Origin of the sequence: Herbidospora sp. NBRC 101105, assembly GCF_030269205.1 — a bacterium.
GTDB classification, from domain to species: Bacteria; Actinomycetota; Actinomycetes; order Streptosporangiales; family Streptosporangiaceae; genus Herbidospora; species Herbidospora solisilvae.
Map to the genome: position 1 here is coordinate 1 of NZ_BSSX01000004.1, position 55,191 is coordinate 55,191.

Here is a 55,191-nt window from a genome sequence, read left to right on the forward strand (position 1 = left end):
ACTCCGGCAGCTCCCGCTGGTGGCGGTCCGGTGTGGCCTGACCGCCCCGTCGTTCGGCACCTCGATGGCGCTGGTCCCCGACCTGACCCTGGCGGAGGAGGAGCTCGGGGAGGCGCTCACCGCCTGGCAGGAGCGCTACCCGGAGGTCCGAGTCAGCGCCAGGGTCACCCTCGACGCCCCACGTGAGGCCCTGACCAGCCTGTCGAAGCAGGCCGGACTCATCGTGGTGGGACGCCGCCGCTTCGGCCACCTGGGTTCGACCGCCGACCCGGTGCTCCGGCACGCCTCCTGCCCCGTCGCCGTCGTCGCGATGGCGGACTGAGACACCCTGGGGAAGGGAGAGCGACCATGACTTCGACCATCGTCGTGGGCGTCGACGGATCGACGCCCTCACTCGCCGCCGTCGAATACGCGGCGCGCGACGCGGCCCGCAGGAACGCCGCCCTGCGGATCATCCACGTCTGGCCGCCCCTCACCGTGGGCGACCACGAAGTGCACGCCACCGAGCGCAGACACCACGAAGGCATCGTCGCCGAGGCCCAGCGCCGGGCCTGGGAGTGCGCCACGGACATCGAGATCAGCGCCCAGCTGATCAGGGGCGATGTTATCGATCGGCTCAATCAGGAGGCGATAGGCGCCGACGAGGTCGTGATCGGTTCCAGGGGCATGGGCGGCTTCGCCGGCCTGATCCTCGGATCGGTCGGCCTGGCCCTCGCGGGCCACACCGCGGGCCCGGTCGTCGTCGTCCGCAAGTCCCCCCGGCACACCTACGGGGAGCTCGTGGTCGGTTACGACGGCAGCGAGGAGTCAGAGACGGCACTCGACTACGCCTTCTCCGAAGCCCAACGGCGCCAAGCCCGGCTCAAGCTCGTGTACGCCTGGCAACCGCCGGCGCTCGCGGCCTCCGCCGCCGGCTACGGCGCCTTGATCCAGCACTTGTTCGACGAGCGGACGACCTTCGTCCGGCAGCAACTGGCCCCGTGGACCGAGAAGTTCCCCGCGGTTGCGGTCGAGCACGTGGCCGTGTGCGGTCATCCGGTGTACGTCCTGTCGGAGGAGTCCCGCACGGCCGATCTGGTGATCGTCGGTTCACGTGGCCGCGGGGTCATCCGCTCGACGGCTCTGGGATCGGTGGGATACGGCCTGCTGCACCGGGCACACTGCCCGGTCGCCATCGTCACCGAAAAGGAGGACCGGCGATGATCGATCCGCGACGCTCACCGCTCAGGACGTCATGACACGGGTGGTCGTGACGGTCACCCCGGACGAGTCCCCGATCATGGCCTGGGAGCTCATGCGCAAGGGCGGGATGCACCACATCGCGGTCGTCGGCCCGAGCCGTTGGCCGCACGGGATCCTGTCGATGCAGGACATCGCCACCGGCTGCTCGGGCACCCTGGCCGATCTGTCCCGCCGCAAGGTGGGCGACCTCATCAAATCGACGCTCACCCCGCGCGTTCCGCTCGACCGGCCACTCGCCGGCGTGGCCGCCGTGATGCTCGATTCCGGCCGCGACGCCGTCCCGGTGGTCGACGAGCACTGCCGGGCGGTCGGCCTGATCACCACGGTCGACGTCCTCCGCGCCGTCGCCGGCCGGATCTCGCCGGGATCAGGCGGGTCCAGCGACGTCCATCCGGCCCTGTTCCGGGTGGAGCCCGTGACCTGACGTCAGTCGTGGCCGTGTTCCGGCGTCTAGGAGAGGACCTCCACCAGAGGGCGCCGGAACACCTGCGGTGTACCGGCGCAATAGCCCAGGCGCAGGATGATCTGCGGATACTCTCCCGAGCAGAGTTCGGTGCGGACGAACTCGCGCAAGAGCGGATATTCCAGCAGCTGGGTGTGGAACGCGGCGCGTACGCCCTGGGAGGAGGCGTACAGAAGCACCGATTCCAGCGCCTGCCCCGTCTGCACCCAGTCCACCTGCGCGTCACCGACGGTGGTGAACAACACCACCACACCGGTCTCCGCCGACTGACCGGCTTCGCCACCCCATCCCTGCCCCCGGCTGTAGTCGCGCTGGGCGAACTCTGGACGGGCCCCTGGGTCGCGCCGGGGATAGGCCTCCGCTGGTACGCCGTCTCGGCGCGAGCTACCGGGACGCAGCCCCCAGCGGATCATCTCCATCTCGAACTCCGGATCCCGTGCCTGCAACTCCTGCGCCACCGTGGTCAGCGCGGCCAGAATCGTCACGTCGGTCGCCGATCTGAGCGGCATCAGCCGGACGTTCTCCATGGCGGCCACCCGCACCAGCGAATCGAGCACCGCCTCCGGTAGGGGCCGATCGGAGAAGCCGCCCCGATGGGTGCGCCGTCGCGGAATCTCATCCCGCAGGGCGCAGACCTCCTCCACTGCGGGTTCCTCAGGGCCGACGCGTACGGTGGCGACCAGACCAGGACGATCGGGGTCGGGCAGCGTCCGTACCACCGGCCGATGACCGGTCGCGCGCACCAGCGTCCGCATGTTGAACAGCGCCGCACCGCAGCTGATGGTCAACTGCCGTCCCTGCGGATCGCTCACGGGAAGCCGACGGTCGGCATCGGAGCGCAGGCAGATCTCCTCACCGTCGATGGCGAACGACCACGGTTGTGAGTTGTGGATCGACGGCGCCCACGTCGCCGCCTCCACGACGGCCTCCAGGCCATCGCCGCGCTGGTCGGGCACATCCTCACCGTCAGGGAAGGTCAGATCGCAGTCGACCTTCACGACGCCGTCGACGCCTCGGACGGCTTCGACCAGATGGGCGACCGGCGTACCGGCCGGGACCTCACCGCTGATGCCGACCCTGCCCTGGTCGATCGAGATCGTCAGACTGGCCGGATCCAGGTGGGCCGCCTCGCGGATCGTCGCGTCGACCTCACGCCGTACCTCCCCCGACAAGCTGTCGAAGATCGAGACCGCGTCGTCCTGCGTCACCACTCCCACAAACCTGCCATCAGCCGGATCGACCACGGGCAGTTCCCGAAGCCGGTGGCAGTACATAAGCCGTGCGGCCTCCCGGGCCGTCACGCCGGGCGTGACCGTCACCGCCGGTGACCTCATCAACTCCCCGGCCGTACGCCCGCCACCGGACCCGCCCTCAGCATGCAGAGCCTCCTCGGGCACGACACCGATCGGCCGACTCTCGTCATCAAGGACGGTGACCGCAGTGAGCCGGTATTTGTCCATCGCGGACGCGATCTCCGCGCACCGCGTTCCCGGCCGTACGGCGACCGCGTTCTGGCTCATCAACTGTCCGACCTTGATCGTCATTCGGACCACCCTTCCCATACTCCGCGGCCGGGCAACGGTAGAATGCTGAGAAGTATCATTTCTTCCTTCCTAGCAGACTGAAGTCAGCCGGATGAAACCTGGGTGAGGAAAGGAATCCCGTTGAACGCAGAGCGCGAAACAGGTGCGAGCACCCTTGAAGAACTGACTGAGCAGGAGTGTTACGAGCGCATCGAACCGGGCGGCATCGGCCGGGTGGCCTTCGGCGGAGCGCCTGGTCCCACGGTTTTCCCGGTGAATTACCGATTGATCGACGGCCAGGTTGTGTTCCGTATCCGCAAAGGCGGAACCATGGATCAGAGCCTGCAATCTGGAATCGACGATCTGGAAGTAAAAATAGCATTTCAAATTGACCGGATCGACGAGCAGAACCACGAAGGCTGGAGCGTCCTCATTCAGGGACCCGCCCATCATGTCTCCGAGGATGAGCTACGCGGCGCGACAGCCGACGTCCATTCGTGGGCTGGGGACGACCGCGACCACTACGTCCGTATCGCACCCCTAAGCGTGACCGGTCGCAAGATCAACCGAATCTAGGTGCGGGAGTCGCCGCTGCCGACCAGCGCTCCTTGATCGACCAGCTCGATACGACGCAGCAGGGGGTCTGGCCGGACACCACCGCCGAGGCCAACCTCAGGACTCTCGATCAGCGGGCGCGGGGCGTTGGAAGCGTGAAGGCAGTGAGAGCCTTGCCCATAGGCTGTCGACATGATCCGTGCCGTTGTCTTCGATGTCGGCGAATGCCTGGTCGACGAAAGCCGCGAATACGGCACGTGGGCCGACTGGCTCGGCGTCCCCCGCCACACCTTCAGCGCCGTGTTCGGCGCGGTCATCGCCCAGGGCCGCGACTACCGTGACACCTTCCAGGTCTTCCGCCCTGACTTCGATCTCTACGAACAGCGGGAAGCCCGCGCCGCCGCCGGACAGCCCGAAACCTTCGGCGAAGAGGACCTCTACGATGACGTCCGCCCCGCCCTGGCCGAGCTCCGCGCCAACGGCCTTTGGCTGGGCATCGCCGGCAATCAGACCGTCCGGGCCGGACGCATCCTGCGCACCCTGTTCTCGGAGGACGTCGACCTCATCGGCACCTCGGACGACTGGGGAGCGTCCAAGCCGGACCCGGAGTTCTTCAAGCGGGTCGCCGAAGTGGTCCCCTTCGAGATGGATGAGATCCTCTACGTCGGTGACCGTCTGGACAACGACATCCTTCCGGCCACCGCCGCCGGAATGCCCACGGCCCTGATTCGCCGTGGGCCTTGGGGTACGATCCAGCAATCCCACCCCGACGCCGACCGCATCCCGTCCATCCGCATCGACTCGCTGACGGAACTGCCGGGAAGGATCCGGGCCTTCAACGCTGAAGCGCGTTGACCGTGGTGCGCCATTCGTACAGACGGTTGTCGAGCTCCATCACGCAGTCCAGGTCGGACCACTGATCCATGGACCGGCGCAGGTCCCGGACACGCTCCATGCCCGCCGCATACCAGGTGACCGCGAGCTGATCCAGCGCGTCGATGGCACGTGCGCACGCCGCTTCGGCATGGCCTTCAGCCGCCTCCACAGCGGCCAGGTCGCCGAGCACGACGGTGCGCTGTTTGCGCTCCTCGTCGGAGAGCTGCTCCAGGGCCGCCAGCAGAGTCGCTCTGGCCTGCGGGAGGTGACCGGCCTTGAGCTGGGTGTTCCCCTTGAAGGCCGCCAGGCGCACCGGCGAGAACCAGTCGAACCACTCGGGCAGCGGTACATCAGCCGCGTCGGCCAGCGCCTCCTCTCCCCGGCCGATCGACTTCAGGGCCTCGCGGTGTTTCCCGCATCGCGTCTCGCACTCGGCCTCCACGGCGTGAAGCCATGCCGTGAACTGAGCCGGGACGCCCTCCGCCCGGCGCGCGTAAACGCGGGCCGCGCGTAGCCGTTCCGCTGCGGCTTCCCGTTCGCCGGCCCATCCGGGTACGAACGCCGAGTGCGCGAGGATGGCCGATCCGAGAAGCTGGTTGTCCGCCGCTCCGGCCGCCTGGAGGGCCTCGACGAAATGGCCTTCCGCGTCGTCTGGCTGCCGGAGGTCGAAGAACTCGATACGCCCCACGAGCAGCAACGACTCCGCCAATGCGGCGGCGAGGGTGTGCCGCGGGGCGCCGGCCATCTCGCTGAGCAACTGGACACCGAGCCGGGCGTGCTCGGCGACGGAGGCCCGGATGGTGGGCGGCTGGACACGCCAGTAGAGCCGCCGGTGCGACCGTGTCACGTTCGCATAGTCGAGGGCGATGGAGGCGGGCTGTGTCCCGTTCGCCGAGGACGGCAGAGGCAGCGGCATGGCGGCACTCTGCCCGGCGCGGGCGGGGGCAGACGGACGTTCGCTCTTCGCGCCCCACGGCGGGGTGAAGCCGAGCTGTTCGATCGGCAGACCGAGGGTGTGCTCAAGAAGGCGCTGGTGGGTGGCGTGCGGCCATGGCGGAGTCGGGCTTTCCCATCGTCGTACCTGCCGGAGGCTCACCTCGGCGTCGGTGATGCCGAGGTCGAGACCGGCCCGCGCGAGGGCGTCGACGAGCGCCTGTTGTGAGGCGTACCCAGCATGCTGCCGGGCTGCCTTGAGCTGGATGTTGCCGGCCTCTCTCGCCATAAGGGCTCCCCGAGACGGATGGACTGCGTGAGGACTCCAGAGTCATGGAGAAAGGCCTATTCGGCAACCCTGAGCAATCAATTGCTCACGCGAAGTCCTCAAAATGGCCTATTGACGTCCTCTGCATGGCCTTCCGAAGTGCCTTTTTGTGATCGCACCATTACAGGCGTCGAACTCCGCGCTCACAGAGAGGCGGGCCCGCCCGGCGCTGCGAACGACCGGACGAGCCCTTGATCAGGATGGAGCCTGACCCGTGGCCAACCCTAGTGCGACCCTCGAACGAGATACCGCGCAGTCGCACAACTGCGCCTGCTTCGGCCAATCGGCGCCCATGCCCATGGGATGCGGCCTCTGCGGACACGCGCCCTACGCACACGCCTGCTCCCACCAGGACGACCACGATTACGTCCCGCCGACCTCTGCTCAGGCGGCAGAGCGCCTCGCCGCTCGCCGCGCCGCGGGGCCGCAGCCGCTTCCCCGGCCGAGTGCTCCGACGGCGGTCGAGCCCTCGGAGGAGACCCCGGCTCTCGTGCCCGCGCAGCGTCGCCGCAGCGAACGCCCTGTTTCCCGCACGCGGCCGACGCCTCACCGCCCGCCGAACCGGCCCCTGTCATCCGCGGCACGACGCCCCTCCGCCCCTTCCCCCCGGATTCCGGAGGTCAGCACCATGGCCAGGCCCGCACCCGAAGTCCCCGAGACGTGGCGATACCTGACCAGTGATGTCGGCCGGTTGTGGGCCTGGCGGCGAGAACCGTTCGAAGAGATCGAGAAGCTGGCGGGAGCGGCCACGGCGGTCGATGCCGATGACCTCGGGGCACTGGCGAGGGAGATCAACCGGCAGGAGCGGATCGCCGAAGAGGCCGGCCAGGAGCCTGCGTCGTGATGGTGCTACGGAGAGCCCTCGACCGGTTCCGGCGGCCCCAGGGCAACCATCACCCGGGCTCATCCCCCATCGCCCGGCCGGACCGACGCATCGACCACTACACCGGCCACCGGTTCGCCGATGAGCTCAACCGTGAACATCCCGGCTGGCTGGTGATGTGGCTGACGTGGCAGCGCGAGTTCTGCGCCATCGCCCAGTGGCCGGTCGACAAGCCCCTCGTCATCACCGCTGCCACGCAGAAGGACCTTCGCCGAGAACTCCTCGAAGCGGAGATGAGCCTCATCCGTTCCGGCGTCCTGCCGCCTCAGTACCCCTGACGTACGGCCCTGCTGAATCGAGGAGGGGACAGCGGGGCCGTACCGGAGGAGCCTTCCTCCTCCGGCGGCGTCGCACCGACCAACCGCCGTGCGACGCCGCCACCTCCCCTCACCTGCGCGAACTCGTCCTGTCTCGTATCGAGAGGAATCCATGAGCTCACGACACGTTCTTGTCACGGGCGGTGCCGGCTTCATCGGCACCCACCTGTGCACGGCCCTGCTCGAACGCGGTGATCGCGTCACCGCCCTCGACGATCTGTCCGCCGGACACCTCCCCGCTCTGGACGGACTGCTCGTCCACGACCGCTTCACGCTGCTGAAGCAGGACGTCGTCGAGCCGATCGACTGCGGCCCGGTGGATGCCGTGGTGCACATGGCCATCCCGGTCGGACCCGAGGTCGTCACCCGGCATCCTGTCGAGACGCTGCGCGCCGGTTCCATCGGCACACTCAACGCACTGGACGTGGCCGCCGAGCAGGGCGCCCGGTTCCTATGCCTGTCGTCCTCCGAGATCTACGGCGACCCACTGGTGCACCCACAGCACGAGGACTACCGGGGCAACGTCGACCCCACGGCCCCGCTGGGCTGCTACGACGAGGGCAAACGCTTCGCCGAGGCGGCCACCTTCGCCTACCGGCGGCAGCACGGCCTCAACGGCGGCATCGTCCGGCCGTTCAACGTCTACGGCCCCGGCATGTACGCCGACGACCGCCGCGTAGTGCCCGCCTTCATCCGCCAAGCCCTCGCCGGAGCCACGCTGACGTTGCACGGTGGCGGCACCCAGACCCGTTCACTCTGCTATATCGACGATTTCGTCACCGGCCTGATCGCCATGCTCGACTCCGCCGAAGCGGGCCCCGTGAATCTGGGATCGGATGAGGAGATCACCATCCGCGACCTCGCCGACCTGGTCGTGGACGTGGCCGGATCCGGCGCGGTGGAGGTCGTCGCAGGCCGTGCCCAGGACTCCTCCGTTCGCTGCCCCGACCTCAGCAGGGCCCGGAAGCTCCTCGGCTGGTCCCCCACGACGACGCTGCGGACGGGCATCGAGCGCACCATCACCTGGGCCCGCGAAGACCAGGCGGCCTGAGCCGTGACCGTCATCGTGATCCCGTCGGCGTGGCGCACCGCCGCCGGGATCGGAGACCTGACGCTGACCTGCGCCGCGGAAACCGTCGGCCAAGCCGTCGAGTGGCTGGCCGAGACCTATCCGCCGCTTCGGCAGCGTGTGCTGGCAGAACCGGACCGGCTGGCGAACTGGGTGAACGTCTTCGTCGACGGCGAGGACATTCGCGAACTGGACGGCCTGGACACCCTGTTGCCGTCCGACAATCAGATCATCGTGCTTCCGGCACTGGCAGGAGGCTGACCGTGATCAAGGAGAACATGGTCGCCATCCCGGCCTGCCAAGTGCCGATCGGCTCCCCCAGCGCCCATCTGAATCAGCTCGAACGCGCCCAGTCCTACCCACGCTCTTGGTTCGCCGACGAAACGCCCCGGCATCTGGTCTCGATGGAGCCCTTCCTGCTCGATCGCCATCCCGTCACCAACGCCGCCTTCAGCCTGTTCGTCCAGGCCAGCGGCTACCAGACGGAGGCCGAACAACGCGGGTTCGGTCTGGTGTACGGCGAACGTTTCTGGGAGGAACGTCCCGTCGCCTGCTGGTCCTCACCCGCCGGAGCCGGAAGCGACCTGGACGGGTACGAGCATCACCCGGTCGTGCACGTCGCCCGCGCCGACGCCGAGGCGTACTGCGAATGGGCTGGCAAACGCCTGCCGACGGAGGCCGAGTGGGAGTACGCCGCGCACGGCTCCCGCTGGCAGCAATGGCCGTGGGGAGCCGCCTTCGACCACTCTCTGGTCAACTGCGTGGGCGACGGAGCCAACGACCTGAACGACTGGCACACCTGGTGGGCCGAACAGAACCACCACCGGCCCAAGACCACCCCGGTCGGCGCGTTCTCGCCGGGTGGCGACTCGCCTTTCGGCGTCACTGACATGGCCGGCAACGTCGCCGAATGGGTCGCCGACACCTACACGTTGTACGACGCCAAGGTCCAGTGCGACCCGATCTTCCGCATGGCCCAAGGACGCTACGGCGTGCTGCGCGGCGGCGGCTGGATGAATCTGCGCTGGCAGGTCCGCACCAGCGAACGCATCGCGTGCGACCCGGCCTACAGCACGTGGGCCATCGGCTTCCGCTGCGCCGCAGACATCGACGTGCTCAACGATCAGCCGGACCACAATGATGATCAGACCTAGGCTCACCGCCATGCGCGCACTCGTCACCGGCGGAGCCGGCTTCATCGGCTCCCACCTGACCGACGCCCTCATCGCCCAAGGCGCTACAGTCACCGTCCTCGACACCCTCACCAGCGGACGCCGCGAACGCCTGCCCGACGGCACCGACCTGCGGCAGATCGACATCACCAACGCCTCCGCGATCACCGCCGTCATCGAGGAGACCAGGCCGGAGGTGGTCTTCCACCTGGCCGCCCAGATCGACGTCCGGGCCTCGGTCGCCGACCCCGCCCACGATGCCGCCGTCAACATCGGCGGCACCATCGCCTTGCTCGAAGCCGCCCGAACCGTGGACGCCCGCCTGGTGTTCGCCAGCACCGGCGGCGCCCTGTATGGCATGGACGTGCCCATCCCGTCGGACGAGCAGGTGCCGCCCGCACCCGAGGCGCCCTACGGGACGGCCAAGTACTGCGCTGAGCAGTACCTGGCCCTGTTCAACCGGCTCCACGGAACCCGGCACATCGCCCTGCGCCTGGGCAACGTCTACGGACCCCGCCAGGACCCCGCCGGTGAAGCCGGAGTCGTGTCGATCTTCTCCGGTCGCGTCCACGATGGTTACGAGCCGACCGTCTACGGCGACGGCACCCAGACCCGCGACTACGTCTACGTCAGAGACGTGGTCACCGCCTTCCTTGCAGCCGGTACTACGGAACAAGGCGGCACCTGGAACATCGGCGCCGGCCGAGAAACCAGCGTCCTGGACCTGATCAAGCACATCAGCCAGGCCGCCGGTCGAGAGATCACACCGATCTACGCCCCGGCCCGGCCTGGCGAGCTCCAGCGCAGCGCCCTGGACGCGACCGCGGCGCGGAACGACCTCGGCTGGTTCCCAACGACCTCCGTCGCCGAAGGCATCGACCGCGTCTATGCGTGGGTGCGAGAAGGCCGACCCGACCGAACCACGCCATAACCTGCAAAGCGAAGGGGCGAGGTATGACGATCAACTGGAGTGACCAGCGGGCGCTCATCCTCGCCCCACATCCCGACGACGAGGTGATCGGCTGCGGTGGCCTCATCTCCCGTATCGCTGAGGCAGGCGGCCAGGTGCACGTCATGTACTTGACCATCGGAGAGAACGTCTCGCATGCGAGTCCCGGCTTCTCCACCCGGGCGGAGAACCTGCACGAGATCGACCAGGTAGCCGCCCATCTCCGGATCACGTCCTGGCATGTAGCCCTACCGGGGATCCGCCAGCTCACCCTCGACCACGTTCCGCGCCGAACGCTGACCGCTGTGATCGAGGATGCCACCCCGATCTCGCTGACCACGCTCAAACCCACGTTGATCGCCTTTCCCCACCCGACCAGTTACAACCAGGACCATCAAGCCGTCGCTGAAGCCGCCGTCACCGCGCTACGTCCCAGCGACCGCCGTAAGAGACCCCACCCCGCGATCGTCCTTGCTTTCGAAGAGGCCGCCGACCAATGGCGGCTCACGTCCACCCCGCCACCCGCCTTCTACGTCGAACTTGAGACGCGTCACTTGAACGCCAAACTCGAGGCGATGGACTTGTACGCCAGCCAACGCCGCGATCACCCACACACCCGCTCAGATGAGACCCTCCGCAGCCTGGCCGTCCTACGTGGCATGCAATGCGGAGTGACGGCTGCCGAAGCTTTCGAGTGTGTCCAGTTGATGGCCTGAACCGCCTCTTCAACGGCCCGGCTCATAGCGTCGAGTTTTGTCGTATCCGAGCGTTACCCTTGCTGACCGTCCGTCAGGGTCTCGCCGGCTGGAAAAGAGGCACGAATGATCATCGCCGCTGTCCTCATTCGCTTCTTCCGCTCATTCAACTTCGACTACCTGCGCAAGGCCCATGACGGCTTCGTCCCCGATCCGTGGGACGTGCTGGAGTCGAACGATTTGCAGTATCCCTTTGTCCGGGTGCCGCTCGAAAGCAGCGTGACCACCGTGGTGGGCGCCAATGAGTCAGGGAAGAGCCAGCTGCTCTCCGCGATCAAATGCGCGCTCACGGGAGCTGGTATCAAGCGGGGAGACTTCTGCCGCTACTCACAGTTCTTCGCGGTCAACAAGTCGATGGCCCACCCCGACTTCGGGCTTGAATTCAGGAATCTGGACCAGGGCCAGCAGGAGGCCCTGGCCAAGGTCTGCAAGACCACCCCCGATGACGTGTCGAGCTCCTTCATGATGTTCCGCATCAACGGCAAGGAACCCGAGATCTACCTCCCTCGGAGCTCCGGCTGGGAACGGTATGTGGTCCATGACAGGAAGGTGTTCGCTTCTCTTCTGCCTCAGTGGTTTGAGATCGACCGGGATGTGGCGTTGCCGGACAGCGTGCCGCTGAAATACCTCGCCGAAGGAAAGCTGTCGGTGGAGACCGGCCCGCGGAAGGAACGCCATTCGTTCCTCAAGCTGGTCCTCGAGAACGCTCCCGCATGGTTCGGAGGGACCACCGAACAGACTCTCTCGGCGGCACCCGCGCTGATGAGCGCCTTCGCGGCCGCCAACGTGTCCACGGACGCCCACGATCGTCAGCTCGCCCTGGCCGACGATCTGCTGCTGAAGGTCGCCGGGATCAGTCGGGTGTCTTTCCAGGAACTCCTCAAGGCGGCCGAGGAAGGGCGAGAGGGGTTCGCCAACGGCATCGTCGAGCGGATGAACCACGCGCTCGCCACGACGCTCAACTTCCCGAAATGGTGGTCTCAGGACAACCAGTTCCAGCTCCTGCTCACCCTTCGCGACCAGGATCTGGTCTTCACCATCAGAGACCGCACGGGCACCGAGTATTCGGCCGATGAGCGGAGCGGCGGCCTAAAGTACTTCCTCAGCTACTTCGTGCAGTATCTGGCCCACGAGCCGCCGAAGTCCGGTGTCCCCGAAATCCTGCTCATGGATGAGCCAGACGCGTTCCTGTCGAGCACCGGCCAGCAGGACCTGCTCCGCATCTTCGAAGATTTCGCCAGCCCGCAGAATCCGGAACGTCGGCCGTGCCAGGTCGTCTACGTGACGCACTCACCGTTTCTGATCGACAAGAACCACGGCGAGCGTATTCGTGTTCTGGAGAAGGGCGATGGCGACGAAGGGACCCGCGTGGTCCGCAATGCCGCCCGCAACCACTACGAGCCCCTACGTTCGGCGTTCGGTAGCTTCGTCGCCGAGACGACCTTCATCGGGAACTGCAACTTGGTTCTCGAAGGCATGTCCGACCAGGTCATGCTCGCCGGGATGTCCGCGCGACTGCGCCGCCGGAAGGCAGCGTCAATGGACCACCTCGACCTCAACACACTGACCCTGGTCCCAGCCGGCTCCGCGCCGCACGTTCCCTACCTTGTCTATCTGGCTCGGGGACGGGACGTCGACCGGCCTGCGGTGATCGTCCTACTCGACAGCGACACATCCGGCGACCTGGCGGTTAAGGGACTCAAAAAGGGCCCGAACGGCAAGCCTGTGATCGCCGACAAGTTCGTCCTGCAGTTGGGTGACCTGCCCTCGGAAGGACTCACGAGCACCCTCCCGAAGGGTGTGGTCGCGATTGAGGACCTTGTCCCGCTCCCCATCGCACTCGCCGCGGTCAAACGATACGCCGACGAGTTCCTGTCCCAAGAGGAAGTCGTAGACCTTAAAGGGCTTGTCCCTGAAGACATCAACTTTGAGGGCACCTCAGGGACTCATGACGCGTTGGAGCGTGCGGCGGCGGCAAAGGTCCGGGGGTTCCATCTGGACAAAATCGGGTTCGCCCGCAGCGTCATGGACGCCGTCGATCACGACGACGACCTCGCCGATGCCGCGGCGATCATGGATGCCAACTTCAAAATCCTCTTCCGCGAACTCGGCCGTCGCCAGCGGCAGGCGCTGCGAGAGATGGCTACTGAGAAGATCAGCGCGAAGATCAAGAGGCTAAAGCGAGGGTTCGTGCTGGACCACCCTTCAAGCGCCACCCACGAACAAGCGACCCTCCTTCTTGAGGATATCGAGGCCGGGCTGGACAACTCGGTGGCAGCCGAGGACCTCAAGAGTCACATCCGAGCGATCCGGCGCGATTTCAAGCTCGAGGATGAGCCGAACGAGCCGATCTCGGACTTCAATGCCTTCCGAGACGCGCTGGAAACGCTCGCATACCAGCAAGTAAACCAGGTCCAGCAGCCCTAGGCTCGAATGCGCTTCGTAACCATGGCGCGGGTTCACGGCATCATGCAGGCACCGCCCACGCCCCCGTCCGGACAACCAGGAGTTACACACAGTTCGTTCAGGACAGAATTTGAGCCGCTCGGCTGGTGACAGAAGGGCCGCAGGGGACGAACAGCGATGACCGTAGCGAACAGCTGCAGCGTCACAAGATCGGCAGAGGATCGCCGGGCGCCGCAGCGCGTGGACAGCTGTGTCTCTCAAGGCCGGAACATCAATCGAAAGGCCGGCGCCCAGGCCCTTACTCACTCTGTCGTATGCGAGCGTAGATAGGAGGCTGCGTTTGATCCGAGACCGCGGCTACGCTCGCGCTCGTGGATCGCTACTTGTGGCTGCCGGATCACCAGCAGCATGTCGTCTACAGCCTCGCTCACTCCGATGAGCTGATCGCTCGTACCGGCCGAATCCTTCAGCACTTCACCGCGCAAGGCACACTGAATCTGGGAAACGTCGCTGTCGGCAACACAGCTAACGTGACGGTGACCGGCATAGCGTCTATTCCCCAGGCCATTCCACGACTGGCCGCAGACGCGCTCAACCAGTTGCGGTCCGCCCTCGAACACGTTGTTTACGCCGAGATCGTGCACCAAGTAGGGCGGCCGCTTACTCCTCAGGAAGCTCGCTGCATCGAGATGCCCGCAGCCGCAACTGCACATGACTTCGATAAGTGGCTGAAGCATCGCCATCGCAGTAGCCTGGCGCCGCTACAGCTCGGGGCCGCTCTGTGTGAACGACTTCGTGACCTTCAGCCGTTCCGGCACAGCGACCCCGAGCGACACCCACTCCGGGTTCTGGTCGAGCACACCAACTGGTCGAAGCACCGCACACCATCAGTCGCCGCCACGCTTATCGGCGCGGTGATCCCTGATGGGCCAGCTGCAGGCGTCGTGGTGTCAGCCAATCCGAACCGTCCAGTCGAGATTGGCGACGTACTGGCAAGCGGCCCGGCGGGCGTCAAAGTGCCCCTCGACATATGGCCCAAGATTTCTATTCGACGACCACACAGCGAGTCATGGCACATTCTGCTTCACGAGCTACGCGACCTTGAACAGTGGGTACGCGAGGTAGCGCTTCCGGTCCTGATTACAGGTACGAGCACAGATGTGCCGCCGCTGCCACCACATCTCGACACCACAATTGGATATGAGGACTTCCGTGCTGCATTGGCTGCGGCGCACCCGACTCCAGCTGCAGCCCGTGTGGCATGGGAACTGCAGGTTGAGGTCGCACGCAACAGTCTCGCAAGGATCATCACGCTCCACTCGGAAGATCCGAAGGACATCGATGCCATCAAAGAATGGACCGTCGGCCTTGACGCTGACGAAGTGCTCCAGAAGGTTGCTGGCCTGCAACTCACCGATCCGCGAGAACTGGACGCCGCCCTCCGAACCATGATCGCGGACGCGCGAGAGACCACCGAGAGGTAGCTGACAAAGCTCCAAGAACAAGAGCACTATTGGAGCGAACTTCTTCGGATCTGGCAGACCTGCTGCTAGTGGCGCGTGGGTGGCGCGGGCCGCGACCGGCCGAAGAGCCGCAGCGCGGCCCGCGACCGCCCGACGCGCGCCGGACCGCCGCAGGCGGGCCGGCCTTGATTACGTAGAGAAAATTCTCATCCAGCAGCCTGTACGACCGTGGTCCGGAGGCCCGTGAGTGAACAGGTTTAGGTCAAGGTTGCTCGTATGGCCGACCAGGCGAAGCCGTAACGGAAGAGAGATCTTGAACGGTGGCGGCGAAGAGCGACTGTTACGGCGGCACGCCTTGTCAGAGCGAAATCAGCGGCATTGGACGGTCGCGGAACAGATCGCTCATGTGAGGATCTGTTTGAGCGCCTCCCGTGTCTGGTCGGCGAGGCTGATGGCGGCGAACAGCGTATTGTCGAGGGTCAGGTGCGCGTCAGGGCTGTTGTTGAGTTTGAGCGCGGCAATGTAGCTGTCCCAGTTGGCCAGTTTCCAGGCATCACGTGGGGCTGCTCGGTGTTCGATGTACTCGCGCATCGTGTCGGGGTCGCAGGTCACCCATGCTGCCGCGACATCGACCCCCTTGGCGGCGCAGCGGTTGGTCAGCCGGGATAGCCAGGCGTCGTCGTGGAGTTCGGCGACGAGATTGGCCGACAGGATGGTTGAGGTCCCGACCGCGATGTTGTCGAAGGCCGCGTCCAGGAGGCACCGGTATTCCAGGGGGCGCACCTCGGTCAGGTAGAGATCGCTGTGCCGGTCGTGGGAGTCGCCCCCGAGGGTGGTCAGCAAACGTTCGGTGAGCGCGCGAGTCAGTGTGTCCTTGTCGAGCAGCGCCCAACCGGTGACGTCAGCCAGAAACCGCGCGAACTCGGTCCTGCCGGACCCGGAGTGTCCGCCGATCAAGATGAGGATCGGCCGCGGACTGGGACAGCGATGCCATGCGTCGACAACCCTTTGACGGAGCATGTCCAGCTCAGGACCGGGCGGGGAGAGACGGGCGGATAGTTGGACCAAGGTCTGTTCGATGACCGACGCGGTCTGGGCGTCGATGGCAGGGTCCGTGGAGCGGGGAAGAATGGAGATCGGGCTCTGGTGCCGTTCACCAGGGAGTGGGCGCCGGAATCCCAGCACTGATTCGGTTGCCTGGTACATGAGGCAGTAGGCCCGGCGATATGCGGGGCTGGGATATACGGCACCGCTCTCATGCGACCACAGTGTCTGGAAGTTCGCGGCTAAGGTGCCGAGTTCGTTCCTTTCAGCGACTTCGCGGAGTTTTTCCCCAGCCGCTTCGAGGCTGAGGCCGTGGGCCTCACGGTGTTCGCGTAGCCGCGCAGGGGTCCAGCCTGGCCGATTTGCCTTCATTGCATCCTTATGGGTCACGAGGAGGGTCGCGCCTGGTGTCGCGCACCTAGTGACGTGCACCTAGAACGAGTGAAGACCCTGTGTAATCGGTGCGCAACTATCAGTGAAAGAGTTTAGCTAAACGCGCGTGATACCCGAATGCGGTCGGCGCTGATGAACTTCCTGTGCGCCACCGAGATGCCGGCTCGACAGTTGAGGGCACAGGAAATGGACGACATTGAGGCCATTCAGGAAATACAGGCAATACGGTCAGATCTCGACAGGCTTCTCTGCCAGATCAGTCGGATCGTGTCCGCTCTGACAACACGATCTTCTCAAGATCCGCAACCCGCCGCCCGAGGTCCTGGACCGCCTCACGCATCATGACGAGCTGCCGCAGAAGCTCGGACTCCCCATCCGAAGACACCTCGGACGACGCGGCCGGCAGTTGCTCCCGGACGAACACGCCCTTGCCCTGCTGCCCGATGATCAGCTTCTCCGTGCGAAGTACGGAGATGGCCGACTTCACGACGCTCGCCGAAACGTCGTAACGGGCGCCGAGCTCCGCCGTCGAAGGCAGCGCGGCACCGGGCGCCAGCTTGCCTGACTGGATCTGGCTCCGGAGGTCGTCGGCGATCTGGAGATAGCCCGGACGCCCGGTCTTCTCGACCATGGCCTGCCCTTCATGAGGTGATCCCCTCAGTCCAGCACAGCACGACCGGCCTGCCAACCAGGCCGCCAAAGAATCCCTTGACAACTTAGAATGCCAAGCGTTCTATGTGTTCTAAGAAACTCTCAGAGGAGGAAGCACATGCGCACCATCCCGATCCCGGTCGACCCGACCCGCCTCACGCTCACCTGCGTGAAGAACCCCAAGCCCCGCCTTCTGAACCGCGAGACCGGCGAGATCAAGCTCGACAAGACCGGCCAGGTCGTCTACGAGGTGACCGTCTCGGTGGAAGACGACGCCGGGCGGCTTGAGCTGATGAAGATCGGCATCAGCGGTGAACCGCCCGTGGTTGCCGGCCAGCAGATCAACCCAGTCGGGCTGGTCGGCTACCTGTGGGACTTCGATGGCCGGTGGGGGATCTCCTACCGCGCCGCCGCGCTCCTCCCCGTCGGGGAGGACGTGCGTGTCTGAGGAATTGCACGTCGCGCTCATCGCCCTGGCCGCTTCGGCGGCCGGGCTTTGGGCCTGGCGTCACTTCTACGCCGCCTCGTTCTGGCTCGTGATCGGCTACCTGCTGACCTCGATCCGAGTACGGCTTACCTGGCGGAAGATCGCCCTGGGCTGCGGCCTGACCAAGAGGCGCCAACGTCCCCGGTTCCTGCGGGTGCCGCGCCTGGTGCTGGAGACGGGCACGGTTCAGGTGAACCGCCGCTGGCGTCGGGTGGGCTTGGATGCCAAGCCGTGGATGTGGTGGCCGATGCCCACCCGGCACGGCTGGCGGGTCACCATCCGCACGCTCGAAGGGCAGATCCCGCAGGACTACAGCAAGGTCGCCGAACGGCTGGCGCACTCCTGGCGCGTGCACGGCGTCCGGGTCAGCTCACCCCGTCCGGGCCGGGTCGTCCTGTCGGTCACGATCCGCGATCCCCTAGTGAACGTCGCCGCACCGGTGGATCCCGCCGAGCTGCTCCAGGTCACGGTCGGACGTCTGGAGACCGGCCGTCCCTGGGTCATCGACTTCAAGACGGTGCCGCACTGGATGGTGGCCGGGGCGACCCAGTCCGGGAAGTCGAACCTTGCCAACGCCCTCATCGTCGGGCTGGCTCCGCAACCGGTCGCGCTCGTGGGCTTCGATCTCAAGGGCGGCGTCGAGTTCGCCCCGTACAGCCCGCGGTTGTCCGCGCTGGCCACGTCCCGGCCAGAGTGCCTCAGCCTGCTCACCGAGGTCGGCACTCTGATGCAGCGGCGGATGGACGCGTGCCGCGCGGCCGGGGCGCGCAACATCTGGCAGTTACACCCCGACCTGCAGCCGCTCCCGGTCGTCATCCTGATCGACGAGCTGGCCGAGCTCTACCTCATGGCCGACAAGAGCGAGAAGGAGGAGGTAGCGGCGATCTCTACCGCGCTCCTGCGCGTGGCTCAGCTCGGCCGGGCGTTCGGCATCTATCTCGTGTGCTGTGGCCAACGCATCGGTTCCGACCTCGGCACGGGCGTCACCGCCCTTCGCGCCCAGTGTTCGGGACGGGTCTGCCACCGCGTCAACGACCCCGAGACGGCCGTCATGGCGTTGGGCGACCTCGACCCGGCCGCGCTCGACTCGGCCCGCATGATTCCTGCCGCCAGCCCTGGCGTCGCCATCGCCGCGCACGAGGACGGCCAGTGGTACCGGTCCCGCTCCTCACTCGTCGCCAACGAGACCGCGGAAGAAGCGACCCAGCGGTGGGCGCACATGGCCCCGAGCTGGGGTGCCGTCCTAGCCGGCGCGCGCATCCCGGACCTGATGGCTCGCTCTCGGAAGGAGGAAATCGGTGTCCCGCGTCGCTCGCTGGCTGCTCGACTCCGGGCCGGTCGTCGTCCTCGCGCTCATAGCGGGCGCCGGGTCGTTCAGTCACATCCGCCGAACGGCCCTGGAGAACGGCCAGACCGGCTGGATGGCGTGGGCCATCGCGATCTGCATCGACCTGACGTGCGTCATGGCCGCCCGTGAACGCCAACGGGACAAGCGCACCGGCCGGACCGCGACCGGCCGGGTGTCCTGGCCTGTCGTGGTCATGACCGGCGGGATCACCCTGTCACTGGCCGCCAACCTGCACCAGGCCTACCCGACTGTCTGGGGCTGGCTCACCGCCGCGACACCGGCCGTCGCCTTTCTCATCGCGGTCTCCATGCTCGAACGCCGCGCCTCCGGCACGGCCGCACCCGCTCCTGGCCCTTCTACCGCGCTCGTCGCCTACGCACAGCGCCTGGCCGACGACCACCGCGCCAAGCACGGCGAGGCCATCAGCCCCACGACGCTCCAAGCCCGGCTGGGTGTCTCCGCTCAGCTCGCGACCGACCTGTTCCGCACGCTGAAGGGAACCAGATGATCAACGACCAGCGCACCGAGATGATCGCCGGCCTGCGCGCCCTGGCCGACTTCATGGAGGCCCGCCCCGCCATACCGGTGCTGGCCGACCTCACGGTCTACACCTTCGCGACTCGGGCGGCCGACGAGGTCATGAAGGCCGAGATCGACGACTACGCCGCGCAGTTCGAAGCGCCCATCACCTTCGAGCGGGGCCACTACGCCACCAGCCGGACCTTCGGTCCCGTCGAGTGGAGGGCGGTGGCGATCTGCAGCACCGCCGCGGCGTACCGGACTCAGTCCTAGACCATGCCCATCAAGATCTGCCATGCGCCGGAGACCCGGCGGCGACCCTACCGGGTGTACCTGAAGCTCATCCCTCGGGACCACAAGAACAAGCCGTGACCGGCTGTCTCTGCTACGCCTGCAACGGGACCGGCGTCAACGGGGACGGCGAGAGCTGTCCCCACTGCCACGGCACCGGACTCGACCTCAGCGCGTAAGCGCAACGCCCCCCGCCTGGCCACACATCCGCCAAGACACGCGCCAGGCCGGGGGCGATCCACACCAGGAACACTGGAGAGGACGGCCCCATCTTGCCTCAGAACACCAACGCGCACGTGATAGCCGGGATTATCGCCCGGCTGGAGGACCCTGGCTTCGACCGCTGGGCCTCCCAGATCCGCGGCACCGGCGGCTGCCGCCAGCCCATCCGGCTTCGCGGCCACGTCGAGCACATCGACCAGGCCACCGGCGGCGTCCTGCACCGCTACACCACGCGTACCGAACCCGGCGGCGTGCTGAACGTCCCCTGCAAGACCCGCCGCGCCACCCGCTGCCCCGCCTGCGCGGAGATCTACCGCGCCGACACCTACCAGCTGGTGCGCGCCGGCCTGGTGGGCGGCAAGGGCGTCCCGGCCTCGGTCGTCGACCATCCGAGCCTGCTCGTCACGCTCACCGCGCCGTCCTTCGGCGTCGTCCACAACCGGGGCGCCAGGAAGGCGAAGGTGCCGCGCTGCCGCGTCCGGCGAGCGGCGCCGCCCTGCTCTCACGGGGTCAAGATGACGTGCCCGACCAAGCACGCCGTCAACGATCCGCGGCTCGGCCAGCCCTTCTGCTTCGACTGCTACGCCTACACCGAAGCCGTGCTGTTCAACGCGCTGGCCCCCGAGCTCTGGCGCCGGTTCACCGAAGCGCTGCGCCGTCGCGTCGCCAAGCTGTCGGGCCTCTCGAACAAGGAGCTGCGCCAGGTCCTCACGATCTCCTTCGCCAAAGTCGCCGAGTATCAGCACCGGGGCGTAGTGCACTTCCACGCCGTCGTCCGCCCCGATGGACCGGACGGACCCGCCTCGCCGCCTCCGGCTTGGGCCACAGTCGCGCTGCTCACGGACGCCATCCACCACGCGGCCGGTGTCGTCTCGGTGACCATCCCCGCCATCGACGATTTGCCCGAGCGAACCCTGACCTGGGGCAAGCAGCTCGACATCCGCCCCATCACGCTGGCCGGCGACCTCACCGATCAGGCCGTGGCGAGCTACATCGCCAAGTACGCCACCAAATCGGCCGAGAGCACCGGCACCCTAGACCGGCGCATCCAGCCGCTGGAGAACCTCGCCGCCCTGCCCATCTCCGAGCACGCCCGCCGCCACATCGCCGAGTGCTTCCGCCTGGCCGCCCTCGACGACCTGGCCGACCTGAAGCTCGCCCGCTGGGCCCACATGCTTGGATTCCGCGGCCACTTCTCCACCAAGAGCCGCCGTTACTCCACCACCCTCGGCAAGCTGCGAGCCGCCCGCGAGGAACACCGGCGCGGCGAGGCCATCACCACCGGCCGGCTCCCGTTCTTCCCGGAAGACACCGTCGCCGTCATCGGCGACTGGTCATATGCCGGGAAGGGTCTCAGCCTGGCCGAGCAGGCCCTCACCCGCGCCATCGTCGGCGGTGCCATTTGAGCCACCACGACGAGCTCCTCGCGGCGCCGCAGACCCTTACCGTGCTCGGCGACGTCGCGATCACCCCTTGGCGCTACGCAGGTCCAGGACTCGCCATCACATCGGGTGATCTGCGGTGAGCCGCCTCTGGACGCCTGAAGACGTCTCGGACTTTCTCGGCGTCCCCGTCGCGACCCTCTACCAGTGGCGGCACCGCCGCACAGGTCCTCCGAGCCACCGGGTCGGTCGTCACCTCCGCTATCTGCCTCAGGACGTTCTGTCCTGGGTTCGCGAACAGGAGTAGGTCGTGGCCTACGTCAAGGATCTCTGGAACAAGACCGTCCGGCACCCGGACGGACGCACCGAACGGGTCAAGACCGCACGTCACGGCGCAGGAAAGCGCTGGCTGGCCGTGTGGCTCGACCCCAACGGCAAAGAGGCCTCCCGGGCCTTCGCCAAGAAGACGGACGCTGAGAAGCATGCGTCGTCCATGGAAGCGGACGTGGGACGAGGCGACTACATCGATCCGAACGCAGGGAAGGTCCTTTTCGCCGATGTGGCCAAACGGTGGATGGACTCACGCATCGTCGACCCCGCCACCAAGATCAGATACGAGTACATCTATCGCCTTCACGTGGCCCCGACCTTCGACAAGCGACAGGTGAAGAGCATCCTTCCCTCACAGATCCAGGGATGGATCAGCGATCTGAACGAGCGCTACGGCCCTTCGACGATCGAGACCTCGTTCCTCGTCCTACAAGGCGTTCTCGAACTGGCCGTCGCGGACGAAGCGATCAAGAAGAATCCAGCGCGATCGTCGATCGTCCAGGTCCCCAGAAGGTCTGGCGGAGAGCTGACGGCCTGGGCGGATGAGAGAGTCCACGGCATCATCCACGCTCACCAGGAGTTCTTCCGCCTGGTGCCGATCATCGCCGCGTCGTGCGGCCTACGGCAGGGCGAAGTCTTCGGCCTCGCCCTGGAGGACATCGACTTCGAAGGGCGGGTGGTCCAGGTCCGGCGCCAGATCAAGAAGCTGGGTAGCGATCATGTTTACGCCTTGCCGAAGAACGACCGTGAGCGCGTCGTTCCCCTGCCGGAATGGACCGCCGAGGCGATCAGACGTCATGTGGCGGCCTACCCGCCTTTGACCTGCTCTCTGCCCTGGGAGAAGCTCAACGGCAAAGTACAGACCCACAACTTACTCGTCCAGTGGACCGACAACCGGTTCATCAGAGCGCGGGTCTACAGCGAACTGATCTGGAAACCCGCCTTGGTGGCTGCGGGTGTCATCCCCGCGCCGACGAAGGACGCCAACAGCCGGACCCGTTTTGCCACGTCACGCAAAGAGGGCCTCCACCAGCTCCGCCACTACTACGCGAGCGTGATGCTCGCCGGCGCCGTCTCCGTCAAGGAACTCGCCGAGTACCTCGGCCACGCCGACCCGGGCTTCACTCTCCGTGTCTACGCCCACCTCATGCCCGGCTCCCACGACCGGGCCCGCAAGGCGATCGACGACCGCCTGTTCCGCCCGCGTCTCATCTCTCACGGAACAGGCACGGAACAGTGATCCTTTAGGTCGCCTGAGCCGAACCACGAAACCCCGCCGCAGGAACATCCTGGGCGGGGTTTTCGCTGTTCAACGGCTATTTAAGGAGCTGCCTAGCCATCACCATCCGCTGGATCTGGTTGGTCCCCTCGTAGATCTGGGTGATCTTGGCGTCGCGCATCATGCGCTCCACCGGGTAGTCCCGCGTGTACCCATACCCCCCGAGCAACTGCACCGCGTCGGTGGTGATCTCCATCGCCGCGTCCGAGGCGGCGGTCTTGGCCGCCGAGGAGAAGAACGTCAGGTCCTTGACCGGGGTGCCGTGCATGGCCAGCTCCGACTTGGCCGCCGCCGCGTAGGTGAGCTGCCGTGCCGCCTCCAGCTTCATCGCCATGTCGGCGATCATGAACTGGACGCCCTGGAAGTCGCCGATGGCCTTGCCGAACTGCCGCCGCTCCTTGACGTAGCCGACGGCGAAGTCGAGCGCCCCCTGGGCGATGCCGAGGGCCTGCGCGGCGATGGTGATGCGGGTGTGGTCGAGGGTCGCCAGGGCGGTCTTGAAGCCGGTGCCGGGCGCGCCGATCATGCGGGAGGCGGGGATGCGCACGTTCTCCAGGATCACCTGGCGGGTCGGCGACCCCTTGATGCCGAGCTTCTTCTCCTTGGGCCCGAACGAGACGCCCTCGTCGGCCTTCTCGACCACGAACGCGGAGATGCCCCGCGCCCCGGCCGACGGGTCGGTCACCGCCATGACGGTGTAGAACTCCGAGACGCCCGCGTTGGTGATCCACGTCTTCACGCCGTCGAGCACGTAGGAGTCGCCGTCGGCCACGGCGCGGGTGCGCATCGCGGCGGCGTCGGAGCCGGCCTCGGCCTCGGAGAGGGCGTAGGAGAACATCGCCTCGCCCCGGGCGACGGCGGGCAGGTAGGCCGCCTTGAGCTCCTCGGACGCCGACAGCAGCAGCGGCACCGTGCCGAGCTTGTTGACCGCGGGGATGAGCGAGGAGGACGCGCAGACCCGGGCCACCTCCTCGATGACGATCACCGCCGCGAGCGCGTCGGCCCCCGCCCCGCCGTACTCCTCGGGCACGTGGACGGCGTGGAAGTCGGCCGCGACGAGGTCTTTGTAGGAGTCTTCGGGGAACTCCTCGTTCTCGTCGGCCGCGGCGGCACGCGGGGCGATCTTCTCTTCGGCCAGGGCCCGGACCGCCTCGCGGAGCATGTCGTGCTCCTCCGCCGGCGCGTACAGAGGAAAGCTCATGTATGGATTCTAGGACGTCCAACTATCCCAGCGGGCGGTCTGCCCCCGATAGCCTCAGGTAACATCACACACCCTGATAAATGCAGGTCATCGAGGGGAGCGGCGGCGTGACACACCGACTGACGGTCCTGGGGACCGGATATCTGGGCGCGACGCATGCCGCGTGCATGGCGGAGCTCGGCTTCGAGGTGCTCGGCCTCGACGTCGACCCCGACAAGATCGCCCGGCTCCGGCGCGGCGAGTCGCCGATCTACGAACCGGGCCTGGAGGCCCTCCTCAAGAAGCACGTCGCCACCGGCCGGCTCCGGTTCACCACCTCCTACGAGGAGGTCGCGGAGTTCGGCGACGTCCACTTCGTCTGCGTCGGAACACCCCAGAAGAAGGGCGAGTACGCCGCCGACGTCTCCCACCTCGACCAGGTCGTCGACTCCCTCGCCCCGCACCTGCGGCGCGACTGCCTCGTGGTGGGCAAGTCGACCGTCCCTGTCGGCACCGCCCAGCGCCTCGCGGCCCGGCTGCGGCGGCTGGCGGGCGACCACGTCGACCTGGCCTGGAACCCCGAGTTCCTCCGCGAGGGCTTCGCCGTGAACGACACCCTCCACCCCGACCGGATCGTCCTCGGCGTCGCCGGCCCCAGGGCCGAGCAGATCCTCCGCGAGGTCTACGCGCCGCTCGGCGAGGTCCCGATCGTGGTCACCGACTTCCCGACCGCCGAACTGGTCAAGACGGCCGCCAACGCGTTCCTGGCCACCAAGATCTCCTTCATCAACGCCATGGCCGAGGTCTGCGAGGCCACCCAGGCCGACGTGAAACAACTTTCCAAGGCTCTCTCGTACGACGAACGCATCGGCGGCCGCTTCCTCAACCCCGGCCTGGGGTTCGGCGGCGGCTGCCTGCCCAAGGACATCCGCGCCTTCATGGCCCGCGCCGGGGAACTCGGCGCCGACCAGGCCCTGACCTTCCTGCGCGAGGTCGACGCGATCAACATGCGCCGCCGCGCCCGTATGGTCGACCTGGCCCGCGACATGGTCGGCGGCTCGTTCCGCCACCGCGTGGTCGGCGTCCTGGGCGCCGCCTTCAAGCCCAACTCCGACGACATCCGCGACTCCCCCGCCCTCGACGTGGCCGCCACGATCGGCCAGGAGGGCGGCGCCGTCACCGTCTACGACCCGGTGGCCCTCGACAACGCCCGCAAGGCCCAGCCGACCCTGAGCTACGCCGAGTCGGCCCTGTCCGCCTCCCGCGACGCCGACGTGGTCCTGCTCCTGACGGAATGGCAGGAGTTCGTCGACCTCGACCCCCACGCCCTGGGCCGCGTCGTGAACCGCCGCAACATCGTCGACGGCCGCAACGCCCTGGACGCGACGGTCTGGCGCGAGGCCGGCTGGAACTACCGCGCCCTGGGCCGCCCGCAGTAGACCATCACCAAACCGTGATAGACGAGCAATAGACCACTACTTAACATCACGGTCATGGAAAACGACCACTTCGTGACGTACACGACCCCCCGTGGGAGTGTGATCACCGTCCCGTTCCTCACCGAACAGCAGAAGAACGCCGTGATCGCCGCCCTCCATCCAGGCCCGGCAGGAGGCCTCACCTGCGTCGACAGTGAGACCTGCAACCGGTGCCAGGGAGTCGGCGGATGGCACGAGGTCGTCGAGTTCAAGACGTCATCCGGCGCCACGGTCACCACGCGTAAATGGGTGAACTGCCGCCAATGCGGCGGAACCGGAGCAACACCGAAAAAGTAAGCAGCCGACGAGGCCGCCCTACGAAGCGCCCCCCGCGGCCTTCCGGAGGGCCTCGCCCTTGGCGTAGGCGGTCTTCTTCAGGTCCGCCTGGAACTCCACCATCCGCTCCTGCAACGCAGGGTCGGACGCCGCCAGGATCCGTACCGCGAGCAGACCCGCGTTCCGGGCCCCGCCGACCGCGACCGTCGCGACCGGGACGCCGGCCGGCATCTGGACGATCGACAACAACGAGTCCATCCCGTCGAGGTACTTCAGCGGCACCGGCACGCCGATGACCGGCAGCGGGGTCACGGAGGCCAGCATGCCGGGCAGGTGGGCCGCGCCGCCCGCGCCCGCCACGATCACCTTCAGGCCCCGCGAGACGGCCGACTTGCCGTAGGCGATCATCTCCTCGGGCATGCGGTGGGCCGACACGACGTCGGCCTCGAAGGGCACGCCGAACTCGCGCAGCGCCTCGGCGGCCTGGCCCATGACGGGCCAGTCGCTGTCGCTGCCCATGACGATGCCGACGTCAGGCCGCAGGTCAGGCACTCAGGGGTCCTCTCAGGCAGGTGACCGCGTGGCGGGCCCTGGCGCGGACCTCGTCGAGGTCGTCGCCCAGGGCGGTCACGTGGCCGATCTTGCGGCCGGGACGGACGTCCTTGCCGTAGAAGTGGATCTTGATGGCGGGGTCGTTGGCCATCACGTGCTCGTAGCGGGAGTACACGTCGGGGTCGGGGCCGCCCAGCAGGTTGGCCATCACGACCACCGGCGCCGCCATCTCGGGCGAGCCCAGCGGCAGGTCGAGCACCGCACGGAGGTGCTGCTCGAACTGGGAGGTGCGGGCGCCCTCGATCGTCCAGTGACCCGAGTTGTGCGGGCGCATGGCCAGCTCGTTGACCAGCAGGCCCGTGGCGGTCTGGAACATCTCCACCGCCAGCAGGCCGGTCACGCCGAGCTCCTCGGCGATGGTCAGGGCGATGCGCTGCGCCTCGGCGGCGAGCTCGGGGTCGAGGCCGGGGGCGGGCGCGATCACCTCGACGCAGATCCCGTCCTCCTGGACGGTCTCCACCACCGGGTAGGCCACCCCCTGCCCGTGGGGCGAGCGCGCCACCAGCACGGCGAGCTCCCGCTCGAAGGGCACGATCTCCTCGGCGATGAGGTCGACCCCGTGGGAGACCACCTCGTCGACCTCGGCCTGAGTGCGCGCCACCCATACGCCCCGCCCGTCGTAGCCGCCCCTGACGGCCTTCAGCACGACGGGGGCGGTGAAGTCGGTCGAGCTCCACCGGGGGCACGGCACCCCGAGAGCGGTCAGCCGTTCGCGCATGACCCGCTTGTCCTGGGCGTGGACCAGCGCCGCGGCGCCCGGCCGGACCGGCGTCCCGAGCGACTCGATCAGCTCGGTCGGCACGTGCTCGTGGTCGAAGGTCACCACGTCGCAGCCCTTGGCGAGCGCCATGAGGTCGCCGAGGTCGCGGTGGTCGCCGAGCCGGGTGTCGACGACGACCTTGGCCGCGCTCTCGTCGCGTGATCCGGCCAGCACCCGGAGCTCGACGCCGAGGGCGATGGCGGCCTGCTGGGTCATCCGGGCCAGCTGCCCGGCGCCGACCATGCCGACGATGAAGGGGCTGTTCACGAAGGGGAAGCTTACCCAGCCCGGTTCAGCCGTTCGTCACGGAGGCCAGCCTGCGGCCCAGCCCCACCGTCGTCATCCGGCCGTCGGCGTCGACCTTCGTGGCCAGGAACAACAGCTCCTCCGCGGTCACCTTGCCGAGCCGGCCCTGACCGGCGAAGGCGCGCACGTCCCGGTCGGGGAAGGAGGGCTTGGCCAGCGAGTCACGGCCCGGTCCGGGGCTCTGGGTGGTGACCAGCCGCAGGGTGTGGAAGACGAGGGACGCGCCGCCCGGGAGGGCCAGCGCGTGCGCCGGCGCGCTGCGGACGAGGCGCACGTCGACGCCGATCTTGTCCGGGCGGTGCCTGGCCGGGGCCCGGGTGATCGAGTCGCGCAGTTCCCGCAGGGCGTCGCCCGAGGAGACCCGGATGCCGTTGACCCCCGTCGGGTCGGTCAGATAGGTCAGGCAGCGCTGGGACACCAGACTGGCGGTGACCTGCGGGTTGACGTCGCCGGCGGGCACGACCGCCTCGGTGACGGGCACCTCGGGAGCGCCGTCGGGCACCGGGATCGGCCCGAGGGCCAGCCGCCAGCCGCCCTTGCCCTGGGTGAAGACGAAGTAGGCCGGGTCGGGCTTCTTCGCCAGTGCGGCGAACCACGGCCGTCCCTTGGCGTCGCGGCTGGGCAGGTAGAACTCCGGCTCTCCGTACTCGAACCGGGCGCCCTCGTGGCCGAGCGCGGTGGCCGTGCAGGCGGCGCCGCCGAGCTCGGCGATCGGGGCGGCCAGCAGGCGGGCCACCTCATCGCAGTCGCTGTCGCCCCACGCGGTTTCGAGGACGGCCAGGTCGGCGAAGGCGGTCTCGGCGGCGGCCAGGGTGAGCGTCTCGGGTTCGCGGGAAGGGGACTCCCGGGCCGTGGTCTCGGCGGGCAGCCCGCCGCAGGCGGCCAGCAGGCCCAGCACGGTACCGGTGATCACCATCCGGCTCAGTCGGACCATGAGGATGCCCGCACCTCTCCCAAATGTGCGCGCGGGTGTGACGTCGGGCGCCAACGTAGCCCGTGGCGACCCCGATCGGGCCGCAAAGTCTGAAATTTCTTGAAATGTTCTTGGACGACCTGGGCAGAAAGGGACTCAGAGGAAGCTTTCAGCCCGCCTAACAGCCCCAACCGGTAGCCTGAGACGACCCCATCCCACCAGGAAGGACTGTGCGGCTCGTGCAGCAACTCATCCGCGGCGCCTACGCGCGATTCGCCACCCTCCTCCATGAGTTGATCAAGTTCGGCTCCGTCGGCGCCATCGCTTTCGTGATCAACTTCGGCGTCGTCAACATCCTGTGGGCCATGTGGGGCTCCGAGGGCACCCTGTCCGCCAAGGTCATCGCGACGGTCGTCGCCGCGACCTTCGCCTACTTCGGCAACCGCTACTGGACCTTCCGCCACCGTGAGCAGAGCGGCCTGGCCCGGGAGTACGTCCTCTTCTTCGTGCTCAACGGCGTCGGCCTGCTGATCGAGCTGATCTGCCTCGGCCTGAGCCGCTACACGCTCGGGCTCGACAACATCGTGGCCAACAACATCGCCACGCTGATCGGCACCGGTCTCGGCACGCTGTTCCGCTTCTGGTCGTACAAGCGGTGGGTGTTCATGGCCCCGCCGGTGGTCCAGGAGGAAGGTCAGGCGGGGCCGCTCACGACGCGGTAGCCCTTCTCGTCGTCGCCGACCTTCCGCAGGAAGATCGCGAACGTCGCCGGCCGGGGTTTGACCAGCTCCAGCCGTCCGCCGTCGGCGGCGACCAGCGACCGCGCCAGCGTGAGCCCGAGCCCGGTGCCGCTGCCGCCGGTCACACTCCGTTCGAAGATCCTGGTACGGATCTTCTCGGGCACCCCCTCGCCCTGGTCGGAGACCTCGATGACGATGGACTTCTCCGAGCTCGTCGTCGTTATCGACACGATGCCGCCCCCGTGGTGCAGGGAGTTGTCGAGCAGCGTGGCCACGACCTGGCTGAGCCCGCCCGTGGTGGCCAGCGCGTGGAGGCCCCGGCTGCCGGTGAGCTGGATCGACCGGTGGGAGCGCCGGAACGCCGGATCCCACTCGGTGATCTGCTGGACCAGCACCTCGTCGACGTCGATCGGCTCGGCCTGGGAGTGGCGCTGCCGCCGGGCCGCGTTGAGCAGCTCGTCGATGACCGCCGTCAGCCGTTCGGCCTGGACGATCGCCGCCTCCCCCTCCTCGCGCACGATGGCCGGCTGGGACGCCGCCGCGACGATCTCCTCCAGGCGCATGGTGAGCCCGGTCAGGGGCGTGCGGAGCTGGTGGGACGCGTCGGTGGCGAACTCGCGCTCGCGGCCGAGCAGCTCGGAGATGCGGATCGCGCTGCGGTCGAGCACCTCGGCGACCCGGTCGAGCTCGGGGATGCCGTAGCGGTGTTTGCTCGGACGCGCGTCGCCCGAGCCCAGCCGCTCCGCGATCTTGGCCAGATCGAGGAGCGGCAGCGTGAGTCTCCGTGACGTCACGACCGCGAGCCCGATGGCCACGACCAGGGCGGCGACCGCCAGGGCGATGGTCAGCAGCAGCCGCGCCCGGATGTCGCGGTCGATCTCCGCGGTGTCGCGGCTGAGCCGGACGACGCCGTTCTCGGAGCGCGCGTCTTCGGTCAGCGACCGGTTCACGGGAGGTTCGACGCCGACGGTGATCGGCTCTATGCCGCGGAACGCGACCTGGATGAACCGGTTGGGGTAGTTCCGCTCCAGTTGTTTGGGATCGACCGGCTGCTCCTGGCTGATGGCGTACTCAACGCTGATCAGCACGCGCGTGGCCTCCGCTCGGAGCTCCTGCGCGGCTTCGTCGTTGATGAGACGGACGACGACAACACCGAGGGGAACTCCGAGCAGCAGCACCGCGATGACCGCGACGAGCAGCATCGAGGAGAGCAGACGCCTCCGCATGCCCCTTACTCGCGTTCGAAGCGGAAGCCGACCCCTCGGACGGTCGTGATGTACCGCGGCTTCGCCGCGTCGTCACCGAGCTTGCGCCGCAACCAGGAGATGTGCATGTCGAGGGTCTTGGTGGAACCCCACCAGTTGGTGTCCCAGACCTCCCGCATGATCTGCTCCCGGGTCACGACCTTGCCGGCGTCGCGCACGAGCACGCGGAGCAGGTCGAACTCCTTGGTGGTCAGGTGGAGTTCCTTGTCGCCCATCCAGGCCCGGCGCGAGTCGGCGTCGATCCGGACGCCCTGGACCACCGGCGTCTCGGAGGTGCCCCGCCGCAGCAGGGCCCGGACGCGGGCGAGCAGTTCGGCGAGGCGGAACGGCTTGGTGACGTAGTCGTCGGCCCCGGCGTCGAGGCCGACCACGGTGTCGACCTCGTCGACGCGAGCGGTCAGGATCAGCACGGGAGTGCCGTGGCCCTCGGCCCTGATACGGCGGGCGACCTCCAGGCCGTCCATCTCCGGGAGACCGAGGTCGAGAACGATGAGGTCGACGCCTCCCGAGAGTGCCCTTTCCAGGGCCTGCGGGCCGTCGGGACTCACCTCGACTTGGTAGCCCTCCCGGCGCAGGGCGCGCGCAAGCGGCTCGGAGATCGAGGTGTCATCCTCGGCGAGAAGTACGCAGGTCATGGAAGCGATCGTAGGACCTTAGGCGATCGTTTCCCGGGCACAGCGCGCGGTTTGACTCCACGTTGACCCATCAATTGACCTGGGCAAACATGGACAAAGGCGGTTTTGCGGCAGCATGTCCGGGCGGCTTTGGTGCCGAACGCGAGACGCGGACCGCCCCGAGACAAGCGAACGCCCGCCGGGACCCCGGCGGGCGTTTCTCGCGGCCCTGCGTCTCGACTGCGTCAGGACGCGGACGGCGGCTCGGCGTACCGCTGGAGGTACAGAGCGTCACCGAGCGTCTCCATGAGGGCCAGCTCGGTCTCCAGGTAGTCGATGTGGTGCTCCTCGTCCTTGAGGATCTCCTCGAAGAGGAGGGCCGAGACGATGTCGCCGCGCTCGCGCATCAGGGCGATGCCCGGCTTCAGGCGCTTGACGACGCCGAGTTCGAGCTCCAGGTCGCTCTGGATCTGCTCCTTGACGGTCTGGCCGACGTGGAGGGTGAAGAGCTTCTGGTAGTTGGGCAGGCCTTCGAGGAAGAGGATGCGGTCGGTCAGCGCCTCGGCGTGGCGCATCTCGTCGATCGACTCCGCGCGGGTGAAGCTGGCGAGCTTGGTGAACCCCCAGTTCTCCTGCATCTTGGCGTGGAGGAAGTACTGATTGATGGCCGTCAGCTCAGACGTAAGCTGCTCGTTGAGCAGCGCAATGATGTCCTTGTCGCCCTGCATGCCCGGTCCCTTGCCTACGCGGTCGTGATCAAACTCTCTGACCGCTTCAGAATGGCACAGATCTTCCGGACACAAGAGGCGCAGTCGCCCCCGGCGCCGGTGGTGTCGCGGATCTGCCGCACGGTCCGGGCGCCGTTGGCGATGCAGTCGTGCACCTCGTTCTCGGTGACGGCGCGGCACACACAGGCGTACATCCAGGGACCCTTCGGAGATGCATAGGTAAGGCTCTCCTAAGGTAGCCGACTTTGGTTAGGCTTGCCTATGTGAGGACCGCCACAGATCAGTGACCGTCGACGACCCCGTCGGAGGCGTCCTCCACCAGCCGGAACAGATCGGCGCGGATGGTCTGGATCTTGGGAATGTCGCGGTAGTCGATGACCCCGCGTTCGGACGCCGACTCTACCTTCAGGGTCCCGCTGCCCAGGACACGCTCCATCAGGGTCTGGTCGGAGCTGACCGAGTTGACCTTGGCGAGCGGGATGTCGTCCTGGGACTTGCTGAGGACGCCGGTGCTGATCGTGAACCGGTGGGTGGTCAGGGTGTAGCCGGTCGTCTTCCACCGCAGGTAGGGCACGAAGGTGAGCAGGACGAGCGCGACCACCGAGACCACCGCGACCGCGATGCGGGCGATGCCGGAGTATTCGTAGTCGTTCGGTATGAAGTAGATCGCGGCCGACGAGGCGGCCACGACGAGGACCAGCGCGAGGAACGGACCGACGAGCCGCTTCCAGTGCGGGTGGAACGAATGGACGACTCGTTCACCGTCGGTCAGGTGGTGATCAGGGAGACCCATGGGCCACATCGTGGCACGTACCAGTCCGTTCCGGGCGTGGTTCTACCGTCGAACGTGGACGACGTCGCCCGCGCTCAGGGGATGGTCGGCGCCGCCGCTCGTGACGATCAGCTGACCCGACTCGCTGATCCCGGTCGCCCGGCCGGCGAGCAGCCGTTCGCCCGGCAGTTCGACCCGGACCTCCTGCCCGACCGTCGCGCTCGCCGCAAGGTAGGCCGCCCGCAGGCCGGACGCGTCGGCGTCGCCGCCGGCCAGGCTCCAGTCGCGGTAGAGCCGTTCGAGCTCCCGCAGCACCCCGGCCAGCAGCCGGTCGCGGTCGAGGCAGGTCGCCCCGGCCAGCGCGAGGGAGGTGGCGTGAGGGACGGGCAGCTCCGAGTCGCGAAGGCTGACGTTGAGGCCCATGCCGATGACCACGGCCGAGTCGATGCGCTCGGCCAGGATGCCGGCCAGCTTGCGTTCGTCGTGGAGCAGGTCGTTGGGCCATTTCAGCCGTACGTCGACCTCGGCGACCTGGCGGATCGCGGTGGCGGCGGCCAGCCCGAACAGCAGCGGCAACCAGCCCTGCAGGGAGGTCCGGACCTCGGGCCGCAGCAGGACGGAGAAGGTGAGCCCGGAGCGCGGCGGGGCGATCCAGACGCGGCCGAGGCGGCCCCGCCCGGCATACTGGGACTCGGCCGCCAGGACCGCCCCCTCGCGGACGCCGTCGCGGACGGCCTGCCCGAGGTCCGCGTTGGTGGAGCCGGTGCGCTCGACCACGGTGAGGGACGACCACAACGATCCGGGCCTGACCAGCTCGGCCCGGAGGGCGGCCTGGGACAACTGGGGTCGGTCGAGATCGGGATACGAAGGTTCGGGCATGACTGCCATTCTCCCTTCCGAACACCGTTCCGTTCGACGAACAGTCGATGACCTGGGATTACTACCCCATGTAGTCGCCGCTACCCTTGAGGGGGTTACGGTGGGCATAATCTGCCGTTATGAGAACTTGGGCCAGCTGGAAGCCCTTCGGCATCGGCGAACGTAAACCGAACAACTACCTAGAGTTGTGGAAGGCCTTCCGAGCGGTGAAAGGCAATCGCCGCTACGCCTGGCGCCTGCTCACCCAGGGCACCTGTGACGGTTGCGCGCTCGGCACGAAGGGCATGCGCGACTGGACGATGGACGAGGTCCATCTGTGCAACATCCGCCTCCGGCTGCTGCCGCTGAACACGGCCCCCGCGCTCGACCCGGCCCTGCTGGCCGACGTGTCGGCGCTCCCGGCCAAGAGCGCGCAGTTGCGGGAGCTGGGGCGGCTGCCCCACCCGATGATCAGGCGCGCGGGCGACCCGGGCTTCACCCGGATCTCGTGGGACGAGGCGCTCGACACGATCGCGCCCCGCCTGAACGGGAAGCTCGGCGTCTACCTGACCAGCCGTGGCGTGCCGAACGAGAACTACTTCGCCGCCCAGAAGGCGGTGCGCGCCCTCGGCAGCAACTCGGTCGACAACGCCGCCCGGATCTGCCACTCGCCCTCGACGGTCGCGCTGAAGCAGGCGATCGGGGCGGCGGCGACGACCTGTTCGTACACCGACTGGATCGGTTCGGACCTGATCGTCTTCATCGGCAGCAACCCGAGCAACAACCAGCCGGTCGCGATGAAGTACCTCTACCACGCGAAGAAGGCCGGGACGAAGGTCGCGATGGTCAACGCCTACCGCGAGCCGGGCATGCAGAAGTACTGGGTGCCCTCCAACGTCGAGTCGGCCGTCTTCGGCACGAAGATCACCGACCACTTCTTCCCGGTCAACATCGGCGGGGACATCGGGTTCCTGAACGGCGTGCTGAAGCACCTGATCGAGAACGAGTGGCTCGACGAGGCGTTCATCGCCGACCGCACCAAGGACTTCGAGGAGGCCCGCGCCGCCGTCGAGTCGCAGTCGTGGGAGGAGCTGGAGGCCCTGTCGGGCGCCACGAAGGCCGAGATGTACGAGCTGGCGCGCCTCCTCGGCGAGGCGAAGTCGGCCGTGCTCGTCTGGTCGATGGGCGTCACCCAGCACACCTACGGCGAGGACAACGTCCGCGCGATCGTCAACCTGGCGCTGGCCCGCGGCTTCCTCGGCCGCGACCACTGCGGCCTGATGCCGATCCGCGGCCACAGCGGCGTGCAGGGCGGAGCCGAGATGGGCGCGTACGCCACCGGCCTGCCGGGCGGCCTGCCGATCACCGAGGAGCACACCCGCAGGTTCGCCGAGTTGTGGGGCTTCGACCTGCCGCTCACGCCGGGCCTGACCGCCACCGACATGATCGACGCCGCCCACGCGGGCGAGCTCGACGTCCTGGTGTCGAGCGGCGGCAACTTCCTGGAGGTGCTGCCCGACCCGGCCTACTGCCGGGAGGCGCTCGAACGTGTGGGCCTGAGGGTGCACGTCGACATCGTGGTGTCCTCGCAGATGCTCGTCCCGGGCGAGACCGTGATCCTGCTCCCGGCGCAGACGCGCTACGAGATGGAGGGCGGGGTCACCGAGACCTCGACCGAACGGCGCATCATCTTCTCCCCCGAGGTCAAGGGGCCGCGTGTCGGCGAGGCCTGGCCCGAATGGAAGATCTTCACCGAGCTGGCCGCCCGCGCCAGGCCCGAACTGGCGGCCAAGCTTCGCTACGGCGGCACCGCCGACATCCGGCGGGACATCGAGAAGGCCGTGCCGTTCTACGAGGGCATCGCGAAGCTGGCGAAGTTCGGCGACAACGTCCAGTACGGCGGGCGGCACCTGCCCTTCGGCACGGCGACGTTCGCGGCGGTCGGCCTGCCGAGGCTGCACCGGCCCGACGGGACGTTCCTGGTCGCGACCCGGCGCGGCAAGCAGTTCAACAGCATGGTCCACGAGCGGGTCGACGGCTTCAACGGCGCCACCCGCGAGGCCGTTCTGATGAGCCCCTACGACGCCGACCGGCTCGGCCTGCCCGACGGGACCGAGGTCGAGCTGACCACGGCCAGCGGGTCGCTGGTCGGGAAGGTGCTGCGGGCGCCGCTGACGCCGGGGAACATCCAGGTGCACTGGCCGGAGGGCAACGTGCTGCTCGACAAGGGCCGCCGGTCGCCCGACGCCAGGATCCCCGACTACAACGCGGCCGCGACGCTGACCCGCCATGGGTGACCGTCCGGTCACGCGTTACCGCGTCAGGTCGGTCGCCGGGACCTTTTCCCGCGACCGGCCCGACGAGGTGGCCACCGAGGAGCCGCTGGAGATCCGCATCACGTCCGGGACCGAGCGGCGGACCCTGGCGATCACGATGCGGACCCCCGGCTCCGACTTCGAGCTGGCCGCCGGGTTCCTCAACGGCGAGGGCATCACCGGCATCGAGGCCATCGCCTACTGCACCGACGAGGACGTGCCGCCGGAGGCGCGGTTCAACACGGTGACGGTCCGGCTGCGCGGCCCGCTGCCCGACCTGCCCGGACTCGACCGCTACTTCGTGACGTCGAGCGCCTGTGGAGTGTGCGGCTCGGCGAGCCTCGACGCGCTGCACGGCAAGTGCACGCCGCTGGCCGCCGACGATCTGGAGATCTCGGCGGACACCCTCTACGGGTTGCCCGGGAAACTGCGCGCCGCCCAGGGGGTGTTCGGGCGGACCGGCGGCCTGCACGCCGCCGGTCTGTTCACCCCCGAGGGTGAGCTGATCAGGCTCAGGGAGGACGTCGGCCGGCACAACGCGGTCGACAAGGTGATCGGCTGGTCGCTGCTCAACGACGGGCCCCGGCCGGTGTTGCTGGTGTCCGGCCGGGCGTCGTACGAGATCATGCAGAAGGCCCTCGCGGCCGGGATCTCCATCGTGGCCGCCGTCTCCGCGCCCTCGTCGCTGGCCGTCGACGTGGCGCGGGAGTTCGGCATGACCCTCGTGGGCTTCCTCCGCGAGGAGCGCTTCAACGTGTACGCGGGCTCAGCCCGTGTTCTGCAGACCCGCGGCGACGCCGTTGACGCTGAGCAGTAGCAGCGTCGACAGGCTCTCGCGCTCGTCGTCGCCCAGGTCGTCGGCGGTGCGCAGCGCGGTCAGCGCCCGCAGCTGCAGGTGCGACAGCGCGTCGACGTAGGGGTCGCGGAGCTGTACGGCCCTGGACAGCACCCTTCGCGACTCCAGCAGCCGGGAGTGGCCGGTGATCTCCAGGACCAGCCGCCGGGTCAGGTCGTATTCGTCCATGACCTGCTTGAAGAAGTCGTCGCGGCCGCCCAGCGCGAGATAACGGCTGGCGATGGCGCGGTCGGTCTTGGCCAGCGACATCTCCACGTTGTCGAGCAGCGAGGCGAACAGCGGCCACTCCTTGTAGGCCTCCCGCAGCTCCGCCTGGCCTCCGGCGTCGAGGACGGCGGCCAGGCCGGAGCCCAGGCCGTACCAGCCGGGCAGGTTGACCCGGGTCTGGGCCCAGGCGAAGACCCACGGGATGGCGCGCAGGTCGTCGAGCGACTTGGGCGCCCCCAGGCCGCGGCGGGCCGGGCGGGAGCCGAGGCGCAGCGAGCCGATCTCCTCCAGCGGGCTGACCAGCGCGAACCACTCGGGGAAGCCGGGCGCCTCGGTCAGGCCCCGGTAGGCCCGCTCGGAGGCGGTGGCGACCTGGTCGGCCAGCTCGCGGAACTTCGCGGCGGCGTCGGCGGTGCGCTGCTCGACCGGGCTGGTCGAGGCGAGCAGCACCGCGTTGGTGACCTGCTCGATGTGGCGGCGGGCGATGGCCATGTGGCCGTAGCGGGCGAAGATGACCTCGCCCTGCTCGGTGACCTTGAACCGGCCGTTGACCGAGCCCGGCGCCTGCGCCAGGACCGCCCGGTTGGCCGGTCCGCCGCCCCGGCCCAGGGCGCCGCCCCGGCCGTGGAAGAGGGTGAGCACGATCTCGTTCTCGGCGGCCCACTTCGTGAGCGCGGCCTGCGCGTCGTAGAGGCGCATGGTCGCGGCGGCCGGGCCGAGTTCCTTGGCGGAGTCGGAGTAGCCGAGCATGACCTCGACCCGGCGGCCGTTGGCCGCCAGCCGCTTCTGGACGGGCTCGGAGGCGATCATCCCGCTCAGCACACGCACCGAGTTGTCGAGGTCCTCCCCCGACTCGAACAGCGGCACCACGTCGAGCACCGGCGCGCGGTCGCCGAGGGCGTGCTGGGCCAGGGCGTAGACGGCCAGGATGTCGTCGGCCGAGCGGGTGAACGAGACGACGTAGCGGGAGCAGGCGGTGACGCCGAAGCGCTCCTGGATCCAGGCGATGCTCCGGATCGTGGCCAGCACCTCTTCGGTGCGCTCGGAGCGGGCCCCGCCGGCCTCGATCTCGGCCAGCGCGGCGGCGTGGACCTGGGAGTGCTGCCGCACCTCCAGCTCGGCCAGGTGGAAGCCGAAGGTCTCCACCTGCCAGATCAGGTGCTGCAGTTCCCCGTACGCCTGCCGCACCGCGCCGGCCTCGACGAGCGACTCCTGCGCCAGCCGCAGGTCGGTGAGCAGGTCGGCGGGCGACCGGTAGGCCAGGTCGAGGTCGCGGCGGCGGGTCGCGGCGATGCGCCCGGCCACGAACAGCAGCCACTGCCGGTGCGGTTCGCTCGGCGTGCGGGTCGCCATCTCGGAGACCAGGTCGGGGAAGTCGCCCTCGGCGCGGGACAGGGCGGCGCGCAGGGCGGGCGAGATCGGGGTGCGCTCGGCGGCCAGCGTCATCGTGCGGCCGATGCGGGTGGCCGCGTTCTCCAGCGCGATCAGCACGTGCTCGTTCTGGATCAGCATGGCCTCGCGCGTGACCTTCGAGGTCACGTTGGGGTTGCCGTCGCGGTCGCCGCCGATCCAGGAGCCGTAGCGAATGTAGGGGCGGGCGAGCGGCGGGCGGGTGCCGGTGCCCGGCTCCAGAGCGCCGTCGAGCGACCGGTAGATCAGCGGCACGGCCCGGAAGAGCGTCTCGTCGAAGGCCGCCATCGCGGTGCGCACCTCGTCGAGCGGGTCGAGCTTGGTCGACCGGAGCTGGGCGGTCCGCCACAGCAGGTCGACCTCCTCGCGCAGCCGCCGCTTGGCCTCCTGCTGCTCCCCCGCGCCCCGGCCGGGCGTGTTGTAGAGGTCGAGGTGGCCACTGATCCGCTGGATCGCCGTCACCACCGCGCGCCGCCGGGCCTCGGTCGGGTGGGCCGTCAGCACCGGCCGGAACTCCAGCTGCCCGATGAGCCGGTCGAGCTCCTCGGTCCCCACGTCGCTGCGCAGCGCCCGCACGGCCTGCGGCAGCGACTCGGGCACCGGCACGTCGTCGCGGTCGCGCTGCCGCAGGATGCGGATGCGGTAGTGCTCCTCGGCCAGGTTGGCGAGGTGGAAGTAACAGGTGAAGGCACGGGCGATCAGCACGGCCCGGTCGAGGGGCCATTCGGCGACCAGAGCCGCCACATCGTCGACCGTGGTCTCCCGCCGGCGGGCGGCGATGACCGCTTTGCGGAGACGTTCGACATCGGCAAGGAGGTCGGGGCCGCCGTCTTCGGCAATTGCCTGACCCAGGATCTCTCCCAGGAGGCGGACGTCGGCGCGGAGGTCGTCGGGCATCTCGGTGACGGCGCTGTGGCGGTCGTGGTGAGACAGGGCGGCCATGGTTGGAAGACTAGCGAGTGCCCTCAAACGACCTCAGACCGGTCTCACCCATTGGACTAGACCAATGGTCAGGTGGGACGGGAAACGTCCGCCATGAGCTCGGGCATGCGCCGGAACCCGATCGCCGACGCCTTGGCGCGGGCCAGCCAGGAGAGGGCGAATCCGAGGACCGGCATCAGCACCGACACCCACAGGTGGCCCGCCATGACCGGGATGAGCACCGGCAGCGACAACACCGCGCCGCCGGCCAGCGAGCCGATCGACGACAGGAACGCCTGCCCGCCCTGGCCGGGGGCCGCGCCGGTGAAGGCGTTGATGCGCTCGGGCTGGGTGTAGGCGACGTAGACGCTGGTGAACGACCCCACGGCGAAGACCAGCCCCATCACGCCGACGCCGGTCAGGGCCGCAGGGACGATCCACTCGGGCCTGGTCAGCAGGCCGGTGACCACCGCCGTCAGGCAGATCAGCGGGGCGCCGATCAGGGTGATGGTCAGGTGGCGGCCGGCCAGGTCGGCGCGGAGGGCCTCGGGTCTGGCGTACACGACGGCGTTGATCCACAGGGCCCTGCCGTCGATGCCGAAGGAGTTGGTCGCCTGCAACGACACCACCAGGCCGCCCAGCCAGACCGGGAAGACGCCCATCCAGACGATCGGCTCGCCGCCGGTGTTGCTCCGGGTCGAGAAGATCATGATGATGATGACGGCCAGCGCGCTGACCCAGGTGACCCGGCCCCGGGGGTCGCGGCGGGCGTACTTGAGCTCCTTGGCGACGACCGCCCCGAGCACGCCCTCGGGCAGCAGCCCGCCGAACCGCGACCGCCGCACGTTCCCGCCGCCCTGGCTGGAGGAGTCGGCCCTGGTGAGCGCGGCCTTGAGCGCGACGATCCACAACCACGCGCAGACCGCGGTGAACACGGCGACCGCCACCACCTCGGCGACCCCCACGAGCCCGCCGTCGGCGATGGCGTGGGCGGCCAGCCCGGTCGGCGACCACCGCAGCACCCCTGCGGTCCGCGTGATGATCTCCAGGCCGTTGCCGAGCCCCTGGTTGAGCAGCATGCCCGGGAGTTGCGACCCCACGACCAGGAGGATCACCGCGACCGCCATCAGGTCGCGCCCGCGCCGCGTCCGGAGCGCGCCGGACAGGGCGGTGGTGACCAGCCGCGACACCACCAGGCAGCAGGCGAACGCCACCGGCACCGCGACGATCCCGATGACGGCGCCGGTCACCGACCGGGCCACCCCGAAGATCACGCCCGTCATCGCGAACAACGACGCGACCGGCCAGATGCCGACGGCGGAGGAGGCCAGCAGCCCGCGGGTGAGCTGCCCGGTGGTCAGCGGGAACAGGGCCAGCCGGGCGGGGTCGAGGGTGTCGTCGAGCCCGAACATCAGCAGCGGCCCGACGATCCACATGATCAGGATGGCCGTGAAGAAGACCACCCCGACGTCGGCCGCCATGGACGGGTCGAGCGCCCGCAGCCCCGCCATCAGGTAGAACCCGGCGAGGGCGACCAGCAGCCCCGCGATCAGCGAGAAGACGAACCCGGCCCGCTGCTGCCCGGTGCCCTTGAGGCTCCCGGCGATCAACCGGAGCTTCAGCCGGACGAAGAGCCCAACCACGACAGCCCCTCCTCTCCCGACCCGCCGGCCCCGACGAGGTCGAGGAACGCCTCGTTGAGCGACCGCCCGCGCCGCACCTCGTCGGTCGGCCCCTGCGCCACGATGTGGCCGCGGGACATGACCGAGACCCAGTCGCACAACCGCTCGACGAGGTCCATGACGTGGCTGGAGAAGATCACGGTCGACCCGGAGGCGGTGTAACGGCGCAGCACCTCGGTGAGCGTGTTGGCGCTGACCGGGTCGACGCCCTCGAACGGCTCGTCGAGGAACAACACCGCCGGGTTGTGCAGCAGCGCGGCGGCCAGCCCGATCTTCTTCCGCATGCCGGTCGAGTAGTCGACCACGAGCTTGTCCTGCGACTCGACGAGGTCCATGACCCTCAGCAGCTCGGCCGCCCGCTTCGCGCCCTCCTCCCGGGAGATGCCGCGGAGCTCGGCGTTGTAGAGCAGCAGCTCCCGCCCGCTGAGCCGCTCGAAGAGCCGCAGCCCTTCGGGCAGCACCCCGATCGAGCTCTTGACCTTCACGGGCTCGGCCCACGCGTCGGCGCCGTGGATCTCCACCAGCCCGCCGTCGGGCCTGAGCAGCCCCGTGATCATGCTCAGCGTGGTCGTCTTCCCTGCCCCGTTGGGCCCCACGAGCCCCGCGAAACTCCCGGCCGGTACGACCAGATCCACCCCGGCAACCGCGACCTGCTGCCCGAAGGCCTTCACCAGGCCCCGCGTCCGAACCGCCTCTGTCATGCCCTCCACTCTGCCCCGGCTCCCCCGGATCCGGCCCTGCCGATCAACGCCGGGAGGTCACAATTTCGACGTGGCGGCGGTTCGACGTGGCGGCGGTCAACCTGCGAGCAGGTCGATCTGTTCGGCCTCCTCCTCGCCCACCGAGATGGTGAACCGGACCCCCATCGCCCGGCCGATCCGGTCGAGCATCTCGAGGGTCGGTATCCCGCCACCCAGTTCGATGCGGGAAAGTGCGGGCTGGGAGATCCCCGCCCGCGCGGCGACCTCCGCCTGAGTCAGGTTCCGCGCCACCCGGACCTCACGCAGCCGGTCGCCCAGATCCATGTCGCGGAGGGCCCGGGTGTACTCGGGGTGCTCCTCGACCCCGGCCTCCTGAAGCCGCTTGTCCCGCAGAGTCCGCCACGTGTTGTGCCCGGCCATCATGACCTCCTGTCGAACACGTGGGTGGTGCTCATGTCATGCCCCAGTCGGCAAGCCCTCATCGCCTTCACCGCACGCTCCACGTCATCATGCTGTGGCCCGTTGCGTGTCTTGGCAAACACCGTGAGCAGAACGATCGTTCCGTCTCCGGGCCGCCAGAACGTGATCCGCCAGGACAACTCGTACAGCGGCACCCGTAATTCGCTGACGCCCCCACGCAGGCTCTTGACGTGATCACCATCCGGCTGACCGCATCGATCCCAGAGGTACCGGTCCACCTTCGCCATGACCCGCTGGTAGTGCCCGAAGGGCAACTCCGCCAGCCACGCCTCCACCTCAGGCTCCAACGCGATCTCGACCATACCGCCGATGGTATATATCCTCGATGATATGTGGGCGGAGATGAAGAATCCAGCCCCGGCTACATGGGGTTCGATCGGCGGCCCGCCAGGTGGTTCACCGCCCACAACACCACGCCGATGGCCAGCAGGATGAGGGCGCGGAGGTAGACGGAGCCCTCGCGGCCCGTGATCGGGAGGATGAGGATCACGCAGGCGACCGCGCCCAGGGCCGGGGCCCACGACGGGGCGTGGAAGTGGTCGTGGTCGACGGTCTCCCTGCGCAGGACCAGGACGGCGATGTTGACGATGGTGAAGACGCAGAGCAGCAGGAGGACGGTCGTGTCGGCCAGGCCGCCCACGTCGCCCGTGCAGACGAGGACCACGGCGATGGCGACGGTGAAGACGATGGCGACCCACGGGGTGGCGCGGCTCGCGTGGACGGCGCCGAAGACCTTGGGCACGATGCCCTCGCGGGCCATGCCGTAGACCAGGCGCGAGGCCATCAGCATGTTGATCAGGGCGGTGTTGCCGACGGCCAGCAGGGCGATCAGGGCGAACAGCTTCGGGGGGAACTCCAGGCCGGCGACCTTGACCACTTCCAGGAGCGGGCCGCTGGAGTTCTTCAGCGTCTCGGTGTCGACCAGCATCGTCGCGGTGAACGCCACCGCCAGGTAGATGAGGCCGGCGACGGCCAGGCCGCCGAACAGGGCGCGGGGGAAGGAACGTTGCGGGTCCTTGGCCTCCTCGGCGAGGTTGACCGAGTCCTCGAAGCCGAGGAGGGCGTAGAAGGCCAGGGCGGTGCCGCCCAGGATGCCGAGGAAGGCGCCGTTCTCGGGGTGGAACTCCAGGGCGCGGGAGGGGTCGCCGTCGCCGGTGAGGAGGGCGTACACGCCGATCGCGATGATGACCAGGAGGCCGAACGCCTCGATCAGGGTCAGCACCACGTTGACCTTGACCGATTCGGAGATGCCGGCGAAGTTCACCAGGGTCACGACGGCCAGGAAGATCAGAGCGCCCACCACGGTGGGGAGGGTGACGAACTCGGCCAGGTAGGTGCCCCCGAAGGCCCTGGCCGCCGCGCTCGCCGAGGTCACCCCGCTCATCAGCACGGCGAAGGCCACGATGAAGGTGAGGAAGGGCACGCCGAAGGCGCGGTTGGTGTAGAGGGCCGCGCCGGCCGCCTGGGGATACTTGCCGACCAGCTCCGCGTAGGCGGTCGCGGTCAGGGCCGCCAGGACGAAGGCGACCAGGAACGGCAGCCAGAGTGCCCCGCCGACCTCGCCCGCCACCTTGCCGGCGAGCGCGTAGATGCCGGCGCCGAGGATGTCGCCGACGACGAACAGCAGCAGCACGCGTCGTCCGATGACGCGCTTCAGACTCGGGGCCTGCGTACTCATGCGACGCGACTACCCAGCGTCACGCGGGTCACGCTCGAACACCCCCTGGAAGTCGGCGAGGGCGTCCGGATTACCCTTGCGCCATGACTGCTCAACCGGTGCCAGAGATCGACGTGCACACGACGGCGGGAAAGATCGCCGACCTGGAGCGACGGCTCGACGAGGCGGCTCACGCGGGGTCGGCGCGCGCGGTCGCCAAGCAGCACGAGAAGGGCAAGATGACCGCCCGCGAGCGCCTGACGGCGTTCCTCGACGAGGGCTCCTTCGTCGAGTTCGACGAGCTGGCGCGGCACCGGTCGACCAGCTTCGGGATGGACCGCGAACGGCCCTACGGCGACGGCGTCGTGACCGGCTACGGCACGGTCGACGGGCGTCCGGTCGCGGTGTTCGCGCAGGACTTCACCGTGTTCGGCGGGTCGCTGGGCGAGGTCTTCGGGGAGAAGATCGTCAAGGTCATGGACCACGCTCTGAAGACCGGCTGCCCGGTCGTCGGCATCAACGACTCCGGGGGCGCGCGCATCCAGGAGGGGGTGGTCTCCCTCGGCCTGTACGCCGAGATCTTCCGCCGCAACGTGCACGCCTCGGGCGTGATCCCGCAGATCTCGCTGATCATGGGCCCGTGCGCCGGAGGCGCGGTCTACTCGCCGGCCCTCACCGACTTCGTGCTGATGGTGTCGGAGAAGTCCCACATGTTCATCACCGGGCCCGACGTGATCAAGACGGTCACCGGCGAGGAGGTGACGTTCGAGGAGCTCGGCGGCGCGCACACGCACAACTCGCGGTCGGGCGTGGCCCACTACGAGGCCTCCGACGAGCAGGACTGCCTCGACTTCGCGCGGGCGCTGCTGTCGTACCTGCCCTCGAACAACCTCGACGAGCCGCCGGTCTTCGACGCCGAGGCCGACCTCACGGTCACCGATGAGGACCGGGAGCTCGACACGCTGATCCCCGACTCGGCCAACCAGCCCTACGACATGCACACCGTGCTCTCGCACGTGCTCGACGACGGCGAGTTCCTGGAGGTGCACGCCGGATTCGCGCCGAACATCCTGGTCGGGTTCGGGCGGGTCGAGGGGCATCCGGTGGGGATCGTCGCCAACCAGCCGATGTCGCTGGCCGGCACGCTCGACATCGCGGCCTCCGAGAAGGCGGCCCGGTTCGTGCGCACCTGCGACGCGTTCAACCTGCCGGTGCTGACCTTCGTCGACGTGCCCGGCTTCCTGCCCGGCACCGACCAGGAGTGGAACGGCATCATCCGGCGCGGGGCCAAGCTCCTGTACGCCTACGCCGAGGCCACCGTCCCCCTGGTCACCGTGATCACCCGCAAGGCCTACGGCGGCGCCTACGACGTCATGGGCTCCAAGCACCTCGGCGCCGACATCAACCTGGCCTGGCCGACCGCGCAGATCGCGGTGATGGGCGCGCAGGGCGCGGTCAACATCCTCTACCGCCGCGAGCTGGCCGACGCGAAGGACCCCGACGCGGCGCGGGCCCGCTACATCACCGAGTACGAGGACACCCTCGCCAACCCCTATCTCGCCGCCGAGCGGGGCTACGTCGACGCGGTGATCCGCCCCTCCGACACCCGCGTGAAGATCATCCGGTCGTTGCGGACGCTGCGGAACAAGCGGGCCTCCCTCCCGCCGAAGAAGCATGGGAACATCCCCCTATGACCCACCTGAGGATCGTGCGCGGCGACGCGACGCCCGAAGAGGTGGCCGCGCTCGTCGTAGCGCTACGTCATATTTCACTGACGGAGCCGGAACGTGAGCCGAGTCCGCCCAGGTGGCGGGCCCCTTCGCGAAGGATGCGGGGAAACGTCCCCCCAAGGCCCGGTAAGGGAACCTGGAGGGCCAGCGGACTACCCGAATAGACAGGGATTAGATCGGCCGAACCGGGTGTCAAGTGGCCCAAGAGTTGGGAGTATCTCCAAAAGGGCAATAGCAGCTAGACCAACAACACACGGAGACGAGGCCTGGAGGACGCGATGGCCATCCCGGACCTCGCAGTGCACAGCATGGCAGCGAAATACGCGGTTCTCGTCGATGTCGGTTATCTCTACGCCGCCGCCGGCGAGGTTCTGCTGGGCGCGAAGGAACGCAAGGAATATCGCGTCGCGGCCGACGAACTGATCCAGTCCCTGCAGAAGCATGCCATGGAGCGCCTTCCCGGCGAGCTCCTGCGTGTCTATTGGTACGACGCCGCCCGCGACCGGGTTCCCACGGTCGACCAGCGGGTGATCGCCCAGCTCCCCTGGGTGAAGGTGCGGCTTGGCAACCTCAACGCGCGTGGCCAGCAGAAGGGCGTCGACGCGCAGATACGGAGCGACCTGGAGGCGCTGGCCCGGCACCACGCCGTCAGCGACACCGTCTTGATCGCGGGTGACGAGGACATGGTGCCGGCGGTGGAGGCCGCCCAGGCCTACGGGGTCAGGGTGCACCTCTGGGGGGTGGAGCCCCCCTTTGGCACGAACCAGGCCGAACGGCTGGTCTGGGAGTCCGACACCGTTGAGATCATCACCGCCGACTTCCTGAGGGCCTATTTCACGCGTGCGCCGATCCCGGTGGCGGTGACCCCGCCGCCCTCACCGGCCCAGGTCTTCGCGGGCCGCACGGCGAAACCCGCCGCACCCCCGCAGAAGCAGGCGGGCCAGCCCAAGCTCGGGCCGAGCCGCCCGCGGGTGGAGGAGGTCGGCGAGCACGTCGCGCAGAAGTGGATCCTGACGCGGGGCCGCGACAACATCCGCGACCTGCTCCCGGGACCGCTCCTGCCGACGGTCATCGACACCGAGTTGCTCATCGAGGCCGAGAAGGAGCTCGGGCACTCCCTGCGCCCCTACCCGGAGGCCCGCGTCTGGTTGCGCGACGGCTTCTGGGCGCGCGTCTACCGCGAGTTCGACCTGGGCGTCGGCATCTCCTCGAAGTAGGTCGCTTCACGGCTCCGCCCGACCGCAACCGGCGCCGACCGGCCGCGAAGGCGGGGCGTTCGTGACGTCGCCCCTGGTCAGAGGGTTGCCATGCTGACGTCCGAATTCCGCCAGCTCGTCCCCGTGAGCTGGGCGTAGCGTGTTCGACGTGAACACACTCGACTTCGAAGAGCGCTATCTGGTGATCTCGGCCAGGGATCGCAGGTTCGACGGGCGGTTCTACACGGCGGTGACCTCGACCGGCATCTACTGCCGGCCGATCTGCCCGGCGCGGACACCGGCCAGGAAGAACGTGCGCTTCTACGACCACGCCGCGTCGGCGGAGGCGGCCGGGTTCCGGCCGTGCCGCCGGTGCCGGCCCGAGTTGTCGCCCGGCGCGCCCGGGTGGGACGTCCGGGCCGACCTGGTCGGGCGGGCGCTGCGGCTGATCGACGACGGGGTGGCCGACGACGGCGGGGTGGCCGAGCTGGCCCGCCGCCTGCACGTCAGCGAGCGCCACCTGCACCGGCTGTTCGCGGCCGAGCTCGGCACCGGGCCGCTCGCGGTGGCGCGGACCCGGCGGCTGCTGCTGGCCAAGCAGCTGCTGACCGAGACCTCGTTGCCGATGGCCGACGTGGCCTTCGCGGCGGGGTTCGGTTCGGTACGCCAGTTCAACGCCGCCATGAAGGAGTCCTACCGGTTCGCGCCCGGCGACCTGCGCAGATCCGACGGGCCGATGGCCGCCGGAGGGCTGACGCTGCGGCTGGGGGTCCGGCAGCCGTTCGAGGCGCGGGCCCTGCTGGGCTTCCTCGCCGCGCGGGCCGTGCCGGGCGTGGAGGAGGTCGTCGACAACGCCGTCTGCAAGCGGCGCATCCCCGGCGGCGAGGTCACGCTGACCCCGGTCACCGACCACGTCAGGCTGACCGTGACCGGCGGCGACACCCGGCATCTCGCGAGGATCGTGGCCCGGTGCCGCCGGCTGCTCGACCTCGACGCCGACCCCCACGCCATCGCCGCCGCCCTCGAACCGACCACGCTCGGGCCGCTCGTCGCGGCCCGGCCGGGCTTGCGGGTGCCGGGGGCGTGGGACTCCTTCGAGCTGCTCGTACGGGCGATCGTCGGCCAGCAGATCTCCGTCGCCGGGGCCCGCACGATCCTGGGGCGCATCGCCGCCCGGTCGGCGGAGATCTTCCCGTCGGCCGAGGAGATGGCCGGCCTCGACCTCGACGGGCTGGGCCTGACGACCCGCCGGGTGGCGACGTTGCGGGCCGCCGCGAAGGCCGTGGCGTCCGGGGAGATCGACCTGGAGGCCGGCGATCCGGCCGAGACGGTCGCGGCGCTGGTCGAACTGCCCGGGATCGGGCCGTGGACGGCCGGATACGTCGCCCTGCGGGCGCTGCGCGACCCCGACGCGTGGCCTGACGACGATCTCGGGCTGCGCCGCACGATGGCCGCGCTGGCCATCCCCATGAGTGAGACCGAGCGCTGGCGGCCCTGGCGGGCCTACGCCGCGCTGCATCTGTGGAACGCCGAGGAGAAATCATGATCATCGCCCAGACCGTGCCGACGCCCGTGGGCCCCCTGGCCATGCTCGCGCACGACGACGTCCTGGTGGCGGCCGGTTTCACCGGCGACCCCGAGGCCATGTTCGCCCGGCTCTCCCCGGAACTGCGGAAGCTTGGCCTGACCGTCGGGGAGGTGCCGGGGGCGGCGGGAGCCGTAAAGGAATATCTGGACGGACGCCTCGACGCCCTCGACGGCATCGCGGCCGTCCAGCCCGGCAGCGACCGGCGGCAGCGGCTCCTGACCGCGCTGCGCGGGGTCAGGGCCGGGACGACGGTGAGCTACGCGGAACTGGCCGAACGGGCCGGAATGCCGCGGACGGCGGCCCGCGCGGCGGGCGGCGCGTGCGCGCAGAACCTGGTCGCGCCGTTCGTGCCCTGCCACCGGGTGTTGCCGTCGTCGGGCGGCTACGGCGGCTACTACTACGGCACGCCGGTCAAGGAGTGGCTGCTCGCCCACGAAGGCGCATCGCTGTAGTCGGGGCCGTGATCGTGCGCCGAAGGAGATGTGACGGACGCACGATCACGGGCTGAGACGACTACCCCTCGACAGAGGTTTGCACCTCACCCACGGGCACGTCTCGGGTTACCGTCGCCTCAACCGGATCGTAAACGAAGGGCACGACAGACTGGTCGACGTTGCTCGTCACCGGCCAGACCGTCGTCACCGTCAGCGTGTAGACCTTGCGCGGCTGGTCGGCCGACGCGCGCAGATAGGTGACGCCGCACCGGAACTTTCCGTCCTTCACATAGGGATGACCGGTGGTGCCGCAGTCCTTCGCCACCTCGGCGCGGGTGGTGCCGGGTTTTATCTCGATGTTGGCGAGCCTCGCGGTGACCGTGGCCGACATGACGCCGGGCAGGGTCGCGGTGACCGACCGCGTCGTCGCGCCCTGGTCGCCGAGCCAGACCCACGTCGGCAGGTTGACGTAACTCTTCGCGTCGGGGTTGAGCTGGATCGTCGGTTCGGGCACGGTCAGCGCGGCGCGGGCGATCTGGAGCAGTTCCTCCATGGTGATGCCCCCGGCCGGGGTCTCGCCGTCGGGCACCCACAACGCCCCTTCGAGGTTCGACCAGCAGGCCATGCCGCCGGGGTCGGCGGCGTTGTAGGCCGGCGACCACCAGCGGCCGTCCTGGCCGACCTTGTCCTTGTACTGCTCCAGGAACTTCTGGAAGTCCTCCTCGGTGCCGCCCGGGTTGGTGTGGAACCACCAGCTCCGGAGCTGCTCCTGGCTCTGCAGCATGTCCTCGGCCGACTTGCCGGGCTCGTACCAGCACGGGCGCTTGATCCGGTAGCCGTCAGCCCGGCCGCCGGTCCCGTTGCCGCTGATGACGATGGTGGAGTTGGTCAGCTGGACTCCGACGGTCCGGCCCGTCTGGAACCCCTTGCCGTGGGCGCCGCCAGGGGTCGGGTCGGCGGCGACCAGGTTCAGGGCCAGTGTCAACGCGAGCGCGGCTTTCACCGTTGGCACTCCTTCGCGGCTTGGTCGGGAAAGGCGGCGTGCTGGAAGAACTTGACGCGCCAGGTTCCGTCGTCCCCTCGCCGTACGGCGGCGACCTGGAGATAGATGGATTTGGGGGGCTTGGTCCAGTTGGGCTGTTGTGCCAGCGGGGCGTCGGCGGCGTCGACCACCTGCATCCCCGACGTGTCGACGCAGGCGTCGATCTCGGCGCCCCGGCCGTCGACCGCGGCGACCCTGATCGAATAGAGCTTCGCGGTGCCCTTCGCCGAGGTCTTCGTCCGGGTGAAGCCGGACACCCAGGCGTAGGCGACCCGGCTGGCGGCGTCTTCGACGTTGCTCAGGTACGTCTCGTCCGCGCCGCCGGAGGCCACCGCCTTCCACTGGTTCACGTAGGAGTCGGTGAAGGCGGTGATCATCTCGTCGCGCCGGTCGGGCCACTCGATGGAGACGCTCAGGCCGTCGCTGATCGTGACGGTCTCGGCGGTCGCCGGCGCGGCCGCGACGGCGGCCTTCGACGGGGCCGCGCCCTGCGGCGTGAAACCCCGGTCCGCCGGGGCTCCGCAGGCGGTCAGGGTGGTGACGAGCCCGATGACGGCTACCCAGCGCACGGGGTGAACGTAACGACCGGGCCGGACCGTGATCCAGTGATGTGTGTGTTTCGGCATGGTTCTCACGCGGTGGTCGTCGCTCGCCACACGGGGAGCAGTTCGTCGATGAGTGCTTCGGTCTCAGGAGCCATGCCGCCTCCGTATGGATGGGAGGCGGCCCGGCGGTGCAGGCCGTCGACCACGGCGCGGAGCCGGGCCGGGTCTCCGGTGGCGTGGGCGGCTCTGAGCAGGTCGCGCCAGAGGCCCTCGTCGTCGGGGGCCAGCAGCAGCCCCGCCCTGGCGGCGGCCGTCGCGCCCTCGGCCTCGCCCCGGTAGAGGCGCGACTCGCACAGCCGGTGGGCGGCGTCGGCCACCGAGGCGGTGACGTCGAACTCCAGCGGGTCGGCGGCCAGCCACGCGTAGCGGCCCGCCGGTCTGGGGTTCAGCAGCGGGCCTCTGACCAGGCGCAGCGCCTTCTCCAACGACATCGGGTCACCTCTCCTGACCAGGTCCTGGAACATCGACCAGTCGGTTCTGACCTCCTCGCTGAGGTGGAGGCGGCCGGAGGCGTCGGCGTACAGGTAGGGGCGGCCCTCGTGGTCCTTGCCGAGCCACTCGGCGACGCGGGCCAGGGTGGCGTCGCGCACCATCGGCTGCACCCCGCGCGGCCAGAGCACCCCGCCCAGCACCACCGGGTGCACACCCCCCGGATGGGTGGCCAGGTAGACGACCAGTTCGTGCGCGAGCGCGGCGCGGCCCTCCTCCAGGGCGTTGACCGGGGAGATCTCGATCGGGCCGAGGATGCGGACCTCGATGGCCGGGGGCTCGTCGTGGCGGCGGATCTCCGGCAGCGGCAGCGGCTCGCCCTGCCGGTCCTCGGCGGTGCGGAAGAGGTCGACGATGGCCTTGTAGTGGCGGCGCGGCAGCAGCTGCGCCTTCACGTCGAAGCCCAGCGCGTCGATGACCGAACGGCCGTCTTCGGTGACCTCCCACGTCCAGGTGGCGTGCTGGAGCGGCGCGGCGATCACGTATCCGGCCGCCGCCCTGGTGTTCTTCGCCAGGACCGCGAGCCGGCGCGCCTCGTCGGCGGTCGGCTGGACGGCGCTCAGCAGGTAGTGGGGCGGGTGGACGGGGTCGTTCGCCCGGCCGTGGATGCGCCCGGTGAGGACGTCGGGCGGCTGCGCGGCGTTCTCGAACTCCGGCAGGACCTCGGCCAGCGAGGCCGCGACGTTGACCCTTTCGGGGGCGATGGCGCGGAGCTCGTGGCCGAAGCCGACCAGGGTGACCTTCATCGTGTCCGACCAGCGGTTGGTGACCAGCTCGACGGCGAGCGCCGACAGGGCGGCGACCGCCTGCGGCCCGACGACGCTGATGACGCCGTGGGCGGCCTCCAGGTCGACGAGCACCCGGCCGGTCTCGGCGGTGCCGAGCGAGAACAGGCCCGGATAGGGGGCCGGGACGTCGGCCAAAGCCTGGTCGTCGAGCCGTCTGGCCTCGTGGGCGGCCAGCCGCCAGATCTGCCCGCCGTCGGCGGCCTCGAACGGGGCCGGGGCGTCCTGGCTCGGCGGATGCACCCACAGGTCCATGCCGCGCGCCGACAGGTGCAGGGCGTAGATGGCGGGCGGCCGCCGGTCGGCCTCGGCCAGCAGCCTGCCGAGCAGCCGGAGCCCGGCGTCGAGGACGCGGCTGCCCGGGGCGTCCGCGCCGAGCCGCATCGCGACCTCCGCCGAGGCGGCCTCTCCCCTGGGCCGCTGGATCCGGTGCCCGAACGCCCGCGTCCAGAGCTGCCGCCTGCGCCGCCTGCCCAGCAGCAGGAGCAGCCCCGCCGAGAGCAGCGAGGCGCCGGCGAGGTAGTCGACCAGGTCGACCTGCTCGGTCCAGCCCTGGCCGGCGGCCGGGGTGGTGAGGATGGTGCCGCCTTCGGGGGCTGCGACCACCCCTGACCTGGGGATCGTGGTGTCCCCGAGGCCGGCCTCCTCGGCGGGGGTGGTGGCGGTGACGGTCGGGATCGGTTTCCTGGGCTCTGTACGTTCTGGGCCTGCGGTCGCTTCGGGCCTGCCGGTCTCGGGCCTCCCAGCCTCGGGCCTGCCGGTCTCTGACTGGCCGGGGCGGGTCGGCTCGGCGGCCGGGGGCCGCGTCGGGTTGTCGCCCTGGCTTCCCGTGGCAGGGGGGCGGGTTGTGTTGTCCAGGCCTCCTGGCACGGTCAAGTCGCCGTCGACCGGTGGGCGGGTCGGCTCGATCGTGACCGGCGGGCGGACGGTGTTGTCCTCCCCTGCTGCGGGCGGCGGGGTCGGGGTGACGGTGGGCCGGCGGTTCTCGGAGGGTGGCCGCGTCGGCTCCTGCGTGGGGGTGGCCCCTGGCCGCTGGCCGTTCGCCGGGGGTTGGACGTGGGTGTTGTCGCGGTTCTCGAAGCGGGTGTCGTCGCCCGGTCGCGTGGTGTCGCGGTCGGGCTGGGCAACCCGGTCGGGTTGGGTGGCCCGGTCGGGTTGCGTGGCCCGGTCCGGCTGGGTGTCACGGTCCGGCTGGGCGGCCCGGTCGGGCTGGGGGGTGGTGCGGTCGGCCTTGTCCTTGCCGGGTGGGCCCGGGTGGTCGTTGAGGATCTCGGTGCGGCTGTCGTCGGCGGGGACCACGTGGGTGTTGCGGGCGTCGCCCGGCATGTCCAGCACCCAGCCCGGCCGGATCAGGTCGGCCATGTGGAGGCGGGCCCCGTCGGGTTGTTCCTTGTGCTTGTTCAGCTCGTAGATCTCGCCGTAGCGGCGGCCGTCGCCGAGGCACTTCTCGGCGATCTCCCACAGGCTCTCGTGGTGCCGGCCGTGGGGCGGCTGGACGACGTACACCTTCTTGACCTCGCCGCGCGGAACCAGGGCGGCGCGCTCGGGGATCGTCGACTCGGCGCTCACCAGCGTCGGCTTGACGGGCACCACGGGCGTGGACGCGAACCTCGTCAGCGGGACGGCGACGGCGGAGACCGTGAAGAGGACCAGCACGGCCGAGACCAGCCGGTTGGCCAGCACCTGGGTGCCGCCCGACAGCGGGACCCGCGCGGGCATGCCGATGCGGCGGATCCCGGCGTACACCTCGACCAGGACGCAGAGCACGAGCTGGACCCAGGCGACCCACACCAGCAGCACCAGCACGGCGATGATCGTCTCGGTGCCGACCTGGCTCATCAGCGCGTCGAGGTCGAGCAGTTCGTCGGGGATCGGCGGCCCGGCGAACCGGATCAGGGCATACGGGACGCCGCCCAGCAGCGCGACCAGCGCCACCAGGGCCGCCAGCCCGGCGAAGACGTCACCGGCGGTCCGTTTCACGCGCCGTCTCCCTGGTCGGGGACGGCCGTCGCCGACGCGGTCATCTCCGACCCCGGAAACCCGATCGCGGCCAGGAAGAACGCTTCCCATGTAACGCTCACCTCCACCGTCACCTCGGTCTGGCCCGCCCCGACCGTGCACCGGCCCATCGCGACCCCGTCGGCGTCGTGCGCGGAGACGATCTCGCCGGCCCGGCCGCACACCTCCGCGTCGCCGAGCAGCCGCAGCCGGCCGGTCGCCCGGAGCGTCTCGACGTCGATCCGGTCGGCCGCCGCCCGCGCGCCCTGCTCGGCGATGTCGGCCGCGCGCAACTTGGCGTTGATCGCCGCGCCCCCGTCGACGAGCAGGCCCGCGAGCAGGAACACGGCGACCGAGAAGAGCACCACGAAGGTGGACATCGATCCCCGGTCGGCCCGTCTCACTCCACCCTCCGGAACTGCTCCAAGGGGACGACGGAGTCCCCGGTGATCGTCACGCCGGCGCCGAAGCCGAGGAAGTCGAGGTCGAGCGTGCACGTCACGGTCACCTCGACCGCGCCGCCCGAGCGCCAGTCGGTGCCCGCCATCGACACCTCCGGCGGGCAGTCGGCGAGCGCACCGGTCGCCGCCGACGTGGCGGCCTCCTCGGCCGCGCCCCTGTCGCGCTGCACCGAGGCGGCCCGGGCGGCGTCGCGGGCGGCGCCGTTGACCTCGCCCTGGGCCTCGACGACACGTCCGGCGCCGACCAGGAACAGCAGGAAGAGCAGCAGGACGGGCGCCAGCATGACCGTCTCGACCGACATGGACCCTCGATCCACTGCCTGCTCACTCATCCGGCGCACACCCCCCGCTGCCGTCGTCGGGCCGGAAACACTCCACCGGGCCGCCGAAGCGGGCCGTGATCGTGAAGGAGATCTCGGGCAGCAGCGGCACGACCTGCACCGCGCTGCCCGTCACCTCCACCCCGCGTGAGTCGCCCTCCTCCCACGCGGTCGCCGTGGCCGACTGGAGGATCTCCGGGCCGATGGCCTGGATGATCTGCCGGGCCTTGGCCTCGGCGGCGCCCTGCCAGTCGTCGTCGCCGGCCCGTGCGATCCTGGCTCCTTCGCGCGCGGCCGCGTCGGCGACCTGCCGCCCGTGGAACCAGAGGGCCATCTGGACGATCAGCAGCACCACGACCAGGACGACCGGCATGAGCAGCGCGAGCTCGATGACGGTCGCGCCCCGGTCGTCGTTCCGGTCGCCGTCCCGTCGGTCAGGACGTCTCACTCACCACCGCCGCCGCCACCGGATTCGCCGCCGCCGAAGTTGGTGGTGATCTCGGCCGAGCGGGACTCGACGAGGCCTTGGATGAGCGCGGCCAGGCCCAGCGCCACCCCGGCGATGATCGCCGTGATGATGGCCCACTCGACCGCCGACGCCCCGCGTGAGGGGGCCGTCCGGGCCTTGTGGATGCGGACGCTGATCATCGCCACCAGGTAATCGATCATGTTCAGGATCCCAACATTTTCATCGCGGCCGGGTAACTGAGAAAGATCACGAAGCCCGCGCACAGCAGGAGCTGCGCCACGAGCATCGACTGCGAGCGTTCGCCCGCCTTGCCCTCGATCTCGGCCAGCTCGCGCCTGCGGAGCGTGGCCGCGCGGGCCGTCAGCGACGACCGCACCTTGGCCCCGTCGTCGGCGACGAGCCCGAGGGCGGCCGACAGATCGCGCAGCTCGTCGACGTTGATCTCGTCGCCGAGTTGCCCGAG

Annotated in this window: 59 protein-coding genes (1 of these 59 only partly in view); 31 read left to right on the forward strand and 28 right to left on the reverse strand. The window is 69.0% G+C overall.

Annotated elements, in window-relative coordinates; genetic code table 11:
- From QSK34_RS17220 to QSK34_RS17230, 3 genes are all read left to right on the forward strand, one after another.
- Positions 1 to 322, forward strand: a 322-nt coding sequence (locus QSK34_RS17220; protein ID WP_285585309.1) for a universal stress protein, incomplete at its 5' end; no start/stop codon positions are given.
- A gap of 26 nt (positions 323 to 348) precedes the next feature.
- The gene (locus tag QSK34_RS17225) at positions 349 to 1,203 is read left to right on the forward strand and encodes a universal stress protein (RefSeq protein WP_285585310.1); all 855 of its coding nucleotides are present in this window, start codon (positions 349 to 351) and stop codon (positions 1,201 to 1,203) included.
- 31 nt (positions 1,204 to 1,234) lie between these two features.
- Positions 1,235 to 1,666 (forward strand): CBS domain-containing protein, encoded by a 432-nt coding sequence (locus QSK34_RS17230; protein ID WP_285585311.1) that lies wholly within the window; start codon positions 1,235 to 1,237, stop codon positions 1,664 to 1,666.
- Positions 1,667 to 1,692: 26 nt separating this feature from the next.
- On the opposite strand, the gene QSK34_RS17235 is transcribed toward QSK34_RS17230, so the two are convergent.
- Entirely contained in the window at positions 1,693 to 3,249 is a 1,557-nt protein-coding gene (locus QSK34_RS17235) for an Acg family FMN-binding oxidoreductase (protein WP_285585312.1), read from the reverse strand.
- A gap of 120 nt (positions 3,250 to 3,369) precedes the next feature.
- On the opposite strand from QSK34_RS17235, the gene QSK34_RS17240 reads away from it, so the two are divergent.
- Positions 3,370 to 3,804: a pyridoxamine 5'-phosphate oxidase family protein gene (locus QSK34_RS17240; protein WP_285585313.1), complete on the forward strand. Its 435-nt coding sequence runs from the start codon at positions 3,370 to 3,372 to the stop codon at positions 3,802 to 3,804.
- A 171-nt stretch (positions 3,805 to 3,975) separates the two neighbouring features.
- Positions 3,976 to 4,638, forward strand: a complete 663-nt coding sequence (locus QSK34_RS17245; protein ID WP_285585314.1) for an HAD family hydrolase — start codon at positions 3,976 to 3,978, stop codon at positions 4,636 to 4,638.
- Here the strand turns inward: QSK34_RS17245 and QSK34_RS17250 are convergent.
- The gene (locus QSK34_RS17250; protein ID WP_285585315.1) at positions 4,619 to 5,881 is read right to left on the reverse strand and encodes an NsdA family TPR-like regulatory protein; all 1,263 of its coding nucleotides are present in this window, start codon (positions 5,879 to 5,881) and stop codon (positions 4,619 to 4,621) included. The genes QSK34_RS17245 and QSK34_RS17250 overlap by 20 nt on opposite strands.
- A 667-nt stretch (positions 5,882 to 6,548) precedes the next feature.
- On the opposite strand from QSK34_RS17250, the gene QSK34_RS17255 reads away from it, so the two are divergent.
- The 9 genes from QSK34_RS17255 to QSK34_RS17295 all read left to right on the forward strand — a co-directional run bounded on the left by QSK34_RS17255 (position 6,549) and on the right by QSK34_RS17295 (position 14,955).
- Positions 6,549 to 6,764, forward strand: a complete 216-nt coding sequence (locus QSK34_RS17255; protein ID WP_285585316.1) for a hypothetical protein — start codon at positions 6,549 to 6,551, stop codon at positions 6,762 to 6,764.
- Positions 6,764 to 7,081: a hypothetical protein gene (locus tag QSK34_RS17260; RefSeq protein WP_285585317.1), complete on the forward strand. Its 318-nt coding sequence runs from the start codon at positions 6,764 to 6,766 to the stop codon at positions 7,079 to 7,081. Before QSK34_RS17255 ends, QSK34_RS17260 begins: the two co-directional genes overlap by 1 nt.
- A gap of 151 nt (positions 7,082 to 7,232) precedes the next feature.
- Entirely contained in the window at positions 7,233 to 8,171 is a 939-nt protein-coding gene (locus tag QSK34_RS17265; RefSeq protein ID WP_285585318.1) for an NAD-dependent epimerase/dehydratase family protein, read from the forward strand.
- A 3-nt stretch (positions 8,172 to 8,174) separates the two neighbouring features.
- Complete coding sequence (locus tag QSK34_RS17270) at positions 8,175 to 8,450, forward strand: MoaD/ThiS family protein (protein ID WP_285585319.1); 276 nt, start codon at positions 8,175 to 8,177, stop codon at positions 8,448 to 8,450.
- Between the two features lie 2 nt (positions 8,451 to 8,452).
- Entirely contained in the window at positions 8,453 to 9,343 is an 891-nt protein-coding gene (locus QSK34_RS17275; RefSeq protein ID WP_285585320.1) for a formylglycine-generating enzyme family protein, read from the forward strand.
- Between the two features lie 10 nt (positions 9,344 to 9,353).
- Entirely contained in the window at positions 9,354 to 10,292 is a 939-nt protein-coding gene (locus tag QSK34_RS17280) for an NAD-dependent epimerase/dehydratase family protein (protein WP_285585321.1), read from the forward strand.
- 23 nt (positions 10,293 to 10,315) lie between these two features.
- Positions 10,316 to 11,026, forward strand: coding sequence for a PIG-L deacetylase family protein (locus QSK34_RS17285; protein WP_285585322.1), 711 nt, complete (start codon positions 10,316 to 10,318; stop codon positions 11,024 to 11,026).
- Positions 11,027 to 11,131: 105 nt separating this feature from the next.
- Positions 11,132 to 13,492 (forward strand): AAA family ATPase, encoded by a 2,361-nt coding sequence (locus QSK34_RS17290; protein WP_285585323.1) that lies wholly within the window; start codon positions 11,132 to 11,134, stop codon positions 13,490 to 13,492.
- Between the two features lie 350 nt (positions 13,493 to 13,842).
- Positions 13,843 to 14,955, forward strand: coding sequence for a hypothetical protein (locus QSK34_RS17295; protein WP_285585324.1), 1,113 nt, complete (start codon positions 13,843 to 13,845; stop codon positions 14,953 to 14,955).
- 381 nt (positions 14,956 to 15,336) lie between these two features.
- On the opposite strand, the gene QSK34_RS17300 is transcribed toward QSK34_RS17295, so the two are convergent.
- Together QSK34_RS17300 and QSK34_RS17305 are read right to left on the reverse strand one after the other, a co-directional pair.
- On the reverse strand, positions 15,337 to 15,891 hold the full coding sequence (locus QSK34_RS17300; protein WP_285585325.1) for a P-loop nucleotide/nucleoside kinase family protein: 555 nt from the start codon (positions 15,889 to 15,891) through the stop codon (positions 15,337 to 15,339).
- A gap of 736 nt (positions 15,892 to 16,627) precedes the next feature.
- Entirely contained in the window at positions 16,628 to 17,002 is a 375-nt protein-coding gene (locus QSK34_RS17305; RefSeq protein WP_285585327.1) for a GntR family transcriptional regulator, read from the reverse strand.
- 138 nt (positions 17,003 to 17,140) lie between these two features.
- On the opposite strand from QSK34_RS17305, the gene QSK34_RS17310 reads away from it, so the two are divergent.
- From QSK34_RS17310 to QSK34_RS17340, 7 genes are all read left to right on the forward strand, one after another.
- On the forward strand, positions 17,141 to 17,470 hold the full coding sequence (locus tag QSK34_RS17310; protein ID WP_061296214.1) for an SCO3933 family regulatory protein: 330 nt from the start codon (positions 17,141 to 17,143) through the stop codon (positions 17,468 to 17,470).
- The gene (locus QSK34_RS37790; RefSeq protein ID WP_353051399.1) at positions 17,463 to 18,986 is read left to right on the forward strand and encodes an FtsK/SpoIIIE domain-containing protein; all 1,524 of its coding nucleotides are present in this window, start codon (positions 17,463 to 17,465) and stop codon (positions 18,984 to 18,986) included. The genes QSK34_RS17310 and QSK34_RS37790 overlap by 8 nt, the downstream gene beginning before the upstream one ends.
- Positions 18,907 to 19,365, forward strand: a complete 459-nt coding sequence (locus QSK34_RS17320; protein WP_353051403.1) for a DUF2637 domain-containing protein — start codon at positions 18,907 to 18,909, stop codon at positions 19,363 to 19,365. The genes QSK34_RS37790 and QSK34_RS17320 overlap by 80 nt, the downstream gene beginning before the upstream one ends.
- The gene (locus tag QSK34_RS17325; RefSeq protein WP_285585330.1) at positions 19,362 to 19,649 is read left to right on the forward strand and encodes a hypothetical protein; all 288 of its coding nucleotides are present in this window, start codon (positions 19,362 to 19,364) and stop codon (positions 19,647 to 19,649) included. Before QSK34_RS17320 ends, QSK34_RS17325 begins: the two co-directional genes overlap by 4 nt.
- Before the next feature lie 314 nt (positions 19,650 to 19,963).
- Positions 19,964 to 21,295, forward strand: coding sequence for a replication initiator (locus QSK34_RS17330; RefSeq protein ID WP_285585331.1), 1,332 nt, complete (start codon positions 19,964 to 19,966; stop codon positions 21,293 to 21,295).
- A gap of 115 nt (positions 21,296 to 21,410) precedes the next feature.
- Complete coding sequence (locus QSK34_RS17335) at positions 21,411 to 21,578, forward strand: helix-turn-helix domain-containing protein (RefSeq protein WP_083974182.1); 168 nt, start codon at positions 21,411 to 21,413, stop codon at positions 21,576 to 21,578.
- 3 nt (positions 21,579 to 21,581) lie between these two features.
- Positions 21,582 to 22,841, forward strand: coding sequence for a tyrosine-type recombinase/integrase (locus tag QSK34_RS17340; protein WP_285585332.1), 1,260 nt, complete (start codon positions 21,582 to 21,584; stop codon positions 22,839 to 22,841).
- Positions 22,842 to 22,917: 76 nt separating this feature from the next.
- Here the strand turns inward: QSK34_RS17340 and QSK34_RS17345 are convergent, their stop codons facing one another.
- Entirely contained in the window at positions 22,918 to 24,081 is a 1,164-nt protein-coding gene (locus tag QSK34_RS17345; protein ID WP_285585334.1) for an acyl-CoA dehydrogenase family protein, read from the reverse strand.
- Positions 24,082 to 24,188: 107 nt separating this feature from the next.
- Between QSK34_RS17345 and QSK34_RS17350 the strand changes: the two genes are divergently transcribed.
- Both QSK34_RS17350 and QSK34_RS17355 read left to right on the forward strand, forming a co-directional pair.
- Positions 24,189 to 25,499 carry a UDP-glucose dehydrogenase family protein gene (locus QSK34_RS17350; RefSeq protein ID WP_285585335.1) on the forward strand — a complete coding sequence of 437 codons (1,311 nt, stop codon included), beginning with the start codon at positions 24,189 to 24,191 and terminating at the stop codon, positions 25,497 to 25,499.
- A gap of 54 nt (positions 25,500 to 25,553) precedes the next feature.
- The gene (locus tag QSK34_RS17355; protein WP_285585336.1) at positions 25,554 to 25,835 is read left to right on the forward strand and encodes a hypothetical protein; all 282 of its coding nucleotides are present in this window, start codon (positions 25,554 to 25,556) and stop codon (positions 25,833 to 25,835) included.
- Between the two features lie 18 nt (positions 25,836 to 25,853).
- On the opposite strand, the gene purE is transcribed toward QSK34_RS17355, so the two are convergent.
- The 3 genes from purE to QSK34_RS17370 are packed head-to-tail and all read right to left on the reverse strand — an operon-like array spanning position 25,854 to position 28,426.
- Positions 25,854 to 26,333 carry a 5-(carboxyamino)imidazole ribonucleotide mutase gene (purE, locus tag QSK34_RS17360; RefSeq protein ID WP_353051404.1) on the reverse strand — a complete coding sequence of 160 codons (480 nt, stop codon included), beginning with the start codon at positions 26,331 to 26,333 and terminating at the stop codon, positions 25,854 to 25,856.
- A gap of 25 nt (positions 26,334 to 26,358) precedes the next feature.
- Positions 26,359 to 27,429: a 5-(carboxyamino)imidazole ribonucleotide synthase gene (locus tag QSK34_RS17365; RefSeq protein WP_285585843.1), complete on the reverse strand. Its 1,071-nt coding sequence runs from the start codon at positions 27,427 to 27,429 to the stop codon at positions 26,359 to 26,361.
- Positions 27,430 to 27,478: 49 nt separating this feature from the next.
- Positions 27,479 to 28,426 (reverse strand): DUF8094 domain-containing protein, encoded by a 948-nt coding sequence (locus QSK34_RS17370; RefSeq protein WP_285585338.1) that lies wholly within the window; start codon positions 28,424 to 28,426, stop codon positions 27,479 to 27,481.
- A gap of 218 nt (positions 28,427 to 28,644) precedes the next feature.
- Between QSK34_RS17370 and QSK34_RS17375 the strand changes: the two genes are divergently transcribed.
- Positions 28,645 to 29,127 carry a GtrA family protein gene (locus tag QSK34_RS17375; protein WP_285585339.1) on the forward strand — a complete coding sequence of 161 codons (483 nt, stop codon included), beginning with the start codon at positions 28,645 to 28,647 and terminating at the stop codon, positions 29,125 to 29,127.
- On the opposite strand, the gene QSK34_RS17380 is transcribed toward QSK34_RS17375, so the two are convergent.
- From QSK34_RS17380 to QSK34_RS17405, 6 genes are all read right to left on the reverse strand, one after another.
- Positions 29,100 to 30,371: a sensor histidine kinase gene (locus QSK34_RS17380; RefSeq protein WP_062342924.1), complete on the reverse strand. Its 1,272-nt coding sequence runs from the start codon at positions 30,369 to 30,371 to the stop codon at positions 29,100 to 29,102. The two genes, QSK34_RS17375 and QSK34_RS17380, sit on opposite strands and share 28 nt — an antisense overlap.
- A 5-nt stretch (positions 30,372 to 30,376) precedes the next feature.
- Entirely contained in the window at positions 30,377 to 31,045 is a 669-nt protein-coding gene (locus tag QSK34_RS17385; RefSeq protein WP_030451323.1) for a response regulator transcription factor, read from the reverse strand.
- A 224-nt stretch (positions 31,046 to 31,269) separates the two neighbouring features.
- The gene (gene bfr / locus QSK34_RS17390) at positions 31,270 to 31,752 is read right to left on the reverse strand and encodes a bacterioferritin (protein ID WP_161481668.1); all 483 of its coding nucleotides are present in this window, start codon (positions 31,750 to 31,752) and stop codon (positions 31,270 to 31,272) included.
- Between the two features lie 14 nt (positions 31,753 to 31,766).
- Entirely contained in the window at positions 31,767 to 31,946 is a 180-nt protein-coding gene (locus QSK34_RS17395) for a (2Fe-2S)-binding protein (RefSeq protein WP_062342920.1), read from the reverse strand.
- Between the two features lie 86 nt (positions 31,947 to 32,032).
- Entirely contained in the window at positions 32,033 to 32,545 is a 513-nt protein-coding gene (locus QSK34_RS17400; protein WP_285585342.1) for a PH domain-containing protein, read from the reverse strand.
- Positions 32,546 to 32,587: 42 nt separating this feature from the next.
- Positions 32,588 to 33,403, reverse strand: coding sequence for a biotin--[acetyl-CoA-carboxylase] ligase (locus tag QSK34_RS17405; protein WP_285585343.1), 816 nt, complete (start codon positions 33,401 to 33,403; stop codon positions 32,588 to 32,590).
- A 119-nt stretch (positions 33,404 to 33,522) separates the two neighbouring features.
- Here QSK34_RS17405 and QSK34_RS17410 point away from each other — a divergent pair, with 119 nt between their 5' ends.
- Both QSK34_RS17410 and fdhD read left to right on the forward strand, forming a co-directional pair.
- Positions 33,523 to 35,679 carry an FdhF/YdeP family oxidoreductase gene (locus QSK34_RS17410; RefSeq protein ID WP_285585344.1) on the forward strand — a complete coding sequence of 719 codons (2,157 nt, stop codon included), beginning with the start codon at positions 33,523 to 33,525 and terminating at the stop codon, positions 35,677 to 35,679.
- Entirely contained in the window at positions 35,672 to 36,514 is an 843-nt protein-coding gene (gene fdhD / locus QSK34_RS17415) for a formate dehydrogenase accessory sulfurtransferase FdhD (RefSeq protein WP_285585345.1), read from the forward strand. The genes QSK34_RS17410 and fdhD overlap by 8 nt, the downstream gene beginning before the upstream one ends.
- On the opposite strand, the gene QSK34_RS17420 is transcribed toward fdhD, so the two are convergent.
- The 6 genes from QSK34_RS17420 to QSK34_RS17445 all read right to left on the reverse strand — a co-directional run bounded on the left by QSK34_RS17420 (position 36,464) and on the right by QSK34_RS17445 (position 43,632).
- Positions 36,464 to 39,112 (reverse strand): phosphoenolpyruvate carboxylase, encoded by a 2,649-nt coding sequence (locus QSK34_RS17420; RefSeq protein WP_285585346.1) that lies wholly within the window; start codon positions 39,110 to 39,112, stop codon positions 36,464 to 36,466. The two genes, fdhD and QSK34_RS17420, sit on opposite strands and share 51 nt — an antisense overlap.
- 68 nt (positions 39,113 to 39,180) lie before the next feature.
- Positions 39,181 to 40,734 (reverse strand): hypothetical protein, encoded by a 1,554-nt coding sequence (locus tag QSK34_RS17425; RefSeq protein ID WP_285585347.1) that lies wholly within the window; start codon positions 40,732 to 40,734, stop codon positions 39,181 to 39,183.
- Positions 40,710 to 41,474, reverse strand: coding sequence for an ABC transporter ATP-binding protein (locus tag QSK34_RS17430; RefSeq protein ID WP_285585348.1), 765 nt, complete (start codon positions 41,472 to 41,474; stop codon positions 40,710 to 40,712). Before QSK34_RS17430 ends, QSK34_RS17425 begins: the two co-directional genes overlap by 25 nt.
- 96 nt (positions 41,475 to 41,570) lie before the next feature.
- Positions 41,571 to 41,897 (reverse strand): helix-turn-helix domain-containing protein, encoded by a 327-nt coding sequence (locus QSK34_RS17435; RefSeq protein ID WP_285585349.1) that lies wholly within the window; start codon positions 41,895 to 41,897, stop codon positions 41,571 to 41,573.
- The gene (locus tag QSK34_RS17440) at positions 41,894 to 42,256 is read right to left on the reverse strand and encodes a type II toxin-antitoxin system RelE/ParE family toxin (protein WP_285585350.1); all 363 of its coding nucleotides are present in this window, start codon (positions 42,254 to 42,256) and stop codon (positions 41,894 to 41,896) included. Before QSK34_RS17440 ends, QSK34_RS17435 begins: the two co-directional genes overlap by 4 nt.
- Positions 42,257 to 42,315: 59 nt before the next feature.
- A complete protein-coding gene (locus tag QSK34_RS17445; protein WP_285585351.1) occupies positions 42,316 to 43,632 on the reverse strand; it encodes an APC family permease in 1,317 nt (438 codons plus the stop codon).
- Positions 43,633 to 43,715: 83 nt separating this feature from the next.
- Between QSK34_RS17445 and QSK34_RS17450 the strand changes: the two genes are divergently transcribed.
- The 5 genes from QSK34_RS17450 (at position 43,716) to QSK34_RS17470 (ending at position 48,577) form a co-directional block, all read left to right on the forward strand.
- Complete coding sequence (locus QSK34_RS17450) at positions 43,716 to 45,305, forward strand: acyl-CoA carboxylase subunit beta (RefSeq protein ID WP_285585353.1); 1,590 nt, start codon at positions 43,716 to 43,718, stop codon at positions 45,303 to 45,305.
- A complete protein-coding gene (locus QSK34_RS17455) occupies positions 45,302 to 45,505 on the forward strand; it encodes an acyl-CoA carboxylase subunit epsilon (RefSeq protein WP_081898295.1) in 204 nt (67 codons plus the stop codon). The genes QSK34_RS17450 and QSK34_RS17455 overlap by 4 nt, the downstream gene beginning before the upstream one ends.
- A 114-nt stretch (positions 45,506 to 45,619) precedes the next feature.
- Positions 45,620 to 46,558, forward strand: coding sequence for an NYN domain-containing protein (locus QSK34_RS17460; protein WP_030451336.1), 939 nt, complete (start codon positions 45,620 to 45,622; stop codon positions 46,556 to 46,558).
- A gap of 148 nt (positions 46,559 to 46,706) precedes the next feature.
- Positions 46,707 to 48,083 carry a DNA-3-methyladenine glycosylase 2 family protein gene (locus tag QSK34_RS17465; RefSeq protein ID WP_285585355.1) on the forward strand — a complete coding sequence of 459 codons (1,377 nt, stop codon included), beginning with the start codon at positions 46,707 to 46,709 and terminating at the stop codon, positions 48,081 to 48,083.
- Complete coding sequence (locus QSK34_RS17470) at positions 48,080 to 48,577, forward strand: methylated-DNA--[protein]-cysteine S-methyltransferase (RefSeq protein WP_285585356.1); 498 nt, start codon at positions 48,080 to 48,082, stop codon at positions 48,575 to 48,577. Before QSK34_RS17465 ends, QSK34_RS17470 begins: the two co-directional genes overlap by 4 nt.
- Positions 48,578 to 48,638: 61 nt before the next feature.
- Here the strand turns inward: QSK34_RS17470 and QSK34_RS17475 are convergent, their stop codons facing one another.
- From QSK34_RS17475 to QSK34_RS17510, 8 genes are all read right to left on the reverse strand, one after another.
- The gene (locus QSK34_RS17475; RefSeq protein ID WP_285585357.1) at positions 48,639 to 49,562 is read right to left on the reverse strand and encodes a hypothetical protein; all 924 of its coding nucleotides are present in this window, start codon (positions 49,560 to 49,562) and stop codon (positions 48,639 to 48,641) included.
- Positions 49,559 to 50,170 (reverse strand): hypothetical protein, encoded by a 612-nt coding sequence (locus QSK34_RS17480; protein ID WP_285585358.1) that lies wholly within the window; start codon positions 50,168 to 50,170, stop codon positions 49,559 to 49,561. The genes QSK34_RS17475 and QSK34_RS17480 overlap by 4 nt, the downstream gene beginning before the upstream one ends.
- 62 nt (positions 50,171 to 50,232) lie before the next feature.
- Entirely contained in the window at positions 50,233 to 53,460 is a 3,228-nt protein-coding gene (locus QSK34_RS17485) for an AfsR/SARP family transcriptional regulator (protein WP_285585359.1), read from the reverse strand.
- The gene (locus QSK34_RS17490; protein WP_161481682.1) at positions 53,457 to 53,858 is read right to left on the reverse strand and encodes a pilus assembly protein TadG-related protein; all 402 of its coding nucleotides are present in this window, start codon (positions 53,856 to 53,858) and stop codon (positions 53,457 to 53,459) included. Before QSK34_RS17490 ends, QSK34_RS17485 begins: the two co-directional genes overlap by 4 nt.
- A gap of 20 nt (positions 53,859 to 53,878) precedes the next feature.
- The gene (locus QSK34_RS17495) at positions 53,879 to 54,241 is read right to left on the reverse strand and encodes a TadE/TadG family type IV pilus assembly protein (RefSeq protein WP_161481683.1); all 363 of its coding nucleotides are present in this window, start codon (positions 54,239 to 54,241) and stop codon (positions 53,879 to 53,881) included.
- 22 nt (positions 54,242 to 54,263) lie between these two features.
- A complete protein-coding gene (locus QSK34_RS17500) occupies positions 54,264 to 54,707 on the reverse strand; it encodes a TadE/TadG family type IV pilus assembly protein (protein ID WP_285585360.1) in 444 nt (147 codons plus the stop codon).
- Positions 54,704 to 54,928, reverse strand: a complete 225-nt coding sequence (locus QSK34_RS17505; protein ID WP_030451345.1) for a hypothetical protein — start codon at positions 54,926 to 54,928, stop codon at positions 54,704 to 54,706. Before QSK34_RS17505 ends, QSK34_RS17500 begins: the two co-directional genes overlap by 4 nt.
- A gap of 2 nt (positions 54,929 to 54,930) precedes the next feature.
- Positions 54,931 to 55,191: the end of a type II secretion system F family protein gene (locus QSK34_RS17510; protein ID WP_285585361.1), read on the reverse strand. 678 nt of this gene lie beyond the right edge of the window; the window shows 261 of its 939 coding nt (coding positions 679-939); the start codon falls outside the window, past its right edge; the stop codon is at positions 54,931 to 54,933.

What these genes read in the sequence shown, in the direction of transcription:
- QSK34_RS17225 (WP_285585310.1), top strand. Translation starts at nt 349, where the DNA reads ATGACTTCGACCATCGTCGTGGGCGTCGACGGATCGACGCCCTCACTC.
- QSK34_RS17230 (WP_285585311.1), top strand. Translation starts at nt 1,235, where the DNA reads ATGACACGGGTGGTCGTGACGGTCACCCCGGACGAGTCCCCGATCATG.
- QSK34_RS17235 (WP_285585312.1), bottom strand. Translation starts at nt 3,249, where the DNA reads ATGACGATCAAGGTCGGACAGTTGATGAGCCAGAACGCGGTCGCCGTA.
- QSK34_RS17245 (WP_285585314.1), top strand. Translation starts at nt 3,976, where the DNA reads ATGATCCGTGCCGTTGTCTTCGATGTCGGCGAATGCCTGGTCGACGAA.
- QSK34_RS17250 (WP_285585315.1), bottom strand. Translation starts at nt 5,881, where the DNA reads ATGGCGAGAGAGGCCGGCAACATCCAGCTCAAGGCAGCCCGGCAGCAT.
- QSK34_RS17255 (WP_285585316.1), top strand. Translation starts at nt 6,549, where the DNA reads ATGGCCAGGCCCGCACCCGAAGTCCCCGAGACGTGGCGATACCTGACC.
- QSK34_RS17260 (WP_285585317.1), top strand. Translation starts at nt 6,764, where the DNA reads ATGGTGCTACGGAGAGCCCTCGACCGGTTCCGGCGGCCCCAGGGCAAC.
- QSK34_RS17265 (WP_285585318.1), top strand. Translation starts at nt 7,233, where the DNA reads ATGAGCTCACGACACGTTCTTGTCACGGGCGGTGCCGGCTTCATCGGC.
- QSK34_RS17280 (WP_285585321.1), top strand. Translation starts at nt 9,354, where the DNA reads ATGCGCGCACTCGTCACCGGCGGAGCCGGCTTCATCGGCTCCCACCTG.
- QSK34_RS17285 (WP_285585322.1), top strand. Translation starts at nt 10,316, where the DNA reads ATGACGATCAACTGGAGTGACCAGCGGGCGCTCATCCTCGCCCCACAT.
- QSK34_RS17290 (WP_285585323.1), top strand. Translation starts at nt 11,132, where the DNA reads ATGATCATCGCCGCTGTCCTCATTCGCTTCTTCCGCTCATTCAACTTC.
- QSK34_RS17305 (WP_285585327.1), bottom strand. Translation starts at nt 17,002, where the DNA reads ATGGTCGAGAAGACCGGGCGTCCGGGCTATCTCCAGATCGCCGACGAC.
- QSK34_RS17310 (WP_061296214.1), top strand. Translation starts at nt 17,141, where the DNA reads ATGCGCACCATCCCGATCCCGGTCGACCCGACCCGCCTCACGCTCACC.
- QSK34_RS17325 (WP_285585330.1), top strand. Translation starts at nt 19,362, where the DNA reads ATGATCAACGACCAGCGCACCGAGATGATCGCCGGCCTGCGCGCCCTG.
- QSK34_RS17345 (WP_285585334.1), bottom strand. Translation starts at nt 24,081, where the DNA reads ATGAGCTTTCCTCTGTACGCGCCGGCGGAGGAGCACGACATGCTCCGC.
- QSK34_RS17355 (WP_285585336.1), top strand. Translation starts at nt 25,554, where the DNA reads ATGGAAAACGACCACTTCGTGACGTACACGACCCCCCGTGGGAGTGTG.
- purE (WP_353051404.1), bottom strand. Translation starts at nt 26,333, where the DNA reads ATGGGCAGCGACAGCGACTGGCCCGTCATGGGCCAGGCCGCCGAGGCG.
- QSK34_RS17365 (WP_285585843.1), bottom strand. Translation starts at nt 27,429, where the DNA reads ATGGTCGGCGCCGGGCAGCTGGCCCGGATGACCCAGCAGGCCGCCATC.
- QSK34_RS17370 (WP_285585338.1), bottom strand. Translation starts at nt 28,426, where the DNA reads ATGGTCCGACTGAGCCGGATGGTGATCACCGGTACCGTGCTGGGCCTG.
- QSK34_RS17380 (WP_062342924.1), bottom strand. Translation starts at nt 30,371, where the DNA reads ATGCGGAGGCGTCTGCTCTCCTCGATGCTGCTCGTCGCGGTCATCGCG.
- QSK34_RS17385 (WP_030451323.1), bottom strand. Translation starts at nt 31,045, where the DNA reads ATGACCTGCGTACTTCTCGCCGAGGATGACACCTCGATCTCCGAGCCG.
- bfr (WP_161481668.1), bottom strand. Translation starts at nt 31,752, where the DNA reads ATGCAGGGCGACAAGGACATCATTGCGCTGCTCAACGAGCAGCTTACG.
- QSK34_RS17395 (WP_062342920.1), bottom strand. Translation starts at nt 31,946, where the DNA reads ATGTACGCCTGTGTGTGCCGCGCCGTCACCGAGAACGAGGTGCACGAC.
- QSK34_RS17400 (WP_285585342.1), bottom strand. Translation starts at nt 32,545, where the DNA reads ATGGGTCTCCCTGATCACCACCTGACCGACGGTGAACGAGTCGTCCAT.
- QSK34_RS17405 (WP_285585343.1), bottom strand. Translation starts at nt 33,403, where the DNA reads ATGCCCGAACCTTCGTATCCCGATCTCGACCGACCCCAGTTGTCCCAG.
- QSK34_RS17410 (WP_285585344.1), top strand. Translation starts at nt 33,523, where the DNA reads ATGAGAACTTGGGCCAGCTGGAAGCCCTTCGGCATCGGCGAACGTAAA.
- fdhD (WP_285585345.1), top strand. Translation starts at nt 35,672, where the DNA reads ATGGGTGACCGTCCGGTCACGCGTTACCGCGTCAGGTCGGTCGCCGGG.
- QSK34_RS17420 (WP_285585346.1), bottom strand. Translation starts at nt 39,112, where the DNA reads ATGGCCGCCCTGTCTCACCACGACCGCCACAGCGCCGTCACCGAGATG.
- QSK34_RS17430 (WP_285585348.1), bottom strand. Translation starts at nt 41,474, where the DNA reads ATGACAGAGGCGGTTCGGACGCGGGGCCTGGTGAAGGCCTTCGGGCAG.
- QSK34_RS17435 (WP_285585349.1), bottom strand. Translation starts at nt 41,897, where the DNA reads ATGATGGCCGGGCACAACACGTGGCGGACTCTGCGGGACAAGCGGCTT.
- QSK34_RS17440 (WP_285585350.1), bottom strand. Translation starts at nt 42,256, where the DNA reads ATGGTCGAGATCGCGTTGGAGCCTGAGGTGGAGGCGTGGCTGGCGGAG.
- QSK34_RS17445 (WP_285585351.1), bottom strand. Translation starts at nt 43,632, where the DNA reads ATGAGTACGCAGGCCCCGAGTCTGAAGCGCGTCATCGGACGACGCGTG.
- QSK34_RS17450 (WP_285585353.1), top strand. Translation starts at nt 43,716, where the DNA reads ATGACTGCTCAACCGGTGCCAGAGATCGACGTGCACACGACGGCGGGA.
- QSK34_RS17455 (WP_081898295.1), top strand. Translation starts at nt 45,302, where the DNA reads ATGACCCACCTGAGGATCGTGCGCGGCGACGCGACGCCCGAAGAGGTG.
- QSK34_RS17460 (WP_030451336.1), top strand. Translation starts at nt 45,620, where the DNA reads ATGGCCATCCCGGACCTCGCAGTGCACAGCATGGCAGCGAAATACGCG.
- QSK34_RS17470 (WP_285585356.1), top strand. Translation starts at nt 48,080, where the DNA reads ATGATCATCGCCCAGACCGTGCCGACGCCCGTGGGCCCCCTGGCCATG.
- QSK34_RS17490 (WP_161481682.1), bottom strand. Translation starts at nt 53,858, where the DNA reads ATGTCCACCTTCGTGGTGCTCTTCTCGGTCGCCGTGTTCCTGCTCGCG.
- QSK34_RS17495 (WP_161481683.1), bottom strand. Translation starts at nt 54,241, where the DNA reads ATGTCGGTCGAGACGGTCATGCTGGCGCCCGTCCTGCTGCTCTTCCTG.
- QSK34_RS17505 (WP_030451345.1), bottom strand. Translation starts at nt 54,928, where the DNA reads ATGATCGATTACCTGGTGGCGATGATCAGCGTCCGCATCCACAAGGCC.